Raw genomic sequence first — 57,671 nt, forward strand, 5'->3', positions numbered from 1 at the left:
TTCAGGAACTCTGTTAGAAACGTAAGCGAACATTCCAGCAAAACTTTTGCGGTAGAATTCACCTGCTTTGTCCGTTCCTTTTACTAAAACTTTAAAACGATTGATCGGTTTGTCGATAGTTTTAGTTAATTCTAAAGTTGCAAAATTTGCTTTTTTTGCAGCTCTATATTCTAATGTATCTAAGTCTAAAGAAAGAATATCTTTGTCTACTTTTTTGTAGAAACCTTGTCCGGTTTTGCTTCCTAACCAGTTATTTTCCATCATTTTGTTAATGAAATCAGGAAGTTTGAACAATTCGTGCTGTTCGTCGTTTGGACAGTTTTCGTAAATACCGTTGGCAACATGTACCAAAGTATCCAATCCAACAACGTCAACTGTACGGAAAGTAGCTGATTTTGGACGACCAATTACTGGTCCTGTCAATTTATCAACTTCTTCGATTGTTAATCCCATTTCTTTAACTAAATGGAATAAACTTTGGATTCCGTAAATACCAATTCTGTTTCCAATAAACGCCGGAGTATCTTTAGCAACAACCGAAGTTTTTCCTAAGAATTTAGATCCGTATTCGTTTAAGAAATCCAATACTTCTTTTGAAGTTTTTGGACCAGGAATAATTTCAAATAATTTTAAGTAACGCGCAGGGTTAAAAAAGTGAGTGCCGCAGAAGTGCTGTTGGAAATCTTCGCTTCTTCCTTCACTCATAAAGTGAATTGGAATACCAGAAGTGTTTGAAGTAACCAAAGTTCCCGGTTTACGGAATTTGTCGATTTGTTCAAAAACCAATTTTTTGATATCCAAACGCTCAACAACAACTTCAATAATCCAGTCTACATTGGCAATTTTTGCCATATCATCTGTCGTATTTCCAGTAGTGATTCGGCTTGCGAATTTTTGACTGTAAATAGGAGATGGTTTTGATTTTAATGAATTCGCCAAATGTTCGTTTACCACACGGTTGCGAACGGCTTTACTTTCAAGTGTTAATCCTTTTTTAGCTTCAGCTTCGGTCAGTTCACGCGGTACAATGTCCAGAAGTAAAACTTCGACACCAATGTTAGCAAAATGACAAGCTATACCTGAACCCATAATTCCGGATCCAATTACAGCAACTTTTTTAATTGTGCGTTTCATATTTGTTATTATTTGTTTTTTACAGAATCAGGGCTATCAAAATTGATTACTTTTCTTCTGTGTTTTCTGTTTGATTAAATATGTTTTTATCGTGAATCAGTTCGTTGATGATTTCAGAAACTTCAATAAAATGATTCAGTTTTTCTTCTGAGACATGTTTTCTAACGGTTTCATTAAACTTTAGAACTGTATTTTTAGATAAATCTCTTTTTTCTTTTCCAAATTCGGTAAGATAGATTAGAACACCTCTACCGTCACTTGGATTTTTCTTGCGAACAATCAAACCTTTTTCTTCCATAGATTTTAAGGTTCTTGTTAAGCTTGTGGCTTCCATTCCCATTCTTGGGCCGAGAGCCGTTGACGGAGTTCCTTCTTCCTTGTCCATACTTAAAAGAGCAAATCCTGTTGCCATTGTTGCATCGTATTTAGCAGCTTCTTCATTATACATTCTTGAAACAGCTTGCCATGTTGCTCTCAAAATATAATCTATCGTTTTGTCTTTCATAGGTAACTATATCGATTTCAAATATAATTAAAAAATACTATGCATGCATATAATTTTTCAATAATTTTTTGGTTAGTTATAAAATATCCCTGATTTAGAGGGTTTTGGTTGTTTATTTTAAGTGTAATATACTATTCTTTTTTTAGATTTTAACATTTTTAATGCTGTAAAAATCTTTTTTTAGTTTTTAAAACGCATTTAATTCTGTATTCTGTAAAAAATTATGCATTTATTTCAGTCGTTTCTTTTGGATCATAGCGTGAAATAGCGTCTTGAAGTATCTTTTTCATACGATTTCTAAGACCTTCTGGTCTTAAAATCTCCAAACAGCTTCCAAAACCTAACAGAAGACGTTCCATTTCATAATTTGGTACTACATATATATGTATAATAATACTGCCGTCTTCATTTTCTTTGATTAATCGCTGAGAAGTATGCAAAGGTTTGGTAAGTACATAAGGCGCATTCGAAGCATCGACCCATAATTCAATACGTCTTGCATTTAAACCTGAATTTACGGTAACGCCAATTACATCTTTATAATAAATGTCGGCATCAAAATCTTCTTCTAAGTATGGATGATTAAAATCGTAGTCAATAGAAATGATTCTGTCCAAAGCCAAATTGGTAATAGGCTGTGATGCTTTTTTCTTTCCGATTAAAAACCAGCGATTATTAAATTCTTTCAAGATAAAAGGATGAAAATGGAATTTCGTCTCTTCAGCAGATTTAAAAGATTTATAAGTAATAATCAGAACCATCTTTTTGATAATTGCCTGATATATTTCATCCAAATAATGCAGTCCTTTTAGTTTTTCATTTTTATCCAGATAAATAACGGGTTTGGTATGCGATTTCTCAGCATAGATTTTATCTTCTAATCGCTGCAAAATATCCGAGACATCATTAAATAAGGAGAAATCTTTAAATTGCTTCAACATGGAAACGGTTTCTGTCAAAACATTCATATCGGTTTCTGTCAGCGGAATATTGGTTATCGAAAAATCTTCGTCTTCATATTTATAATACTTTTTATCATAAACCACGATTGGTGCATTATAACCCAATTTTTCACTTCGCATCAGCTGAATATCCATTTGTATTGTTCGTTTACTTATTGGATTTTGGCGTCCTTCATATTCAAATAATGCCTCAGAACATTCTTCGATTAAATCTTCGAGTGTCCATTGCCTGTATTTATTTTGAAGGCATTTATCGATTGTCTTGTACCGAATTAAGGCGTTTTTGTTTTGTGACATTGGTTGCGTTGTTTAAACGTAGAGACGCAATTCATTGCGTCTAAACATTGTGGATATTCGTTGTGGATATTCGTTGTGCAAAATCATTGGCTGTGCATCTACATTGTAGATATATTCGTTGTGTAGACGCAATGAATTGCGTCTCTACATTAATAATGAAATCTCTTTTTCAATATTAATTCTCGCTTTTTCTTCATATAAATTCCTAAACTCATTGGTTTGAAAAATAAACTCGTTTTCCAGAAAATGCTTCAACGCTTTCGCGCGCCCGGGTTTGTAGAGAAAATCAGGATAAATGCGGTATTCTTTTCTAATCTGTTCGAAATAGATTTGATAATCGTCCCAATCTTTAGCGAGGATTTTCAAATCAAAATCGATTAGCCAATTAATATCTTCAATTGCATTTTGCTGATGTTGCTGTGTGGCGCAGATTGCATCAAAAACTAATTGTTTATTTAGGATGCTATTTTCAGATAGAATTGACAAAGCATATTCAGCACTTTTGAGTTCGTTATCTTTTTTGGATGCCGAATAAATAAAATCATGATAAAAAATCGAAAATAATATTTCATCTGGTTTTTGAAGTTTGTCTTTGTAAATTTCAAAACTATCAACCATTTCTTTTAAATGCGTAAGATTGTGATAATGTCTTGATTTTTTGGAATATGCCTTTTCTAAATCCAGCCAGTTTTGCTGAATTTCATTTGCTGAAAAGCCAATATTCGAGAGTAAATCAGAATAAATTTCTTTTAAATTCATCTTGTTTTTTACTCAAATTTAAAATTCTTTTTTTACTGCGCAAAATAATTGCGTAGTGGTTTTGAAATCTTTGCTCAAGAAATAAAACAAACAGTATTTCTTAAAAATGAAACAAAAATTTTACTGCGCAAAATAACTGCGTACTAGTTTTAAAATCTTTGTTCAAGAAATAAAACAAACGTTCATAGAAATAAAAAAAAGAATAAAACAGGTCAAGTTTGAGTTACTTCGAAACACTTTCCACGTACACACTTACACCATTACCTTTTTATTTTTCAATCATAATTGGGGCAGTAGCTCAGTGGTAGAGCAGGTAGTTTTGAAATTATCAATCAAAAGGTCAATCAAAATTTACTTCTTACACTTTTAATGTCCGTGTCGTGGGTTCGAATCCCACCTGCTCCACAATTAATGGTCAATTAAAACTTACTTCTTTAGGTTCGACTCCTAACTTCCGAAAGGAGGTTGCTGGTTATTAAGTTTTAAAATTATCATTAATAAAAAACGAGGGTCAAGATTAACTTACTTCTTTCGCGGTAGCCCGCTCCATTTTAGCTTAGTTAATCAATTATCGTCAAATTTCAGGTCAAGTGTTTCTTACTTCAAATCTTTTGGGTAGAACTAGAAGCACAATTATCTAAATTTTAAAAATTAAAAAAAATGAAAACAAAAGAATTATTAAAAATCAGTTTACGCCAAAATGCCATTTTCGTTCCGTCAGAAATGATTACGAATGATGTTAAAAATTTATCAGGAACAACTTCAGTTTTGTTAGCCAATGTTTCTAAACTTGGATTTACATTTTCTGAATCATTGCTTCATGCTTTAAACAATGTAAGCCCGAATTATAAAATCGAGGTTTTAGAAGTTTTGAGAGAAGTTCTAGGGACAGATAAAAACTGGACGCCTTTGGTAAAAGAATGGAATGTTCCAACAAACGAATCTGTTGTAGATCATATCATCACTTTTTTCGGAAATATTTTCCAGACTAAAAACGGAACTAAATTACAATGCGGTCATATTATCCCAGACAATACTTTTCCATTAGAAAGATACAACGGTTGTCCGTTCTGCGGAACTCCGTTTGAATTCGGTAAACTGGAAAATATCGGACAAGGTAGCAAATTGAAAGTGCTGGAATTATGGTCAGAAAAAGATTTAAATGATTTCTATATATCGTTATTGCAATCAAAAACCGCTTTAGACGCTACTCAGGTAGATAGTTTAAAAATGGCGATGCAATATTTGCCTTTACCAAAAACCGAAGTGGCAATGAAGGAAACTTTAATGATAGTTATTGATCTTTTGATTGAAAATGGTAAAGAAGCCGAAGCGTCTCAGTTTTTGAAAACGCCTACAGATATCTTACGATACTTATGGTATAAAAATACAGGAATGCTTCAGATTATTGAGCCAAAAACGATTATCAAAAGAACATCAAAAAATGCGCAGCATTTCCACAATGTTTTAGATACAAGCGTTCAGGCGAGAATTGCATCTCAAAAAGATTTGAAACTAAAATATTCCCGAAAAGAATGTTTAATGGTGGCAAACTGGTTGAATAATATGGATATGGATGTTGAAGCTATGTGCGAAACGATGCATCCAAAAAGAGGAATGTGGGTTCGTTTTATCCGAGCGTTACGTTTGGCAGAATACAGCAAAAGAAAAGGGTTTGAGAAATTGAACTTTTTAATGGATGTATTCTACAACCAAGTCTATGATGTTTGGCAAAGCAAAGTAGATTCGTCAAGACTGAAATTTGATGCCGATAAAACATTTGCGTTATTAAAACAGCGTCCAGGATTATTTGCTCGTTCGTTATTTTCGAATATGCTTTGGTTTGGAGCAGAGGAAACTGTTGCTCATTTTGAAGAAATCATCGATAAAGTTCCAGCTCGATTGGTGTTTACTTTGAATATGTATGCTCAAAATTATTTTGATAAAAACATGCAGAGAAGTGTGAAACCTTTGGGTGGAACAAACAAACGAATTAGTGCAAATCAGTTGTTGGGATTATACGAAGATTTTCAGTTGGAAGCAATGAAAAATCAAATCGAAGAATTATGTCTTTTAGCCATGAAAAAACGATTTGCGAAAATTGCGAACACCAACAAAACAATCTATATCGATCCGCAATTGTTTAACATTCCGGTTTCTATAGGAGATCGAAGCGAAACAGTTCAGGATTTGCCAGTTGCTTTAATGGGAACACGTTTCCCAGTTGAAGGAAACGAATTGCGATTGTTTATGCAATGGGGTAAAGATTTGCCAGCGCAACATTTGGATATGGATTTGAGCTGTCATATTGCCTACGAAGACCGTTCAGATATTTGTTCTTTCAGCCGATTGACGACTACAGGTTGTCAGCATAGTGGTGATATCCGAAGCATTCCGAATAAAATTGGAACTGCGGAATATATCAACATCAACATCGACGAATTGGCGAAAGCCAACGCTAAATTTGTAACTTTTACTTGCAACGCTTACAGCAACGGAAGTATTACGCCAAATCTGGTTGTAGGTTGGATGAACAGCAAACACCCGATGAAAATTTCGGAGAAAACTGGTGTGGCGTACGATCCGTCGTGTGTAGATCATCAGGTTGGTGTGACGCAGAATGTTGCCAAAGGTTTGGTTTTTGGAGTGTTGGATGTAGCCAAAAGAGAAATCGTTTGGTTAGAGATGACTTTCGGAGGTCAGGTTGTAGGCGGATTGGACTTCAAAGGAGTTCAGGCGCTATTGGCAAAACTAAACAGCAAATTGAATATTGGTAATTTGTTACAATTAAAAGCAGAAGCTCAAGGTTTAACAATCACCGAAAATGAAATCGCTGATGAGGTGTATACAGCGCAATGGGCTATGAATCCAGCGGTTGTTACACAATTGTTGGTGGATTAAGTTGCAAAGATTCATAGTAACAAAGTGACAAAGGTTTTAATATTTAACGCAGATTTAAAAAGATTTTAGCAGATTAGCGCAGATTATTTATCAAAAAAAAAACTTTTAGATCTGCTTAAATCTGCAAAATCTGCGTGAAACAAAATCTACGCAAAATAACTGCGTACTAAAATTAAACCTTTGCACCTATGAACCTCTGGCACTTTGTCCCTTAAAAAAGAAAAAAAAATGAAAACACAAATAAACGGTACAGATATATTAGAATTAGGATTCCCAGAAGGAAAAATAATAGGGATTGCCTTAAAAATAAACAGCAAAAGAAACGGATTCACAAGAGACGAAATGATCGCTCATTACAAAAACGTCTTAGAAACTCCAGAAAACTATATTGACGATAAAATCTTCAGTAAACTGGCTGTGGCTTTGATCGAAAAATCGAATGAAAAACCAGAAGATTTCATTGCTTTAAATCAGAATCCGAATGCGTATTCGGCTTACGGATTGGATCATATCGAAGACGGTGCCAGAAAGCAAATGGAGGTCGCTATGAAACTTCCTGTGACGGTTGCTGGAGCTTTAATGCCAGACGCGCACCAAGGTTACGGATTACCGATTGGCGGTGTTTTAGCCACAAAAAATGCCATTATTCCGTATGGAGTTGGAGTTGATATTGGGTGTCGAATGGCGTTGTCGGTTTATGATATTCCAGAAGATTTTTACTTTGAAAACGAAGCTAAATTCAAAAAAGAATTAATCGCGAATTCTATTTTCGGAGCAGGTCACGGATTTCACGGTCAGTACAAATCTGATCATGCGGTTTTGGAGAACGAAACTTTCAATATGAATCCGTTTGTGAAGAACCTGAAAGATAAAGCTTGGTCGCAATTAGGATCTTCGGGTGGAGGAAATCACTTTGTGGAGTTCGGAATTATGGAATTTGCGCAAGACGATACGGTTTTGAATATTCCAAAAGGAAAATACGTCGCTTTGTTAACGCATTCTGGTTCACGCGGAATGGGAGCAACCATTGCTGGACATTATACTAAAATTGCCAAAGACGAATGTAAACTTCCGGAAGTAGCCAAAAACTTGGCGTATTTAGATATGAATTCGCAATTAGGTCAAGAATATTGGCTTGCGATGAATTTGGCAGGAGATTACGCTTCGGCTTGTCACGAGATTATCCATAACAAAATGGAACGCGCTTTGGGTGCGACAATTTTGGCCAAAGTCGAAAACCATCATAATTTCGCTTGGAAAGAAACTTGGAACGGCGAAGAAGTGATCGTACATAGAAAAGGAGCAACTCCAGCCGGAAAAGGCGTTATGGGAATCATTCCCGGAAGTATGACCGCACCGGGATTTTTGGTGAGAGGAAAAGGCGAGGAGAACGCCATTAATTCCGCTTCGCATGGAGCAGGAAGACAAATGAGCAGAACCCAAGCCATAAAAAACATCACACAAACCGAAATGAAATCGATCCTGAGAGATCATGGCGTTACGCTTATCGGAGCAGGTCTTGACGAAGCACCAATGGCGTATAAAGATATCAATCAGGTTATGGAAGCGCAGAAAGATTTGGTAGATGTTGTGGCGAAGTTTACACCGAAATTGGTTAGAATGGCGGATGATGGAAGCCGTGAAGACTAAGAAGAAGCAAGAAGCAAGAGGCAAGACTAAGGAGAAGCAAGAAGAAAGAAGAAAGATATGACTGTTTTGTCTTTTGTTTCTTTTCTACACAAAATTTAAAAATTAAAAAAGTAGACAAATAAGAAAGAGCCAAGAGGAAAGATGAGAAAGTCTTGCCTCTTGCTTCCTCTCTCTGCAAAATCTTAAAAGAAAAAATAATCGGTTCAGAGAGAAAAAACCTTAGCATCTTAGTATCTCAGAACCTTAGCAACTTTAAAAAAAACATGAATTATATAGACATAGGAATCAACCTAACCAACAAACAATTCCAAAACGACATAGACAATGTCGTACAAGATGCGCTCGACGCCGATGTATCGCAAATGATACTCACAGGAACAAGCGTGCGAAATAGCGAAGAATCTGCGAAGATTGCGAGGCAATATCCGGGCGTGCTGTACGCTACGGCGGGAATACATCCGCATGATGCGAAGAGTTTCGATGCGCAGAGTATTTCGAAACTCAGGAAATTATTAGAACTGAAACATGTGGTTTCGGTCGGCGAATGCGGACTCGATTTTGATCGTGACTTTTCGCCCCGAAACAAACAGGAAGAATGTTATAAAGCCCAATTAGAATTGGCTATTGAAGTACAGAAACCGTTGTTTTTGCACGAAAGAAGCGCTTTTAGTTCGTTTATGAATATCACAAAAGACTATCTGCCGAAACTGCCAAAAGCCGTTGTACATTGTTTTACGGGAACGTTGCAAGAGGCCAAAACCTATCTCGATAACGGATTTTATCTGGGTTTTACGGGAGCGATTTCAGATGCCAAACGTTTCAGCCATTTAAAAGAAGTCATTCAGTACGTACCGCTCGACCGAATGATGATTGAAACCGATGCGCCGTTTATGCTTCCTAAAAATGTCCCGAACAGCCTTTTGAAAAAATACCACGAACGCCGTTGCGAACCTGCTTTCCTGCCGTATGTTGCCGGAACAATTGCACAGTTTAAAGGAATTGCTTTAGATAAAGTAGTGGAGGAAACGACTAGGAATTCTAAAAGTTTTTTTTGGATTTAGGTTTGTTTTCCTAGCGGGTTTCAGAAAATAGTCTTGTATCGATTAGTTTTTAAAGATAGTTTTGAATCAAATATTTTTTTCTTAATTACTTTTCCTTTCTGATCAACTTTAAAGCATAAATAGATATATCCATTTCCTACAGTCGAATAAGAAAAACTATTTATTTCGATTATTATACTTGTATAATTTAATCTCTTTGATGCTACAATCTTAGTCGGAATAAGATTTGCAAAATCTCCAATAGCAATATTTTTAACATCAGAATTATTTATCTCTACTATTGGATTTTGCGAAAATTTCAATTTTTCAATTAGCTTTTCTATTAGTGGTTTTGTATCGCATTCTGAGGTAATTGTATTTTCAGTTTTTAGGATAAAATTGATTTCGTTGTTAAATAGATTTTCGTGAATATGATAAACACTTGAAGAATCATTAATTGGTATTCTACAGGATTCTATTTTCTTTTGAATAAAGTTAAATGTATTATTCTGTGCAATTATCATGTTAAAAAAAAGGCAGAAAAAAAACGTTACTATTCTCATAATTTACCTGTTGAGCTATTTTTAAAATTGAAATGTGTTTGTTTATTGATTATTGTTATCTAATAATGTTCTTAAAGAGTCAATATCTGTTCTTTTGAAATTAGAAAGAGGAAAGCTTGTGCCAGTATATTTTAATGTTTTTTTGTATTGTTTCCATCCCCAAGACTCAACATTTATACTATCCACATAAAATTCATTATCCTTGAATGAAATATAGGTTTTGGTATAAAAACTATTGTTTCCCGTAATATCTTTGGAGATAACAAAACCATATTTAGTAGTGATTATTTCTTCATAATAAGAAGGTGTATCACAATTCAAGGCATTTTTATAACTTTTAAAAACTTTACTTTTTCCATGTGTTGTTTTACTGATTAAAAGTATTGGAAAATCAAACGCTGAATTATTAGGAAAACAATCGTCATTACTACTTTCATAATAAGGTTTTAAAACCACAATTGTATCTATTGTTTTATTGTTGTCAAAATCAAAAGGAATAGGTTGGTCTCTGTAATAATTTGAGAATATAATTCCATATTTATTTTTGTAACCCTTAACTTGATCCAAACATTTTTCTTCTAACAAATTATTTTTTGGTGCATTAATGGTATCTTTTGGACTATTGCTTATATTTTTATCTACAATCTTAGAACAAGAAATTAAGAATAAAATGATTATAAAGATGCACAACGAAAATTTCATAATTCTTAATTTTTAGGTATTCTAGAAGGATAATCTTAATTATAGTCAAAGTATTCTTTTATTTTTCTCCCATCCTTTTTATTAATTACTATAAATTTACATGGTCCGTTTGCTGAACAACCACTTCGAAATAATAACTTATTTGAGTAATCTTTAATTAATTGGTAGCCTAATCGATATGTATAGGGATATAGATTTACATCTACTTCATTAATTGCAATTTTAGATTTATGAGGTTTCTCTAGGGTTAGCCATATTCGATCGCAATTAAATTGCCAATAAAGAATATAATTCTTCTGTAGTTTGATTGTATCACAATTTATATTGCTTTTATTCATTAATTTATTTTGATTACAAAAGCAATTTTTATCCTGTGCCGAACAAATACTAATTTGAAATATTATTAAAAATAGTATATTCTTTATCATTTGATGTTTTCTTTGGGTTTTGAAATATTAACTTCTTTCCAAAATATAGTCAGACCATATTGAGCTGTCGACTGATCTTATTTTTATAGATTTTGTACATTTCGATAGTGTTTTTTATTCTTTTTCAGACTAACATAATTAAACGGTTTAATCTAAATTAATTTTAGAATAGCAATCTATAATCGTATCTGTTGAAATACTATCTCTAACTAGTGTTTTTATTTTTTCAATATTTTTATTTTTATAATAATAGTATCTTTTGTAATTAATTTTTTTATTAAAATAGTTGGCTCTTAAATTAATCTCTTGGAATTGTTTTTTTTTATTTTTCATAATTCCAACAGAAATAACCTTAGAATTATCAGGTAAATAATCAATTTTATTTAATTGAGGAAGGATGAAATCGCAATCACTAAAGAAGTCTTCTTCTTCGTTATTCTTCTTAACTTTACAGTTTTCTTTAATAATTTGTTCAATTTCTTTGTCTTTTTTTAAAAAATCTAAATTTATAATAGGTTTTATATTCATGCATCCATCTGAATTTTGGGAATATTTAATATCTGTAATTGAAGTAGTGTAGTTTACATATCGTATATTTCCTCCGTCAATACGTTTTTTTTGCTCTAGACTATATATGAATTGGTTGACTAACAAATCATTGTTATCAAATGTAAATGTAATTGAGTCACTTTCTTTACTATTACCATAAACTCTTGCATATTCTTCATTATTTGCATGAAAATAATGATAGATTTCCGTTTCTTTATTATTAGAATGAATTATGACATAATTTTTATTAGAAACTTTACATGAAATAGTCAATAGTGAGACAAAAACAGTGATTAGTTTATTTTTTTTCATTTACTTTCTTTTTTCTGGATTTTAATTCTTTCCAAAAAATAGTGCCTAAATAAACAGCTGTTGATTCAAGTGCTATAGTTTCAGAGGTCGAAAATCTATTTCATCTTGTTTTAGATAAAAAAAGAAAACAGCTTTACAATTCCATGATATAGGAGATTCTATAACTACCAACTTTTGTACTCAATCTTTTGTCTATCTTCAATTTCTCCAGAAATAAAATTTATAGTTTTTGATGAACTTAACCTACCTGCTTTATCGTACTCAAAATATTTTTTATAATACATAGTTTCCCCATCTGGTTTTTCAATAAGAACGGCATCTATTTCAACTAAAAAATTGTCTTTAACATGTAATTTTAAGTTTTTTAATACAGTACCATATATAAAAGGAGAAAATTTAGCATTTAACATTCTCACATTCTTATCTAACTTGAATTCAAATATTTTTGTTGTTTTTTTATTATTACTATATTTTTTCCAGTCTTTTACTTCATCTAAAATAGAATCAATATAAACGAAATCACGATCAAGTAATTTATATTTATTTTTATATGGAATTTTAGTGTAAAATTTTTCATAGTAATCATAGTAATCCTCTAAAAAAATATAGCTATCTTTAATTCTGTTATTTGAATCATAAATAAAATTAGCTTCACTTTTCAACTTGCTTTCCTCATATTTCTCCACTTTTAGTAATAAAGTATCTTTGTATTTAAAAGAAATAGAATCCTTTTTAGATAAAGTTATAGCTACAAGCTTTTCTTTTTTGAAATAGTATTTGTGTTTAGTATTAATCGTGACTATAACATTATTCTTATACTGTGAGCTACAACCTATGAACATAAAAAGAAAAATAATTAAAGTAAGTTTCTTCATCTAGTTATTTTTTAATTTCTTGAATATATTTAACGTCTTTCCAAAATATTGTTCTCCCCCAAACCGCTGTTGATTCGTATGTTATTTTATTTTTATTAATCCCAGATGGTGAATATTTTTTTTGTGGAGCTTTAAATGAAGTTCCGATAGCATCTTTCCAGCTTTTATAATGCTCATCTAAGATCGTCCAACCTCTTGTATTCATATGAATAACATAATTTTTATCATCATCATGAACTCTATCGTCATCTTCGGAGTAAAGGGCTTGCTCTTTACCATCCCAATAACGTGCTCCGTTACTATAGTCTTGACCGTCTGTCAAAGCGTTTATTATGGCAGCAATCGCAATTTGCATTTTTGTATTATTTCTTTCCTGTGTTTCCTTTTTTCTAAAATCTTTTGCAGCTTTACTATTTTTTCCAAAAGCAGCTTCTTTGGGGTAATTATGATGAACACTTGCAAGAGAAAACATTTCAAATTTTAAATTTTCATCATCCTTTTTAAGATAAGGGAAACTACTTTCACCATAAACTGTTGAGCTTAAAATCACGAACCTTTCATGTGTTATACTCATATCATTCTCTTTCAATAATTTGGTGTTATTATAAGTAACAAAATCATAACCATCTTTATTTTTCTGAGTAGATTTTCCATCACAAACATAAACATCTTCAACACTTCCTTCGAAATCAGGTTCATTAATTTTTCCTTCAAAAGTTCCGTCTTTATTATAAAAATGTCCATTTACATAAACTATTCGATCTTCAAGTAAAAAATTTGGAGCATCAATAGGATTTCCGTAAGAATGATTTTCTGCTGTTTCATTAATAAAGCCACCCGCATTAAAAGTAATATTTCCTTGCGAATACATATAGTGATTTCCTTTTGTGTATATTGTGGTTGTTCCTTTAACAAATCTTATTCTGCTCATAATTAATTCTGTCTGGTTTGTTCTCCACTATTATTTTGTATTTGTTTTTGGGCATTTTTATTCAAATCACCTTCGGTGTAATGATTTAGTCCTTGTTTGCTATTATCATGTCTGTCTTTTTCTGTTGTAGACTTAAAATCCCCTTCAATATACTCCATAAAATCTCCTGTTACATTTAGCGTACTATTGCCTCCAACACTAACATTGTGCATCATTCCAATTGTGGTTGACTTATCAATTCCTGCTTTTTCAGAAATATTTGTTCCAGCTGTAAAGGTGATATTTTCCGTAGCTTCAAAAATGATATTTTTAGCTCTTATTGTTGCAGTTTCTGGTACGGTTAGAGTAGTGCTTTTAGTCTCCTCATTCATATGCAGTTCATTCCCGCTTGGGTCAGAAAGTATAATTCCTACTTTTTCAACAAATTTCAGCATTTGTCCAAAACGCATTTTTATCGCTTTTATCATGTTATTTGGGTCAAAGAATTCTGGTTTCGCTTGTCCGTTATAATGTGAGCCTATGACATAAGGGCGTTGAGCATTGCTTCCCTCAAAACTTACCAATACTTCATCATCTATCTCGGGTCTCCAATACGAACCTCTTCCTGAACCTGCATAATTTTGTACAACTCTTATCCACTGGCTTTTTTTGTTACCTGCTCCCCAAAAGAAATCAACTATTACACGTCCCAAACCTTCTGGATCATTGTTGTCTCTTATTTTTGCAGGCTGTGTTTCTGCTTTTGCAAAAACATGAACATCGGTATAATGAGGTGCAGTAACATCGAAAGGAATGGCTTTGAACTCGCAGGTGTAATTTCCGTGTACTTCTGAGCAGTGTATAGCTTCGATAACAACAAGCTGATGTTCTACGGTTTGGTTAACAATTGTAAATATCTGTCCTAATCCTAAAGGAAAATAAGATACTCCACTATAATAAACACTGTTTGCATCGTTTCCTGCAGTTTGCAGTTCTACCATTTCTTCTAGTTCCTGTCTGGTCTGCGCATTATTGGTATAAGCACCCAGACTCAATTCAGTTTGTGTAACGGTTCTTTGGTTATAGCCCACATTTACGGCAAAAGTATCTTTACTGCCATTAGAAGTTTTCTCAGATGCTTTCTGAATATTTTCGGCATTATTGTAATCATAACCTCTTAGCGAAATGCTGTGTGCACTCATATTAACTTCAATCTTAAAACTATGCAATGATGCTCCGTTTATAAGTTTAATTGTGGAGTTTTTAAGCTGTCCGAATTGCATGCGCATACCATCAAAATAAAACCATTGTCCGTATCTAGAAGCTAATCTTTTTAGAAAATTAAAATTAGATTCATTATACTGAGCCATATAATTGAATTCTTTCAAATAGGTTGATCTGATCGCTTCTCTTTGGTAAAACTCAGCTGGTCCTTCGGAGAGGATATCTAAGGCAATATCATCCATTCCTCTTTCGAGATATGTCCTTGATTTTGGTCTGTCGTCTAAAACGATAGTGTGGCTTATACCGCTTACATGAAGATTGACAGCGCTTCCGTTTAAATCGATAGAAGTTATTTTTGTTATGATGCCTTTACTCATAAGCTTAATGCCTGTTAAGCTTTTAAAGGTGAAAATAACTTCATTTCCATTGTAACTTCTTATCGCTTTTGCCTGATCTACTGGGTTTATAACTGCTTTTCCTGTATATTGCCAGACAAATGAAAAATAATGATGATCTGCCATTTTTTGCGACAACTTTAGATCATAATAAATTATGTTTTGGGTAAAACCTCCAATTGTAATATGTACTTGGTCTGAGAAATGTGCCATAGTTTTGATTCTTATTTTGATTAACTTATTTAAAAATATGTTTAAGAGATTTTTCCGATAGCCTCTAAAAGACTTTTAAATAATAGAATAAGGTTATTGTGTAGAAAATATAAAGTTGATTCTCTACAACAAGGATAATCATGCGCCAATAATAATTTCTATCTTTGTTTTAAACCTAAAACTCAAAATTAAAATCCAAAAAATAAAAAAGTAAGTTATTTCTTTCTTTTTAAAATAAAAGAATATCTTTGCGATGCAAAACAATCAAAGGAGAAATCCTTAAAACTTTTTTAAGTTAACATAAACGAATACCTCGTCATGGTGAAGGAACAGGAAACTGTCCTAAATCATTCCTTTGAATGTTTTGCACACCTAAAGCGAGGTATTCGCGTATCTAAAATTTTCTATTATGCAAAAAGAAAATCAAAAACCAACACATTGTGATGTAGTGCCATCTGTAATTAATTTCCTTTCAGACGAATTGTTTGAGGGAGATTACAAAGAACAGCCCCTGTATTTGCAGGAAATCTTCGAGCTTTTAATGCATACAGAGTTTGGCGACGATATCAATTTAAGGCAAAAAATACTGAGCTGTTTAAGAACCAGCCGTAATCTGGCAGAAACGTTATCGCCATTTTCAGAGAAACAGATTTATAAAGCTTGTGCTAATAATAGATAAAATCTTTCAATAAAAAGTTAAATCCCGACAATACTAATTGTTGGGATTTTTGTTATAAAAAATATATTTTAAGTATGTTTTGTTAAATTAATCTAAAATATAGTACATTTGTATCTGTAATTAATAATAGAAAAAAATACATATGAAATATTCATCAAGCCAATTTTTTGAACGTTTAGCAGGAGATTTTCCAGCTAATTGCTCAGGATGCGTATGTATTTTTATGAAATTATGATCTAGTATTTAGAGTCAAACTCATCATAGAATAGAAAAGCGTCCTCATTTTAGGACGCTTTTTTTGTTTTAAAGCTTTTCGATTTCGCTTAAAAAGCACTTCGATTTTGCTCAGTGTGACAAAAGAGAACAATAAAATGATAAAGAAAACAAACCAGAACTAAAAAAACTAAAAAAAATATTTAACCAAAATGTTTAATGATTAATAAAAATAGAGAGATATAGTCTTGGAAAGTAATCTGATGAGTAACAGTCATTTGATACAAAAGTGAGATCTGCACCAGTTTGCGGACAGGAATTTCTTTGTTTTTATTTTGGGTATAACTTACTGATAATCAGAAAATTATTCTTAAAAAATATTTGGAAATATGAATTTTTCCATCATATCTTTGCCGAACAAAATTGAAACAAAGCGTTTCAGAAAACAACAACAACAACAATTAAAAAATAAATAAAATGAGTTTTAAATTATACATACACAACCCAGGATTAGTAGCCGCGGCTTCGGACCGTGAATGCTTTTACATGTCGGTGCATCAATATAGGCAATAGGATAATTATATCGTATTTGTTATGAAGCACCTTTAATTGGGTGCTTTTTTTTGTTTAGGTACAAAGGTTCAAAGGCTCAGAGGGGCATAGAGAAAAAGAGAAAAACTGGGAAGATAACGGTGGTTGTTTACCCGCCTTGGACGCGGGAGGTCGCAGGTTCGAATCCTGCTTCCCAGACAAGTTTTAGCAAACTTAGTCTCTTAGAATCTTAGCAGCTCAGAAACTTAGAAAAATGTACGCAAAATAACTGCGCAGAACAATTGTAATATTTGTTCATGAAAGAATAAAAATGAAGTAAAAATAGGAACCGTTAGTAGTAAGTACTAACAGTTTAAGTTTAATAATAAAAAATTTAAGGATGAATCAAGAAATAGGATTTAAGTCGGACCATAGTGGTCAAACAGATAAACTCGAGACAAGTGAACTGTCGTTTGCCTCAATTAAAAAGAAAGATTTGGAACTGATTAACCTATGGAAGGAGAAGGTGAATTTTAGGGAAATTATATATATCATTTAGAGATATTTCTCTCTGGTAAAGCAAGGGTGCTTTTTAACTTTTGTGATATTGGATTTCCCAGAAAACCTTCGATTTCCTGAGATTCCCATGAATTGCAAAAAAAAAATGCCATGCAAAACAATACACTAGAAAAATACAAAAAAGCAATTAGAAAAAAATACGAGATAGAAAAAGAAGGTAAATACTTTGATTATTTGTACAAGCCTTCTCGTGGAAAACTTCGTGATTTGTGCTGGTTGATTTTCGAAAACAACCCAACAAAGGATGACTTGAACGTTTTCAGCAACCTATTGGGCTTAGATTTCGATCATAGTAAAAAGAATAAGTTTAAGGAGAAAAAGGATAAGTTCAGACCTATCGAAACGTTCTTCAAAGGAGAGACAGATCCGTCAAACATTGACGCTATAAACATGGCAGCTATTTTGGTTGATTTTGAACCACGTCCTTTCAAAAAGTTCTACGAAATGTCTAAAACTGAAGAAATAAAACCAGTTAAACGGATTGAGAAAGCTAAAGCAGTTCTTGAAAAAAAGAAATCTGCTAAAAAGGAAAAGCATGAAAAGAAGTCTAAGAAAAGAAACTTCTTTCTAGATTTCAAAAGCATGTTTTTCTAGGGAGTTGCCACTATCCCGATAGCTATCGGGACTAAGACACAAAGTTTTTTAGCCACAGATTAAAGGATTAAAAAGATTAAAAAAAATCTGCTCAAATCTGCAATCCCGATAGCTATCGGGAGCGAGAAACTAATCTTAGCGTTCCTTTGCGTAAACCTTTGCGCTCTTTGCGGTTAAATAAAACAATTATTAAAAATTAAAAAAATGAAAACAACAGATAAAATTATTATTATCGATTTAGAAGCCACATGTTGGCAAGGCGTAGTCCCGAGGGGACAGCAGAATGAAATTATTGAAATCGGATTAGCAGTCTTAGATACTGAGACGGGAGAAATCTCTAAGAACAAGGGGATTCTGATAAAGCCACAACGTTCTCATGTTAGTCCGTTTTGTACTGAACTGACAACTATTACTCAAGATTTACTGGATAAAAATGGAGTTTCTTTTGAAGAAGCTGTTGATTTGCTAATCGACGAATACAATCCAGATTTGTACACTTGGGCAAGTTATGGGCAGTACGATTTGAATATGCTGACAAAACAGTGTAAATCGTTTGGCATTCCATATCCGATGGGAGAGGAGCACATCAATGTAAAAGAGCATTTTGCCGAGAAGTTTGGCTTGAAGAGGTCGACAGGAATGAATGGCGCTCTACAGTTGCTGAATATTCCATTGGAAGGAACGCACCATCGTGGAATTGATGATGCTAAAAACATCGCTAAAATCTTGCATTGGTGTTTGAAAAACTAGAATGGTTTAAATCCACTCTCCAGCTGCATTATAATCATCTGGAAGATAAGTGAGATATTGAACCATTCGCGGTTTTTCACCATTATTTGGTGTCGCACAATGCGGAAGCGCTTGATGCCAAATGATAAAATCTCCTGCTTGCCCGATAATTGGTTTCGACTGCAGTGTCTGCAAGGCTTTTTCTCTCGGATTCTCTTGAGGTTTAAGTTCGTCAAGCCACTGATTAATTTGGTTATGAAAACCCGGAACACAATGAAAAGCGCCATCATTTGGTCCGCAATCGGTTAAATAAAGCAAGCCCTGAAGGCCAAAACTCAACGGCTTTTTCAAACTCATGTCCCAATGAAGCGGACTTCCCAGAAAATTAAAATTCTCTGTTTCAGGCGGATTAAAACTTACCTTGTCAATCGTTTTGTAAATTTTAGTGGTTTTATAAAGCTGCTCATACGCTTTTTTTACCCTTGGCGAAAAACGGTTCCGATTTAAAGTTTCATGATCAGAAAAATTAAGCATAAGGCCTTTTAGATCTTCATGGCTTTCGTACCAGCTTTCCTTTTTATTAGGATCCATTTTTAGGTATTCCCAAATAGCTTTTTGAGTGTCTTCGCAGTCTTCTTTTGAGATAGCATTTTTAACGATTACATAGCCATTTTGGTTCCAGAATTCTAGATCTTCTTCGGATAAAACATTGTCGGTTAAATCTTCGGGTTCAATTACTATATCACGTTTTCGGTTGTTGATCCAGATTTTAAAAGATTCATAATCTGGCTTTTCGAAATATAAAAATTGCAAAGCATCTTCCATACCAATACCTAGCTGATACAAGGTTTTGATTTCGTTGTTCCAGTTGGTTTGACCGAGATCAGCATTTTGAGGATCAACAGTGCGTTTCCATAATTGTTCAAGGGTATTCCAAGGCATAGCTTTTTTGTTATAAAAGACAATAAGCTAAAATACAGGATTTATGGCTGGGTATTTAAAGTAAAAACACCTGTTTTCTAACACTAAAAAAGGCTGTCTCAATTGAGACAGCCTTTTCGTTTGGTTATATTATTCTGATTTATTAATTGTTTCCGTAGATTTTAGCGTAAAGATCTTTATAGATTTCTTTAATAATTTTACGTTTTAGTTTTAAAGTTGGAGTAAGTTGTCCGCCATCAATAGACCATACATCTGGAGTAAGTTCAAAACGTTTTACTTGCTCCCAGTGTCCGAATTTTTTATTGATGCTTTCCACTTCTTCATCAATGCGTTTAATTACTTCTGGATTTGCACTAATTTCTGCATCTGTATTTCCTAAAGTAATTTTGTGGATTTTTGCCCATTCTTTTACAAACTCAAAGTTTGGCTGAATAAAAGCTCCTGGCATTTTTTCACCTTCGCCAATAACCATAATCTGCTCAATAAAACGAGATTGTTTCATGGCATTTTCAATCATTTGCGGCGCAATATATTTACCTCCTGAAGTTTTAAACATTTCTTTTTTACGATCTGTAATTTTTAAGAAACCTTCGCTGTCAATTTCTCCAATATCTCCTGTATGGAAATAACCGTCTATAACAGCTTCTGCAGTTTTCTCAGGATCTTTATAATAGCCCAACATTACGTTCGGACCTTTTAATAGAATTTCTCCGTCTTCTGCAATTTTAACTTCAAGATTACGAATTGGTTTTCCGACAGTTCCAATTTTAAATCCTCTGTTTCTTTGATCGTTTACGGCAATTACAGGAGACGTTTCAGTTAAACCGTAACCTTCCATAACCGGAATTTCTGCCGCAGCAAAAACTCTTGTCAAACGTGGCTGTAGAGCAGCACTTCCAGAAACCATCAAGTCTAAGTTTCCGCCTAAACCTTCTTTCCACTTGCTGAAAATCAATTTACGGGCAATTTTTAACTGAAATTCATACCAAGCACCGTTTGCTCCGTATGGTTCATATTTTAAACCTAGATCGATAGCCCAGAAGAATAGTTTTTTCTTGATTCCTGTTAATTCGGCTCCTTTAGCATAAATTTTATCGTAAACTTTTTCTAAAAGTCTTGGTACAGCTGTAATTACAGTTGGACGTACTTCTTTTAAGTTATCACTGATTTTGTCAATAGATTCTCCAAAATAAACCGATACACCGTAATATTGATAGATATACAAAATCATTCTTTCAAAAATATGGCAAATAGGCAAGAAGCTCAATGCAGTACTTTTTCCTGGATCAAACGGAATTCTTGGCGAGCTGTCTAAAACATTCGACACAATATTTTTGTGCGAAAGCATAACTCCTTTTGGTCTTCCTGTTGTTCCAGAAGTATAAATAATTGTGGCTAAATCGTCAGTTTTAATGCTGTCTTTTCTGGCTTCAACTTCGCTTTGATTGCTATTGTCTTCACCTAAAACCAATAAATCTGACCAATGTTTGCATCCCGCAATTTCATTAAAAGAATAAACCTCTTTTAAAGAAGGTACATTGGCTTTAATTGCATTTACTTTCTGTAAAACTTCTTCATCAGAAACAAAGCAATAAATACTGCCGCTGTGGTTTAAAATATATTCGTAATCTTCTTCTGCAATTGTTGGATAAATAGGAACATTCTGCGCACCAGTCTGCAAAATACCAATATCCATTATATTCCACTCGGTACGGTTATTTGAACTAATTAAAGCAATTTTATCATCTTTCTGAACGCCCATACGCAATAATGCTCTCGAAATAGCATTTGCTTTTGCAATATATTCCTCGCTAGATGTTTTTTCCCAGACTCCATTTTTTTTGGTTGCAAGAGCAACTGGAAGATTGTAAGTTTCTTGTTGATAATAGGGAAAATCAAAAAGGCGTGTGATTGAAACCATGTTTAATATATTGAATTTGATTGCAAATTAAATAAAATTTAGGTATGATTTTTTATTTAATGAAATTTTATGGGAAAATTTATAGAGACTATTAAAAATCAACGAAAACGTTTTCTTTTTGATAGGAAATTTTGTCAAAAATGAAGAAATATTTAATGGGAAGGTATCTTTTTTTTATTTACTGAACGTTGTAATCTTCATATTCTTTTACTCTTTCTCCCATTAAAAACATTTTTTTCTTGGCAAAATGAATAGAAAATTGAGAATAATACCATTCTTCGCTATCATTTGGTCTATACCAGAAAGTATAAGAGGCGCTATTAAATCCTTCTTTGAAAACAGGAACGCCTTCTTCTGTGCATTCTATTCCCCAATTGATTTTTTGTTTGCTTAAATCTTCGGCTTGAATAAAACCTGTGCCGTCTGGATTTAAAACTGTAATAGGCTGTTTTTGATTTAGAGGAGCATAAGTTCCCGGAACTGGATATCCGATAGTCGTAGTAATATAACGTTCCTTAGAATTGTGGGTAATTTGATCTACGTGAACTTGTGAATGTGAAGTGGTAACAGCAAAGAATAAGCTGAAAGCAAAAAGTAATTTTAAAAATTTCATTCTATGTAGGTTTAAGTGTTTTTGGGCTGAAAAAATCGAGTGGCTGATTTTTTTCTGGGCGAATATAATCCATTTTTTTTATAGAATGGAGGCTTAAAAATACAATAATGAAACTATTTGTTTTAGGTAAGTTTTTACTCCGTAGAAAACTGATTTTCGAGTAATTTTTCTTTAAAATCTGTAGTCTGTGATAATCTTTTTAATCTGTGACAAAAAAAAACGCCCGATAAAGTTCGGGCGCTTCTGGTAAAAATATATTTTTAGTTTTTCTCAATCCATTTTCTGGCATTAACAAAAGCTTCGTGCCAAGGCGTAACCTCGTCATTTCTGTCTTTTGGATAATGCGCCCAGTTCCACTGGAAAGTAGAACGCTCAATGTGAGGCATCATTACTAAGTGTCTTCCTGTTTTATCACACATCATAGCTGTGTTGTAATCAGAACCATTTGGGTTTGCAGGATAACCTTCGTAAGCATATTTAGAAACAATGTTATAGTTTTCTTCTGCTAAAGGCAATTTGAATTTACCTTCTCCGTGAGAAACCCAAACTCCTAAAGTACTTCCAGCAAGAGTTGACAACATAACCGAATTGTTTTCTTGAACTGTTACAGAAGTAAAGATACTTTCGTGTTTCTGGCTCTCGTTATGAAGCATTTTTCCGTGAACTTCGTGCTCTGGATTAATCACTTCTAATTCCATAAACAACTGGCATCCGTTACAGATTCCGACAGAAAGAGTATCTTCTCTTTTGAAGAAATTATCTAAAGCAGTTTTTGCTTTTTCGTTGTATAAGAAAGCTCCAGCCCAACCTTTAGCAGAACCTAAAACGTCAGAATTAGAGAATCCTCCAACTGCTCCAATAAATTGAATATCTTCAAGCGTTTCACGCCCAGAAATTAAATCCGTCATGTGAACGTCTTTTACGTCAAAACCTGCCAAGTACATAGCATTTGCCATTTCACGCTCAGAATTACTTCCTTTTTCACGGATAATAGCTGCTTTTGGTCTTGGTTTAGAATTGTCGATTTCTGGTTTCTTTCCTGTGAAATGTGTAGGGAAAGTATAATTTAAAACCTGATTTTTATAGTTTTCAAAACGTGCTTGAGCTCTTCCGTTTTTAGATTGTTTTTGATCTAATAAATAAGAAGTTTCAAACCAAACGTCTCTATAAGTCGGGATGTCCAATTTCCAATTTCCAACTTCTAAAGTAGCTGTAGAAGTTACAGAACCGATTTTGAAGAATTCGATATTGTTAGCTTTCAATTTAGCTTCAACAGTTGCATCAGATTTAGCTTGGAAAACGATTCCGATGTTTTCTGCGAAAAGGATTTTCAATAAGTCTTTTTCTGCGAAAGCGCTGAAATCAATTTTAGCTCCCAAATTCACATCAGCAAAACACAATTCTAATAAAGTTGTGATTAAACCACCGCTTCCGATATCGTGACCTGCTAAAATTTGGCTTTCGCCGATTAATTCCTGAACTGTATTAAATGCATTTTTGAAGAAAGAAGCATCTTTAATGGTACAAGTTTCGTTTCCGATTGCATTTCTTATTTGTGCAAAAGAAGAACCTCCCAATTTGAAATCGTCCTGAGACAAATTGATGTAATAGATTGAATCTCCGTTTTTCTGTAAAACTGGCTCAACCACTTTTCTGATATTGGTACAGTTTCCAGCAGCTGAAATAATAACCGTTCCTGGAGCAATTACTTCATCATTTGGATATTTTTGTTTCATTGAAAGCGAATCTTTTCCTGTCGGAATATTGATTCCCAATTCAATTGCAAAATCTGAACATCCTTGTACAGCTTCGTATAAACGAGCATCTTCGCCTTCGTTTTTACAAGCCCACATCCAGTTTGCCGATAAAGAAACTCCTTTTAGCTGATCTTTGATCGGAGCCCATATAATGTTTGACAACGATTCTGCGATAGCATTTCTAGATCCAGCAACTGGATCAATTAAAGCCGCAATAGGAGCGTGCCCGATAGAAGTTGCAATTCCTTCTTTTCCTAAATAATCCAGAGCCATAACTCCAACATTATTCAATGGCAATTGTAACGGACCTGCATTCTGCTGTTTCGCCACTTTTCCTCCAACACAACGGTCAACTTTATTTGTTAACCAGTCTTTTGAAGCAACAGCTTCTAAACGTAAAACGTCTTTTAAATAGGTTTCGAAATCTGCTGCATTGTAAGCAACGTCAGCATATTTTCTGTCAACTGTAGTATCAGTCATAACCGTTTTTGGAGAACTTCCGAAAAAATCTTCTAAAGCATAATCCATCGGTTTTGAACCGTTAGTTTTTGATTGGAAAGTAAAACGGTGATCTCCCGTTACATCTCCAACCTGATACATTGGAGAACGCTCTCTATCAGCAATTCTTTGCAATGTATCGATATCTTTTTGACCAATAACCAATCCCATTCTTTCTTGAGATTCGTTACCGATAATTTCTTTTGCAGAAAGTGTTGGATCTCCAACTGGTAATTTATCTAAATCGATTAAACCTCCAGTTTCTTCAACCAATTCAGAAAGACAGTTTAAGTGTCCACCCGCACCGTGATCGTGAATAGAAACAATTGGATTGTTGTCGCTTTCTACTAAACCACGAATCGCGTTTGCAGCACGTTTTTGCATTTCTGGGTTTGAACGCTGAATGGCATTCAACTCAATTCCTGAACCAAAAGCTCCAGTATCTGCAGAAGAAACCGCAGCACCACCCATTCCGATTCTATAGTTTTCACCTCCAAGAATAACGATTTTATCGCCTTCTTTTGGTTTGTTTTTGATAGATTGATCTAATTTCCCGTAACCAATTCCACCTGCTTGCATGATTACTTTATCGTAACCAATTTTTCTGTTTTCTTCTTCGTGTTCAAAAGTTAAAACAGAACCTGTAATAAGCGGCTGACCAAATTTATTTCCAAAATCAGAAGCTCCGTTTGAAGCTTTGATTAAGATATCCATTGGCGTTTGGTACAACCATTTTCTTTCTTCAACTGCATTTTCCCATTTTCTGTCTTCTTTTAGACGAGAGTAAGAAGTCATGTAAACAGCAGTTCCAGCTAATGGCAAAGATCCTTGACCTCCAGCTAAACGGTCACGAATTTCTCCTCCAGAACCTGTTGCAGCACCGTTGAAAGGCTCAACTGTTGTTGGGAAATTGTGTGTTTCTGCTTTTAATGAGATTACAGAATCAAATTCTTTTATTTCGTAAAAATCAGGTTTGTCTGCCGATTTTGGTGCAAATTGTTGCACTTTTGGCCCTTTTACAAAAGCAACGTTGTCTTTGTAAGCAGAAACAATATCGTTAGGATTTTCCTGAGATGTTTTTTTGATTAATTTGAAAAGAGAAGTTTCTTTTTCTTCTCCGTTGATCACAAATGTTCCGTTGAAGATTTTGTGACGGCAGTGCTCTGAGTTGGCTTGTGAGAAAGCAAAAATCTCTGAGTCTGTTAATTTTCTTCCTAGTTTAGTCGAAAGATTGTTTAAGTAATCAACTTCTTCTTCGCTTAAAGCTAAACCTTCAACTTTGTTGTAAGCAGCGATATCATCAATTTCTAAAATTGGTTCTGGCTGAATATTGATAGTGAAGATTTCTTGATCTAATTCGTTGAATTTTTGAGAAAGCATTGGATCAAAATCAGTAAAATCTTCCGTTGCAGGATGAAATTCCTCGATTCTGATAATGCCAGAAATTCCCATGTTTTGAGTAATTTCTACAGCATTTGTACTCCAAGGTGTGATCATAGTGGCGCGTGGACCAACAAAAAAACCTGTCAATGCAGATTTTTCGATCTTGTTTGCGTCGGCAAAAAGCCAGTTTAATTTTGAAATGTCTTGAGCTGAAATTTCGTTTTGCGTTTGTACGGCAAAAACAGTTTTGCTTTGGTTTTCAAAGAAATGGATCATTTGTGTAGTTTGTTGTATTGAGCTGCAAATTTAATGTAAATAAATAGTAAGCGCAAATTTGGAAACGATCTCTTTTCAAAAAAAATGAAATTGCTTTTTTCTTGCATTTTTTCTACCAAAAAGACGCAATATCAAGAGGTTTCGGTCTTTCGAGAAATTTAATGTTTTAGTAAAATTTCTTTTTTGATATGTTGTGTAATATTAAACTTTTAGAAAGGAAAAAATCAAAAATAAATCGGCACAATTTTGAAGTTTGCAAATGCGCAGATTTGCAAAATTTACGAAATGCAGAAAGTGATGAAAAATACATTTCTAAAGAAAAATCTTTCACAGATTATGAAAAAAGCGGCAATTTGCCGCTTTTTTGGTTGATGAAAATCTAATTTTTAATTAATAATGATCTTTTTAAAAGCGGTTTTTTCTCCTTTTATAATTTTAATAATATAGATTCCTGTTGGAAGATTATGCACAGAAACTTCTGGAAAAGTTGTGTTTTGTTTTTCGAATACTTTCTGGCCAGTGAATGAAAAAATTTCAACTGAATAAGGATTATCTACATTGCCTAGATTAATATCGAAATTCCCATTAGAAGGGTTTGGGTAAATTACAATTTCATCTGTAGTAACTTCTTCTTCGATTTCAGCAGTCTGAACCATTTTGCTGGCTAAGTTGTTGCAAGTGTCTTGTGAATACGAGTCCCATTGTGCACTTAAACTGAATGTTGTGCTTGGAGAAGTCACAGTCGATTTTCTTCTTAAAGTAACATCTATCGCAAAATTGGCTGTTCCACCGTTGAAAGTTCCGATAATATCAATTAAAACGCCATTTTTGAATAAACCTACAGCATCATTTCCATTAAAAGTCAGTTCGGTTGCAGTCGTAGAAATATTGGCAGCACTTGTAGGAAAACAACTTAATGACATAGAGCTGTTTACAATTACAAATTTACTTCCAGTGGCTAAAGTGCCGCTTAAAGCCAAACCTGTACTCCAAGAACCTGCGCCATTTGTTTGTTTTTTGATTGTATAAGCCGATAAATTAACAGAAGCTCCAGTATTGTTTGCAATTTCTAAAGCTTTGTTATTTCCAGAACCTTCAATGTATTCAGAGAAAAGTAGATCGGTTGCAGTTCCGGCTCCGTTGCTATTGGTTGTAACTGAAATCGTATTGCTTGAAGCCGAAGTATTTCCAGCTGCATCTTTTGCTTTTACATAAATAGAATAAGCCGTTGAAGCAGTCAAACCTGTAATTGTTGTGGTGGTACTAGAAACCGTTGTTTTTAAAACACTATTGGCATAAACCTCATAACCCGTAACTGCTACATTATCTGTAGAAGCTGTCCACGAAAGCGTAATTGAAGTGGCTGTTTTTGATGTTGAAGCCAAGCTCGTTGGTGCAGTTGGCGCTTGAGTATCTCCAGAAGGTGTTCCACCCCAAATTTGATTCACATATTCAGGATGATCAATAAAGGGATTTCGATTGTTTTGACGAGCATAAACGGCATTATTTCTAGCGATTTCTCTTGCACTCACAGGATCTTGTGCATGCCAAGTTAAAAGCAGATTTAAGAAAGCGGTTGTAAAAACTTGATTGCTAGTGCCATTAAACATAGCATAAGAATAACCCGCAATCGTGTTTTCGTATCGCGTTGCAAAATAGAAATACATTCTGGCAATATCGCCTTTAAAGTCATTGATTGGCTCGAAAACAGTCCCCGAATAACACGAAACTGCACTTGATCCTAATTTGCTTCCGTTTTGAGAAGTATAGGTTGCGGAACTTACATTTCCGTGCGGATAATTGGAACGTATTCCGTTTACTTTTCCATCAGTTGGAGTTATGAAATGCGCATCGGAAACCATTGGTGACTGCTCGCTAAAAACAGATTGCGGAATAATATGTTCTCTATTGTAGCAATCTCCTTCTACAGAATAATTCCCGCATCTTTGAGTGGTTCCCGTTGTGTAAGTGTATGGATCTGTTCCTGATGGATTTTCAGAATACATGTCTAATATGGTTCCGTCGTTTTCATAGAAATTATCAACGTCAGAAGTTTGGTAAGTGGTGTACAATCCAGCATAACCGTTATCTGTATGGCTTTTTATAATATTATACAATTGAGTTTTTAAAGTGTAGCCCGTTCCCGTTGCAGTGCTGTAATATCCTGACGGAATTTGAGCAAAACCAATTGCAGTAAACATCAATAACAGTAAAAAGTAGTTTTTCTTCATAATTAATAGTTTTAAGATTTGGTTTAGAAGATGATTTTAAAAACCTGATTATTAAGTTTTTAAAAATGTGTTATAACAAATCTACTATTTTTATGAAAGCAATACGTTAAGTGATGTTTAATTTTCGATATATTTTCTTACGAGTTTTTTTTGCCACGAAGGCACTAAGACGCAAAGTTTTTTTTAGAATTTCTTTGTCAAGTTTTCTCGCAAAGTCGCAAAGTCGCAAAGTTTAATTTTAAGCAAAACAAAATCTTTGCGACTTTGCGACTTTGCGAGATTAAAAACTTTGTGTCTTAGCGCCTTCGTGGCAAAACCATTATTTAGGGAAATCCTGACTCTGATAAGCTCCCAAATCTGGTGGAGAAGTTCTTGTAATTCCTAAAATATCTGTTGGAATGATATAGGCCTGATTCCCTTTCGCGAAAGCGGAAGATGTTTTATCAATATTAAACTTATTCTGAGAAACATTGTAAAACTTCGGATTTTCATTCAGAATAATATTGTTATAATGTTCTGTATCAGTTTTGAACTGATAATCTGGGTTTGTTGTCGAACTGCTGAATTTTAAAAGACAATTGTTTAACTGATAAACAAATGGCGCATTAGCATCTTTACTCAAATTAAATTCGTTGGTATTTGAGCCGTAAATAATGCAATTGTTGAAAGTAGCCTGTGTCAACGGATTGGTTTCTGGCGTTGCTCCAGCCAAAGAATTGCTTAAGCTCACAGAAAATTGTGAAGCTGTAGGCCAACTATTGTTGAAAGTGCAATGCGTGAATTGATAGTTTCCGCCATAAACGCAAGCCAAGCTTGATAGTCCAGCATAATTAATCACTATATTTTCTCCGACAATTTGAGCATTTTGAGCCGAAATTCCGTATTCAGCACAATTGTAAATCTGCGAGTTTTTAATTTCTATTGTGTTTGAAGGACTTCTAAAATCTAAACCAATAACAGCATTTTTTAAAGTCAAATGATTAATCGAATGATCGGCGCTCCCTTTTTCAAAAATAACCGATTTCCATTGTCCTGGAATGTCAGAATAAAGCGATTCTAAACGATCGCCTTCAAAAATAACTTCGTTTTCTAATTTATCGCTTGTTGAAGCTGTTCCGTTTATTTCTAGAGAAGCATTTTTGCTAACATACAAACCAGAATTAGCGTGAAAATGAACTCTTGTGCCGGCTTCAAAAATCACGGTTTTATCTTCTGGAACTCCAGCATAACCATAAATAACGTACGGTTTGTCATTTGTAAAAAGAAGCTCATTTCCGTTTGTAGGATCATTTTCATTTAAATAAAATCCGTCAACATCTTTTCCGTCAATTTTGATCTTTTCTTTGGTTCCGTCAGGATTTTGATTTGGATATAAAAAAACAGCGTCTTGAATTAAAGTAACCAGCGCCACTTCTTGCAGATTGGCTCCGCTGTCAAATTGAATTTCGTCTGTATATAAAAAATCAACAGGATTTGCGTCTGCGATATCTGCCGTTGTCTCTATAAAAATGTACAAACTGTCTTTTGCTAAAAGCGTAACATTTTGAAAAATTTTCCCATTGTTGCCCGTCATTCCATCAACAGTCATTCTGTATTTAGAATTCAAACCTTTTTTAAATTGCACAATCGGAATTGAAATGTCATTTTTACTTTGGTTGTAAACTTTTAATTGATACGTGCTTGAGCCAATATTTTTAAAAACAGTATCCAAATAAACCGTGTCTTTTGAGAACTTTAAATCTCCTGTGCTGGCAACGGTATCAAAGTCAGTTCGGCAAGAACTGAAAGTTATAATTATTCCGAAAATGAAGAGTGTAAAGTATTGACGCATTTAATTTCTTTTTTAGCCACGAATTCACGAATTTTTATTTGAAATAATTCGTGAATTCGTGACGAATAAATTGTAGATAAAAAAATCTTTTCAATCTGTGTATCCCGATAGCTATCGGGAATGGCAAAAAGCCAAAGATTGATTTGGATTGTTTTTGTAAAAATAACAAAAAACTGACAAGTTCATAATTGATTTTTAATTTTAGAATCCGATTTTTCGATTTGTGTCTTATCTTTCTTTAATTTTACGTTTTTAAAGTTTATTTTAATGAATTATACAAAAGAGCAGATTTTAGCGCGCTGTAATGAGTTTTCTAAAAACACATTAATGGAAACGCTGAAAATTGAATATATCGACGCCGGAGAAGATTTTTTAACTGCAAAAATGCCTGTAAATCCAAGCGTTCATCAACCAATGGGATTATTGCACGGAGGCGCTTCTGTAGCTTTGGCAGAAAGTGTTGGAAGTGCGGCTTCTTTCTTTTTTATCAATCCGAAAGAGCAGGAGGTAAGAGGCATTGAAATCTCGGCAAATCATTTAAAAAGTATTCGTGAAGGTTATGTTTTCGGAACAGCTAGAATTATCCACAAAGGCAGAAGTCTTCATCTTTGGGAAATCAAAATTACAGATGAAGAAGGAAACTTGGTTTCGCTTTGCAAATTGACGAATATGGTTTTGGAAAGAAAGAAAAGTGAATAAATTATGAATGCATTTTTCTTAAAAATTAAAAATCATAAAGAACAAAATTTACCCTTTGTGCTTTATTCAAAACCCAATTCAGAAAACTACATTGGGATTTTACAGCAAAATAATAACTTAAATACGGTTTCTGATTACAGCGAAAAAGGATTTGTTTTTGCTTCTTTTGATGAAAAACAATTGATCCTAATTCCAGAAAATGAATCGGAAGTTATTACTGCTAATAAAGAAGAAACCTCATTTGCTCCAATAGAAATTGATGATTTGAGTTTTGATTCTGAAGCTAAATTTCAATATGAATATTTAGTAGCTCAGGGAATTCAGGCCATCAAAAATGAAGAATTCAAAAAAGTAGTTTTATCAAGAAGTGAAGAAGTGCCTTTGGCTGAATTTGATTGTATTGAAACTTTTCAGCACTTGGTTCAGTTATATCCAGCCACTTTTTGTTATTGTTTTTTTCACCCAAAAATAGGGCTTTGGATGGGAGCCACACCAGAAAAACTGCTAAAAGCAAACGGAAATGTTTTTGAAACCATGGCTTTGGCGGGAACACAGAAAGATAATCTGCAAACGGAAATTGTTTGGCAGCAGAAAGAAAAAGACGAACAGCAATTTGTGACTGATTTTATTGTAAAACGCCTTCGAGAATTTACGGCTTCGGTTGTAGTTTCTGAACCTTATAGTTTGAAAGCAGGATCGATTTGGCATATTAAAACGGATATTTCGGGTGTTTTAAAAGATAATTCAACTTTAGAAGAAGTTATCGATACTTTGCATCCTACGCCAGCTGTTTGCGGACTTCCTAAAAAGAAATCTAAAGCATTTATTTTGGAAAACGAAAATTACGATAGAACTTTCTATACGGGTTTCTTAGGCGAATTAAACAGCACATTTGCAGGAAATAATGCAAGTTCTGATTTATTTGTAAATTTACGATGCATGCAGATTCAGGAAGAAAAGGCAATTCTGTATATGGGTTGCGGCATCACAAAAGAAAGCGTTCCGGAAAAAGAATGGGAAGAAAGCGTCAACAAATCAATGACCATGAAAAGAGTATTGAAAATAACTTAAAAATATGTTTACAGTCGCAGTCACAGTTTTCAGTTTTGCTGAGACTGAATACTGCGACTGTCAACTGTGACTTAAATATAGATAATGAAACTAGACATATTAGCCTTTGGCGCGCATCCAGACGATGTAGAATTGGGTTGTGCCGGAACCATTTTAAAAGAAGTATCACTTGGTAAAAAAGTAGGTATTGTAGATTTAACTCGTGGTGAGTTGGGAACTCGTGGAACTGCGGAAACTAGAGATCAGGAAGCAAAAGATGCAGCGAAAATTTTAGGAGTCGTTGTACGTGAAAATTTACGCATGCGTGATGGTTTTTTTGTAAATGACGAAAAGCATCAATTAGAGGTCATTAAAATAATTCGTAAATATAAACCTGAGATTGTTTTATGCAATGCAATTGACGATCGCCACATTGATCACGGAAGAGGAAGCAAACTCGTTTCTGATGCTTGCTTTTTGTCTGGTTTGATGAAAATCGAAACTTCGATTGATGGCGAGGCACAAGAAGCTTGGAGACCAAAAGTAGTGTATCATTATATTCAATGGAAAAACATTACCCCAGACTTCGTTGTGGATATTACAGGTTTTGAAGAAAAGAAAGTGGAAGCGATTATGGCTTACAAAACTCAATTTTATGATCCTAATTCGAATGAACCTGCAACGCCAATTACCAGTAAAAACTTTTTTGAAAGCCTAAATTATCGTGCGAAAGACCTAGGAAGACTAGTTGGGAAAGATTTTGCAGAAGGTTTTACAGTTGAAAGATGTTTGGCTGTCAATAGCTTAGAAAATTTGATTTAATTTTTATAAAAATTTTTCATTTTTTTCTTTGTAGAACTCAACCTTTGTTCTATATTTGCACTCGCTAAGCAGAAAAATGGTGGTTGTAGCTCAGCTGGTTAGAGTAGCGGTTTGTGGTGCCGCGGGTCGCCGGTTCGAACCCGGTCAGCCACCCAGATTTAAAGCCTTGAAGAAATTCAAGGCTTTTTTTGTTTTCTGACGAAAACTAAAAAAGTAAAATTTCAATTTTTGAAATTCCAAATTTCAAATTCCAACTCACTACAGTTTGAAATTTGGAATTTTTTATTTTGTATATAATCTCAAAGAGTTTGGAGTTTGGGTTTTAGAATATTGAAAATTAAAAAAGCCCAACTTGCAAGTTGGGCTTTTCTTGTGGTTATTATATTTGGTTTATGTATTATCGAATTTCTTCAAATGTAGTGCCTTGTGTAATGTCACCTGTTTTATAACCTTTTTTAAACCAATACATTCTTTGTTCTGAAGTGCCGTGTGTAAAAGAATCGGGAACAACGTGTCCTTGCATTTTGCTTTGAATGGCATCGTCTCCGACAGCATTCGCGGCACTTAGAGCTTCCTCGATGTCGCCAGCATCTAAATTTTCCTGATTATAATGCGCCCAAACGCCAGCATAGAAGTCAGCTTGCAATTCTAACGCTACAGATAATTTATTAGCTTCCGCTTCGCTTTTTCCCTGCTGTTCTTGACGCATTTTTGCAGATGTTCCCAGCAAAGTTTGTATGTGGTGGCCAATTTCATGTGCAATAACATATGCAATGGCAAAATCGCCGCCTTTTGCGCCGAATTTACTTTTTAGCTCCTCAAAGAAACCTAAATCCATATAGACTTTTCTATCTCCTGGACAATAAAAAGGACCAGAAGCTGATGATGCGCCTCCACAGGCAGTTTGTACGCCACCTTTAAAAAGCACCAGCTTAGGTTTTTCGTATGTCATGCCATTTTCGGCGAAAATTTTACTCCAGATATCTTCATTATCTGCCAAAACAACTCTTACAAAGTTTCCCATTTCCTCATCCTCCTTGCTTAAAGGAGCTGCAGCTTCTGTCTGCTGACCTTGACCGCCTTGCATTTGTTCTAAAATAGGCGCTATTTGCTGACCTGTTTCACCTCCAAAAAGATTAAGCAGTAAAACGATGATTCCGATAACTCCACCGCCAATTATTGCTTTGCCTCCGCCGGAAATTGATCTTCTGTCTTCGACATTATCACTTTGTCTTCTGCCTTGCCACTTCATATTGAATTGTTTTTTTATTTTTTGTTTGAAACGTTGTACGAATTTATAGATTTTTTATGATAAATTTTACTATTGAAGTGTTTTGTTTAGTTTTCAGCCTCAGCAAAACGCTTAGAAACTGAAAACTGCGACACAGACTGAAAACTAAAAATTACCTAGCCATTTAATTAAGGCTTCTTCAACACTTCCTTTCATAATTGGTTTAGAAATGTAATCGTCCATTCCAGCAGAAATACATTTGTTACGTTCTTCTTTTTCTGCACCTGCGGTAACAGCAATTATCGGAACATCTCGCCCTTTTTTAGTATTTCTGATTGCCTTGGCAGTTTCATATCCATTCATAATCGGCATCTGAATATCCATAAAAATTATGGTTGGATTAATTTGTTCAAATTGCTGAATGGCTTCATAACCGTTTTCACATTCGAAAATAAAAGCGTTGTTGTAAAGATTTTTTATAATGGTCTTAAGAAGAAGCATATTTACTTTGTTGTCTTCAACAATTAGAAAAGTAATATTGCTGCCGTTTGTTTCAATTTCATCAGAATCAAGATTGATATTTAAACTTTTAAGTTCTGCATTGTATTTGTCATTAATGCTTTGGTTGCTCGTTTTTAAATTCAGATCAAAGAAAAAAGTGCTTCCTTCATCAATTTTACTTTCTAGCTGTAAACGGCTTTCCATTAAAGCTAACAATTGATTGGATATGGTTAAACCAAGTCCAGTTCCTCCAAATTTTCTAGTCGTAGAGCTGTCTTCCTGAGAAAAGGCTTTGAAAATCTTCTGTTGATTTTTTTCCAAAATGCCAATGCCTGTATCGATTACAGCAAAGCGAATCACGCAGTTGTTGTTGTGTTTTTTTTCTAAAACGGAAACATTTAATTTGATGGAACCTTCAATTGTAAATTTAACCGCATTAGAAAGCAGATTAATCAAAATCTGTTTCAGACGGACAATATCTGTCCAGATATATTTTGGAACTTCAGGATCAATATTCAATTCAAGTTCGAGATTCTTCTTATTGGATTCGTAGACAATTAAATCAAAGACTTGCCCTAAGATTTTTTTGAGATCATATAAATCAATAAAGAGCTCTAATTTTCCAGCTTCAATTTTTGAGAAATCTAAAATGTCATTAATAATTTCAAGAAGAGAATGAGCCGATTGGTTAATTGTCGTCATATATTTTTCTTGAATTTCCTCTAAATCTGTTTTCATTAATAAATGTGTAAAACCAATAATTCCGTTTAGAGGAGTTCTAATTTCATGCGACATATTGGCTAAAAAGTCAGATTTTGATTTGTTTGCTGCTTCGGCTAATTGTTTGGCTTTTATAGCGTCTTCGATTTCTTTTTTGCTTGTAATATCAAAATAGATTCCGCCAACAAATTCAATTTCATCATCTCGCTTAATTACGTCTCCAAATTCTTCTATCCAAATATACTCGCCGCTCTTGCGCTTAATGCGGTAAACATTATGCAAAGGCATTCCGTTTTGGAGATTATCGATTTGATTGTTAATTACTTCTTCTTTGTCTTCAGGATGAATTAACGATAGAAAAGACAAATTATTTTCAATAAATTCAGATTTTGAATATCCAGTAAGGTTCGAAACCTCGTCGTTTAAGAATATTTTGGTTGAGAAAGCATCAAATTTCGATAAATACACCGTTCCAGGAATGTTGTTGGCAATCAATTTGAATTTTTCTTCACTTTCGATAATTTTAGTTTCATTTCGGTTTCTTTCTAATGCAGACGAAATATTATTGGCCAAAACCTGAAAGATATTAATTTCATCTTCAGACCATTTTCTTTCCGTCGTACAATCATCAAAACCAATGAAACCAGTAAAAATATCATTTATGTAAATCGGTAAAATTAAAATTGACTGAATTTCGTTATCGATCAGAAGCTTTTTGAAAAAACTGTCATTAAGATTTCGAGTTAGCGTATTTAGGATTTTTCTCTGTGATGCCGCATCATAAATCTCTCGCAGATTTTCTTCGGTCATGGAGCGCAATGGCGTAATCTGATGTATAACCCCTTCGCGAGACCATTTGTATTTTTGGCTTACAGTATTGTAAATGGCATCTTTTTCGTAGTAATACATATGATCTACTTTGGCTGCTTTTCCAATAATATTGTAGGTTTCCTCAAACATCTGATGTGTGGTTTTGCTTAACAGGAATTTTTCGGTGCATAAAGAAAGTGCAGACAAAAGCTGGCTTTTAAGCTGTAATTTTCTTTCTGCTTCCAATCGCATTTGTGAAGAAATGGCAAGCGAAATTACATCTGAGATAGTTCTTGCATAATTAATATCTTCATTATCCCATTCGCGTTTTTGTTCGGTGCTTTCAAAGCAGACCACACCTGCCAATTGTCCCGTTAGGAAAATAGGAACATCCAACATCGATTTTATGTTGTTTTTTGTAAAGTAAAGTTTTTGAAATTCAGATGTTTCTAATTTGTTGAATACATCTGGAGCATTTATAATCGCTTTGTTGTTCAGTGTCTCAAAATAAATAGGATAGGACTCTTTCTTTAAAATGCTTTTATCGTTTAAGCTTTGATTGTCAAGGCTAAAAAGATTTTTACAGGTAATGAGATCGTTGTCATATTTCCAAAAACTTACACGATTGACGTCGCTAATTGTGGCTGCTTCTTTTAGTATTAAATCAATAATGGTGTTTAATTCATTGTATTTGCTAAAGTCCGTAGTCGATAATTTTTTGGTCGAATTATTGTAAGCTTCAATTTTTTTAAGACGCTTTTTTTTCTCATTTTCGATATTCTTTTTTTCAGTAATATCTCTTGCAATGCCAGAAAAGCCAGTCGTTAATCCTAAATCATTTTTACGTACAATGATCTTTTGCGAAATCCATACTTCTTCGCCATTTTTCTTCAGAACTGGAATTTCGATAATGGGATAATTATTTTCATTCAGCACTAAATTTTCATAAAAATCTACAGCACTAGTAATATAATGTTCATGAATAAAATTGGAATAATGTTTTTTAATGATTTCATTTTCAGTGTAACCAAGAATCGAAAAACCAAATTCATTCATAAAAGTAAAATATCCTTCTGCATCAATTTCAAAAATAATATCGGTTGCGGTCTGAATTAGATTTTTGTATTGGTCCTGAACGATAATCTGCTCTGTAACATCTTGCCCAATACTAATGATTAAATCTTCTGAGAACTTTTTATCTTTCCATTGGATGTATTTGTATTCGCCAATTTTTGTTTTTAATTTTCTGATGTACAGCTTGTTTTCGTGGTTTTTAATGGGGTCTAATTTTTCTTCTGAATCTTGGGTTAGCTCCCAGAATTTTAATCCCATCACTTCATCAGGCAGATATCCTAAAATGGGAGTAATGGTTTCACTGCAAAAAAGAATTTCGCTTTTTTGATTTGAGGCTATGGTAAGCGAATTGCCTTTGTGAACTATTTCATTTGCAAACCTAAAATTGTCACGATTGTTTAATAAGACAGCATATTTAACTTGATTTATAATGAAAATTAGGATGCAGAAATTAAGCAATAAAATAGAAGACTTTATTGGGATAAGATGAAATAATAAAGTAGCAATTAAAAAGGTAAATGTTAAACCAACAAAAGACCAATAAATTTTTATGGGTTTAAGAATGTTGTACGAAAAGAAAAATGAGATCAGGAAAACAATTATAGGTACTACGTCATTTCGTAAAGTGACAATATTATAGGCGACATAACTGATATAAATAAAAAAACAGGAAATAAAAATCTGCTGGATTTTATCTCTCACCCATTTTATTTTGTTTGTTATCACGTAAATAATCAGAACAAAAATACCAATCAGGACATTTACCACTAAAAGGCTTTTGGGCCTGATTTTGAAAATTTCATTAATGATTTCGATAACAATTACCGCAATACCAAAAAATAGAATATAAAGTTGGTATTCTTTGCTTACGGTTTCCTGCTCTTTCTTTTTTTCAATGAAATACCCAATTTTAGCTTTAATTTTAAAAAACTGGTAAACTAAGAGCGAAAGAAAGGCAATAAGCGATAATCCTAAAACAACAAGTTTATGATTGTTGTAATAAATGATATCAGAATTAAACACATACCATCCGGTCATAATTGACTCAAAGGCACTTCCGCTGGCAGAAATTCCTGAGATAACCGAATTGAAAAAACTACAGTTTGCGGCCATAGAATTTGGGTATGTTGGTTAAGTAAATAGCGTTTTGAGAATTCTTAAAAAGAAGTGGTTAGGTTCTTTATAATTAAGAATTTTCTATTTTAATCTACATTGTATTTTCCGATTGAATCAATTGAATCTTCTTCTTCAGAATGTGTTCCAAAAATGGCAAAATAAGTTGCATAAATCATAGAGCTGTTAAAAACAACTGTAAAAATGATTCCGACACAACAGCCGATAAGACCAACCATTGAACCAAGAAAACCTATGATAAAAAAGGCAAATATGTTAAGCGGATTTTTAGTAACAATAATAATACTTGATTTTATAGAGTCAATTGCTTTAAGATTTCCGAAAACAATTAATGGGATAGATAGATACATGAAGTAGGAAACCATAAATGAAATTATGTTTCCAACAAATAAAACTCCTGAACTTTCAACTAAATTGGCAAGAGCTGTTCCTAAAATTGCTGGAATAAAAGCAGCAATAAAAATTTGCCCAAAATAAGGGCTTTTGTAGTAAGTGAAGATAGTTGAAACATTGAATTCAACGTCTTTATCTGCAGAGTCTGCCATTTTAAGAAAACCTGCACCAAAAGGAGCTGTAATTCCTGCAACTACAGAGACAGCAACGGTTTGTATAACAAGTTCGATAGCAGTGAATTGTTGATTTTCTAGGTTCTCGATGAAATCTCTTGATATGGCTTGTGCTCCAAAATAAGCAATCATTATACCCATAAAAGCCATAGCGGCAATAATCGAAAATACTAAGATAATAAGCCCCGAGTACAGTGCTATTTTTTTATAGTTCTCAAAAGCATGATTAAAAACTGTAGCAAAATCAAGGGAATAGCCATTTTTTTTAATGTCCTCGATTTGGTTAAGTGTAGATTTCATTTTGATGTAAAATTGTTTTATAGACTTATAATATTGAAAGTATCTTGACGTAAATATAATATTTTTAATCAATACCATATAAAAATCTACAAAACATTCCGAAATGTTTTTAACTGATTTATAGCCAGTCTAAAATTCGTTTTATCGAAGCCAATTTATCTTTGTAAGGCGCATAACGCATAGGCAAATCAAGCCAATTTCCTTTTTTGACAATTGCTTTATGATGAGAGAATGTATCGAAACTTCGTTTACCGTGATAGGCGCCAATTCCGCTATGGCCGACACCACCAAAAGGCAGTCTATTATTAGAAAAATGAACAACAGTATCGTTGATACACCCGCCTCCAAAGGAGTATTTTGAAATTAATTTCTTTGTAAATGAATTATTTTCGCTAAAAATATAAAATGAAAGAGGTTTCTCATAGCGACTGACAACCTTTTCGATGTCATTTTCATTTTCATAAACGAGAATAGGCAGAATCGGGCCAAAGATTTCTTCTTTCATAACTGGACTGTCCAAATCTGGCTCTTCAAGAAGTGTTGGCGCAATATAAAGTTTGTTGGCATCACTTTCTCCGCCAAATAAAATATGTTCGTCTTGAATCATATTGGTGAGTCGGTACCAGTTTTTTGTATTTATAATTCGCGCAAAATCAGGAGATTTGTCAATTTTCTTGCCGTAAGCTTTGATGATTTCTTCAATTAAGTAAGAAATGAAATTAACCTTCATATTTTTCTGAATCAGAATGTAATCGGGTGCAATGCAAGTCTGACCGGCATTAATGAATTTTCCCCAGACAATTCGTTTTGCGGCAAGTTTTAAGTTGGCAGTTTCATCAACAATACATGGGTTCTTCCCGCCTAATTCCAAAGTAACTGGAGTTAAATTTTCTGCTGCCGCTTTTGCAACAATTTTACCTACAGCAACGCTTCCAGTAAAGAAGATATAATCCCAACGCTGTGCAAGCAGTTTATTAGAAACTTCGATTCCGCCTTCATAAACTTCGACGTGATTAACATGAAAAGTTTTTTCTATAATTTTTGCAATTATGGCCGAGGTATGAGGTGTAAGTTCAGAAGGTTTTAAAATCACTCTATTTCCTGCAGCAACTGCAGCAACCAACGGACATAAAGCAAGCTGAAAAGGATAATTCCAAGGCGCTATAATCAATACATCTCCATAAGGTTCTTTATAAAGATAATCGCTAGAAGGAAAATTTAAAAGTGAAGGAAAAACGCGTTCAGGTTTGGCCCATTTATTAATGTTTTTTATAACATCTTTGAGTTCTGAAATGACATAATTGGTTTCGGTCAAAACAGCCTCGAACTCAGGTTTTTTAAAGTCATCGTATAAAGCTTTTACGATTAAATCTTCGCTTTTTTGAATATTATACAATAACTTTTTTAGAGTTTCCTTTCGATATCCGATGTTATTTTTATAATCCATTTTCCGATTAACTTGAATTTTCCCTATGCAAGTTAATTGATAAAATTTAAAAATTTAACAATTAAATCATAAAAATCATACAGCATTCCAAATTGGGTCGTCTGGTGTCGGCGCGATAATAGTTATGTTTTCTTTAGAAACAGGATGTACAAAAGTTAGTTTTCTGGCATGAAGATGAATTCCGCCATCTGGATTGCTTCGGTCTGCGCCATATTTTAAATCTCCTTTTATGGGCGAACCAATGGCACTCAATTGAGCGCGAATCTGATGATGACGTCCTGTATGCAAATTGATTTCGAGCGCCGTATAATTTTGAAGTTCTTTGATAATCGTATAATCTAAACTGGCTAATTTGCTATCAGGCACCTCTTTTGAATGTGCTTTTGAAGTATTGTTTTTTTCGTTTCGTTTTAAATAATGAACCAATTTTGCTGATGCTTCACGTGGTTTGTTCTTTACAACTGCCCAATAGGTTTTTTTAGTTTCACGATTGCTGAATAACTCATTCATTCGCGATAAAGCTTTACTAGTTCTTGCAAAAACCACAATTCCAGTTGTAGGCCGATCCAAACGATGAATCACACCCAAGAAAACATCACCAGGTTTATTATACTTTTCTTTAATATATTCTCTCACAACATCAGACAAAGGTTTATCGCCTGTTTTATCGCCTTGAACAATATCGCCCACACGCTTATTAACCACAATGATGTGATTGTCTTCGTGAAGTATCTGCAGGTTTTCTTTGGTAGAGATAATTTTCATTACGAGAATTTGAATTATATAGAAGTTTGGCTAAAGCCTTTAAGGAGGATTAAAAATAAACCTCCAGCTAAAGCTGGAGGCAATTTATAAAACCTTTGCACCTTTGTTACTTTGGATCTTTGATCCTGAAAAATCTTAGTCCCGATAGCTATCGGGATAGCAACTTAGGACCTTAGTATCTTAAAAAAATTAATATTGTTCCTTTTCATTAGGAAAATCACTAGACTTAACATCAGCAGCATATTGGCTGATTGCTTTTGTCATTTCTTCGTAAAGATTTAAGTAACGGCGCAAGAAACGTGGACTGAATTCGTTGTTCATTCCTAGCATATCATGGATTACTAGGACCTGACCGTCAACGCCACCTCCAGCACCAATTCCGATAACAGGAATAGAAATACTGTCTGCTACTTTTTTAGCGAGAGCTGCTGGGATTTTTTCCAAAACGACAGCAAAACATCCTACTTTTTCAAGCATTTGAGCATCTTCAATTAATTTCTCAGCTTCTTCTTCTTCTTTAGCGCGAACAGTATAAGTCCCGAATTTATAGATAGATTGAGGAGTTAGTCCCAAATGTCCCATTACTGGAATTCCGGCATTTAATATTTTTTTGATAGACTCTTTAATTTCTTTTCCGCCTTCCAATTTCACAGCATGCGCACCACTTTCTTTCATGATTCTGATAGAAGAACGTAAAGCTTCTTTTGAATCTGACTGATAACTTCCGAAAGGCAAGTCAACTACAACCAAACCTCTTTCTACAGCGCGAACTACAGAAGAAGCATGGTAAATCATCTGATCTAAAGTAATAGGCAGAGTAGTTTCATGACCAGCCATTACGTTTGATGCCGAATCACCAACTAAAATTACATCGACACCAGCGGTATCAACAATTTTCGCCATTGTATAATCATACGCAGTCAGCATAGAGATTTTTTCTCCATTGCTTTTCATTTCAATTAATGACTTTGTTGTGATTCTTTTATAATCTTTTTTTGCTACAGACATTTTATTGTTTTTTTGATAATGTAAAAGTATTGAATAATTGTAAAAGGGGAATCAGCAATAATAGAATATTTCGACAGAAAATAGTTTTCCGTCTTTAAATTCTAATCGGAATTGGCTGTCTTCCATGATGATACTGTAAATGTGGGGCGATTTTAGAGAAGCTTCAATATAAGTTCCATATTTTTCAATGAAAGCTTTTTCAGACAGCGTATGATCTAAAATAGCGTTTTGATTTATAATAAATTTGTTGTTTTCGTTGATGAAAACTTTAATGATTTCTCCCTGCTTTTGTTTTTCATCAACAGAAATTTCCAAATCTGGATAGTAGTAAAATAAATCACTCAAATAAATGCCGCATTCGTCTGAAATACGAGTTTTTTTGGGTGGATTTCCCATCGTTTTAATTAAATCTGCCAGCGAAATGTTAACCGATTTTGTTTTAAAACCTTTTAAAGAATAATGGGATTTTTGAGTAAAGGCAATAAGCTGTTCTGATAATTTATGATTTGCCAGTCCTTTGGCTAAAGCCATATTCAATTCTGTTTCTGCTAATAATTTTGGGTCGTTGATTTGCTTCACAACTTCATAATATCTTTGATATGCTGGTGTAAGTTTAGCATATTCGCTGTTCCAAGCCAATTCTACAATTCTTTCGCTAACCGTTTTTCGTTCTTTAAGAGCGTTTGCATCAAGTTTGTCGAAATCTTTCAATAAAGCATCAAAATTTGGTCTCATACCAAGAAATTTTCTCAGTGTATATTTAGAATATTCTTCATTAAAGCTTCCGCTGATATTTACCCATTCGTCAGGATTTACAGGAAGATAGTTTACTGCAACAGGATCTCCTGTAAATAAAATTTCTCTGATTTTTGAAGTTTTATCGGGCAAGGCTCTTGCTTTTAGTCCAGCAGCAAGAACAAAAAGGTGATTGCCTCCGTAGTAAGCATCTCCGCCTTCCAAAATAGGATTTTTGGTATCTTTAATTTTTACATCTTTTGCGTTAAGGCTGTTTGCAATAAACTTTTCTTGCACATAACCTTCGTTCAAATTATCAGCTTGTATTTTGTACCAGCCATTTTGATTTTCAGATAATAAGCGAACTTCTGCTCCATATTTAAAATACCCTAAAAAATCGGCAGATGCATTCGGAGAAATAAATAATCTTGTATCAGAATTTAAAAAATAACGTTCTTGAGAATGAAGTAAAATAGAACAGAAAAAGAGTAAAAGGTAAAGTTTTTTCATGTAAATGGTTGGTTTTTTCTGCCACGAATTACACGAATTTACACCAATTTTTTTTGAGTATTTGAGTGAAATTTAATTCGTGCTAATTTGTGTAATTTGTGGCAAACCTTAAAAAGTTAACAATCAGCCATATTTACGGCAACTGCAAGACCTCCTTCAGAAGTTTCTTTGTATTTTGAATTCATATCTTTTGCTGTTTCCCACATTGTGTTAATCACTTTGTCTAAAGGAACTTTAGCATTTTTAGAATCCGTTTCTAAGGCCAATTCAGCAGCATTTATTGCTTTAATGGCGCCCATTGTATTTCTTTCGATGCAAGGAATCTGAACCAAACCGCCAATAGGATCGCAGGTTAAACCTAAATGATGTTCCATTGCGATTTCGGCTGCCATAAGAACCTGAGCAGGAGTTCCGCCCATCAATTCGCATAAAGCTCCCGCTGCCATCGCAGAAGAAACGCCAATTTCAGCCTGGCATCCGCCCATTGCAGCAGAAATAGTAGATCCTTTTTTGAAGATACTTCCGATTTCGCCCGCAACCATCAAAAATTGTTTGATTTCTTTTTCGCCAGCACTATGGTTTTCGATCACCATATAATACATTAAAACGGCCGGAATTACTCCAGAACTTCCGTTGGTAGGTGCTGTAACAACACGTCCAAGAGAAGCATTTACTTCATTCACGGCAAGTGCAAAACAGCTAACCCATTTTAGAATCTGACGAAATTTTACCTCAGTTTTTCTAATTTCTTCCAACCAGCTTTGCGGGTCGGTATAATTAGACAATCCGATTAAGTTTTGGTGCATGTCAAAAGCTCTCCTGCGCACATGAAGTCCGCCAGGAAGAATGCCTTCAGAGTGGCAGCCAATGTACATGCATTCCAGCATGGTATTCCAAATGCGCATTAATTCTGAATGCACTTCGGCTTCTGGACGCATCGAAATTTCATTTTGATATACAATTTCAGAAATTGATTTATTTTCAGTAATCGTATAATTCAACAATTCAGCTGCGTTTTGAATCGGGTAAGGAAACGCACATTTTATAGCTTTTTTTTCTTTAGCATTGGTACGTTCTTCTTTTACAACAAATCCGCCTCCGATAGAATAAAAAGTAGATTCATATTCAGAATCATCAGATTTGTAAGCTGTAAATTTCAAACCATTGGCATGAAACGGAAGAAAATCTTTGTTGAAAACAATGTCTTGAAGAAAAAAGAACGGAATCACTTTTTGGTTGCCCAAATTGATTTCGTTTGTAGTTTCGATTTTTTTAATAATTCCCGCAATATCTTCAACAGGAATATATTCAGGATCTTGTCCGCTCAATCCGAGCATTACAGCAAGATCTGTTGCGTGGCCTTTTCCAGTTAAAGAAAGAGAGCCATATAAGTCGACTTTTACTCTTGTAATGTCGTCTAAAATTGCTTCGTTTTTGAGCTCTTCAAGAAAACGTTCGGCAGCGCGCCAAGGACCTAAAGTATGTGAGCTTGAAGGGCCAACGCCAATTTTAAGCATATCAAAAACAGAGATACATTCTTCCATTGTTCAATTTTTGTTAAGACAAAGATAATCGAATAATGCAATTATGATTATTTTTTGATTGTTAATCTTGCGTATTTGTTAAAAATAATATTAAAATTTAATAATTCGGCAACGAAATAAATTTAAAACCTTAATATGCGCTTTAAGTAAAAAGTTCACTATTTTTAGGTATTTTTGTAAAAGAACGAGTGCTAAAAAATACTCGATTCTTCAATATTAATACTTCATGGATTTTGTTTGAATTCTGAAAATGTCTTTTTACAAATTATAATGCCACAAGAAGATAAAGTTACCATATGATAGAATTTTTCAGACATCTATTACAAGAATTCGAATTACCTTTAAGCAACCCCGTATTGATTTTTTCGTTAATACTTTTTATTATTCTGCTTTCGCCGATTTTGCTTAAAAAGATTAATATTCCGGGAATTATTGGACTAATTATTTCTGGAGTTATTATCGGTCCGCACGGTTTAAATATCTTGGCGAAAAACTCTGCAGTTGATCTTTTTTCAACAATTGGACTTCTTTACATTATGTTCATTGCTGGATTAGAATTGGATATGAATGAGTTTAAAGCCAATCGAAATAAGAGTTTGCTCTTTGGTTTTTTTACCTTCATTCTGCCGCTTTCAATTGGTTTTCCAGTTTGTTTTTATTTGCTTCAATACGATTTTAATGCCAGTTTTTTAACTGCGAGCATGTTTGCGACACATACTTTGGTTGCGTATCCGATTGTGAGTAAATTGGGAATTGCCAAAAATCAAGCAGTTGCCATTACTGTGGGAGGAACAATTTTGACCGATACAGCTGTTTTGATTATTTTGGCCGTAATTATGGGAAGTGCTCAAGGAAGCTTAAATCAGGCTTTCTGGATCAAATTGACTATTTCGCTGGCAATTTTTTCAGCCATAATGTTTTTGCTTATTCCAAGAATTGCTAAATGGTTTTTCAAAAAATTAGAGAGTGAAAAACATGCACATTACATCTTTGTGCTTTCTGTTGTTTTCTTTGCAGCTTTTTTGGCCGAAGTAGCAGGGGTAGAGCCTATCATTGGCGCGTTCGTGGCTGGATTGGCATTGAATCCTTTAATTCCGCATTCTTCAGCATTAATGAATAGAATTGAGTTTATTGGAAATTCATTATTCATTCCGTTTTTTCTGATTTCAGTAGGAATGTTAGTTGATGTCAGCGTTATTTTAAGCGGACCAACAGCTTTAATCGTAGCCGGAACTTTGAGTGTTGTGGCAATATTTGGAAAATGGATTGCAGCATTTTTTACTCAAATTGTTTTTAAATACACCAGAACCGAAAGACAGCTTATTTTTGGGTTGAGCAGTGCGCACGCGGCAGCAACTTTAGCCGTGATTTTGGTGGGTTATAAAGCTAAAATTTTAGATGAAAATATCTTAAACGGAACCATTATTCTAATCCTGATTACTTGTATTGTGGCTTCGTTTGCAACTGAAAAAGCCGCTAAGAAAATTGCAATCTGCGAAGAAGAGTTTTCTCATGAAGATGCTGGTAGGGATCAAATTTTAGACGAGCATATTCTGATTCCGCTGGCGAAAACTTCTGCCGCGGCAAGTTTATTGGATTTTGCTCTTTTGATAAAAGATAAAAAATCATCTAACCCCATTACTTTATTAACGATTGTTCCCAATAATAATCAGGCCGAAAAGAACATTTTGAAATACAGAAAAGCGGCCGATAAATTTGTTATTCAAGGCTCGGCTTCAGAAGTTAAAATCAATACCATTGCCAGAATTGACCACAATCCAGCGAGTGGAATTGCCAGAACTTCAAAAGAAATTATGTCCGATATTGTAATTGTCGGATGGCCGAGAAAAACAGGATTTATCGATAAAATTTTTGGAGAAAATGTAGATTCAATCATCAATAATGTTGATAAGAGTCTGTTTATCTGTAGATTTCAGAAGAATTTTATCGAAGAAAAAAGATTGGTTTTTATTTGTCCTCCATTTTCTGAAAGAGGTGTCGGGTTTCATTTACTGCTTCAGAAAATATGCCGTTTATCACAGGAATTGAGTATTCCGATTGTGCTTTATGCTGAATATAAAACTCACGAAACCATTCAGCAGATTGCTAATAATTTGAAATTAAATGCCAAATTAGGATTTAAAAATGTTTCTGATTGGGAAGATTTTGAAAGTATTTCAGACGAAATAAAACTAACCGATTTAGTAGTTTTTAATCTTTCTAGAAAGGGTTCTGTTTCATATCAGTCTATTTTTGATAAACTGCCGCAGAAATTTGAAAAATATTTCAACGATAACAATGTGATTTTAGTTTATCCGCAAGACGATAGAAAAGAAAGTTCAATGGATGCTTATGAAGATTTTACATCATCGCCTTTAGCAAAAGGAATCGAAGCCATAGAACAGATCGGGCGAGGTATTGGAAGTATTTTGAAGAAAGGATAACTCATTTATAGTTTTATGACAGAAGAATTAGCAGAGATTTTTAGGAAGTATGTTTTTCCAAAACGGGATGAAAATTCTTTAGTAGCAATTGAAGATATTCAGGAGCATTTAAAATTTGATCTTCCAGAAGACTATGTTTATTATGTTGAGAATTACTTGGGAATAGATCAGTTTATTGGAGTTGAGTTTATAAAACTTTGGAGTCTAGAAGAAATTATCGATGCAAATTTAGAATATCATATTTTTGAAAAACTGCCCCAAACACTCGCCATTGGCACAAATGGAAGCGGTGAATTTATAGGAATTGAATTTGATGATGATAATTCTGTAAAAATCATTCTTTCTCCTTTTATTGATTTGAATTCTAAGTATCACGTCGAAATTGGAAAATCATTTACAGATTTTCTTGTTCGACTAGATAAGGGAATTGAATGGTTTCAAGATTAAAAATAAATGCTATGAATCACAAAATAAAATCAATCAGACCTTTTATTGGAGCTAAAAATTTCGAAATCTCAAGAAGCTTTTACCGCGATTTAGGATTTGAAGAAACAGTTTTAGAATCTAATTTTTCAGTTTTTAAATCTGGAGAAATCGCTTTTTATCTTCAAGATTATTACGATAAAAGTTGGATTGAAAACACTATGATTTTTGTAGAAGTTGATGATGTCGAGCGTTATTATGACGAGCTTTTAGCTTTAAATCTTCCCAAAAAATACGAAAGAGCAAAATTAACTCCGATAAAATATTTAGATTGGGGAAGCGAATGTTTTCTGCACGATCCAGCAGGAGTTTTATGGCATTTTGGAAAATTCAAGTAAATGAATATTTGATCGTACCGCGATTCGAATAATCGAATTTGCAATTCAACTCATTTCAATAATATAAATTCGTGAATTCGTGGCAAAAAAACTATCTCAATCCAAAATCACCCAAAACACGAGTTGTTTTTTTACGCTGATACCAGTCATTGTAAACCAATTCTAGATTTTTGACTTCGAATTCTCCAAAATCATAATCACGAAATTTATCTGCAATTTCAATCAGTTTTTTAGGATCATGAAGTTTTTCTTGAAAACGCATTACTGTAGAATGTGCGGTAGAAATCTCATATCGGCTGTCTATAGATTGCTGTAATCCTGAATTTTTGAAATTTTCACGCAGTCTATTTCTAAGATTATTCAACGTTTCGTCACTTGGGAACCCCTGAATCATAATGGCTGATGGAGAAGCGGTTATGCCTTTGTAATGAATTTTGATTTTCTCTACTTCAACAAGACTTCTGCAGATGATTTCAATATATTCGTTGGGAGAAATCTGATTCATACTAAAGTTTTCTGAACAAGAAATAATCGACATTACCGTAATATGGATATCTGAATCTGGATAAAAATACTGTTCTGGTTCAGCTTTTTTTAATTCGTTGATAAAAGTCTGAATGTTGGCTTTTATTTCATTATTCGGGCGAATAAGAAGCGTGATTCCAAAACGGGAATCGGATTCGTTTTTAAGTTCAGAATCAATCGAGTATTTTCCTGCCGAAATGATTTCAGAAGATGTTTTATAAAGCTGATTGTAATGTTCGGTTAAATTCATTAGGGTTATTTCTTTTTTGCTTTTTCAAGATTTTCTTTTACCCTAAACTTAACGATTTTGGTAATTAAATCGTAAGGCATTGGATCTTTCAAAGGAAACTGCACAGAACCTTTTCCTGATTTATATTTTGAAAGTTCTGCAGCAAAAGCTTCATGTCCAGAAGGCAGTGCATAAAGCCCGATATGATTTTTAAAAGCTGCAAAATAAACGACAATCCCTTTCTGCTCAAAAGCTGGCATCGAATAACTGATTTTCTCTTTAGCGTCAGGCGCCGCTTTCTGAATCGTCATACGAACTTTTTCTAAAACTTCCTGAACATCATTCGGAAATCCACCAATGTATTCGTCTATATTTTCGGGTTTCTTTACTTCCATAGTTTTTTTGTTTCAGGTTTCACGTTTCAAGTTGACTTTCTTTGCGGTTAAATTTTTACCGCAAAGTGCGCTAAGGTTTTTAAATGCGAAGACTAAGCAAAATCTATATTTTAAGTTCGCAAAGCATAGTCTATAAAAAACTTTGTCTAGACAAAGCTTTGTGAACTTTTTCATTTTAAATGACTCTCAAAAAAACTTAGCGTTCTTTGCGTAAATCTTTGCGTGCTTTGCGGTAAAAAAAGACTTTTGCGGTTAAATTTCATCAAGCAAGCCCTTTCGGAAAGCGATCTAAAACTAGATTCAATCTTAAATTATGTTCTAAATAAGCTTTTGCTCCAGCCAAAACCAAAGTGAAACCCTCAGTTGAGTTGCGAACCTGATCGATTATTTTGTCTGAATCTCCGTGAAAACCAGAATTTGTAATACTAACAAACGTTTCATTTTCGTTTAACGGACTAAAAACCCATTCGACCAATGTAATTTCGTCAGGATTTCCCCATTCGATCACAATTTTTTTATTTTCTTGAATGACAACTGTCGTAACAGAAAGAGAGAAACCATACATTTCCCAAGTCCATTCGGTTTTTTGGTTTTCCTCTAATTTTCCTGATCCTTTTGTAAACCAAAATTTACTCGTAATCTGCGGATCAATAAAAGCCTGAAAAACATCTGAAACAGGTTTTCTAATGAGCATTTCGGCCTTTGCATATTTGTTGTTTTCTGTTTTCATGGTTGATGAGTAAGATGTGTAAGTTAAAAATGAGTTTTTTGGGACTTCTAAATTAAGAAAGAAATTCCGAAAAAAGGGAATAAAAAAAATCCATACAAGTTTTTTCCTTGTATGAATTTTATGGTTTTGAATTTAAAATATTATTCTCGTATTGTAGTTTTATCGTGTAAAGCAATTTCTGCAATTTCGTCTTTTCGTTTAAAGCTGACACCAGTGTGCTGCTGCATATATCTAATAAGTTCATACGTAGCATTTACCATTTGAGGCGTACCGCCAATACGGTCATGAAAACTAATAGACATTTGACGGCGCTGAGTTTCGCTTTCAGCATATAATTGGTCAAACTCCATTTTAACCTGTTGTAAGAACTGGTCAGCGGAAAAGTTTTTCCCTTCTATTAAAACAATATCATTGCATCGAAGCGTATATGGAACAACGGCAAAATCCTTGTTTTTTACCTGAATAATGAAGGGCTCGTCTCTACTGAGGTCATCAATATGGTATTTAAAACCAAGTTCCTGTAAAATATCGAGTGTGTTTTGTCCTCTACGAAGCCAATTAGCATTGTAACCTATAGGAGTAAAACCAGTAATTTTTTTGATTGCGTCTACACCATCTTTTATAAAGTTTTTTTCTTCTTCATATGGCATTGTATATTGTGTGCTCCAGTTCATTCCGTGTGCTGCGGCTTCATGGCCTCTTTGAACAATTTCTTTTGCCAGTTCAGGATTTTTTAAAACGGCAGTTCCAACCATGTGTGAAGTTACTTTTACCCCTAATTTATCCCAATTGTCCAACATGCGGGGAATACCTTCTTTATACCCGTAATCGTACCAAGTTGCAGCAGGAAGATCAATAAAGCCTTTTTGTATATTTTGAGGAAAAGGACTTTCTGTATTTTGCGGCTGCCCTCCGGCTTCAAATTGCATGGAAATCGAAACGACTAATCTTGAACCATCGGCCCATTTCGTTTTTTGAGTAGAAAAAAGCGGAGCATTTTTTTGAACACTAGACACAGCTTCGATAGGGTTTATCAAGCCAGCGATTCCTATTATACTGGTTTGTTTTATGAAATTTCTTCTTGAACTCATGATGTTTATTTTTTAATTAAAGTATCAATTGCCCAGCTGTTGTAATCTACAAAATGTAATAACAAAGCAAATAATGAAATGTGAATTAATTGTGAGGGAATAGCCTCCCAGTTTTCAATCATTGATGTTCCAAATAGCAGAGCCAGCATTACTAAGGATCCGGCAATTAAAGATGGTTTTGTAAATAAACCGAGCAATAGTAAAAAACCAATCGCAAATTCGGCTATGGGAAGCAGGTAACTGAATGGTGTTACAATTATTTTTGGCAGTATAGAATTTTCAAAACTGCCAACCATCCAATTACTGAAAGCGGTAAGTTTTGGCAATCTGACTAAGCCATGGCCAAACATGCTGATTGCAACAGCAAGTCGTAAGAATAAAAATGAGGTTGTTTCCATAATGATGTGATTTTTATACGACAAAGTTGCATATAACAGATTGTCAAAATTTGTACAATCATTGGAATAATTTGTATTTTTGAAAGATGGAAATTAGAAATTTATACCAACCTTTTGAACTTCAGTTTTTAGAAGTTTTAGAATATGAAGCAAAAGAACGCAAGAATACTTTCTTTGAGATGGTTTTTGTTTTAGAAGGAAAAGGAATTCAGATAATCAACGACCACAGATTACCTTACAGCTCAGACAAACTTTTTTTAATTTTCCCTCAGGATACGCACAGTTTTGAGGTTATGGAGAAAACGAAATTTTTCTTTATACGATTTCATGATAGTTATTTAAAGACACAAAATAGTGAAGGAATTCAGAAACTTGAATTTATTTTTCATAACCACAATCACCTGCCGGGATGCATTCTGAAAACCGTAACTGATAAACCTTTGATTAGGACAATGATTGAAGCGCTAATTATGGAAAAGGAAAATCAGTTTCCACAGCAGCAAGAAGTTATTAAACAGATTTTAAATACTATTATCACAATAGCTGCTAGAAATATTTCGCTCATTGCACCTTTAAATCTAAATCAGTCTAACATTGCTCCAAGTTTGGATTTATTAAATTATGTCCATCAGAATATTTATCAGCCAGAACATTTGAAAACATCCAACATGGCTGCTGTCTTTAATATTTCGCCAACCTATATCAGCGAATATTTTAAAACCAAAACGGGTCAAAGTATTCAGAAATATACTATTACTTATAAAATCAAACTAATAGAAACTAGATTAAAATATACAAACATGCAGATTAATGAGATTGTATATGAGTTTGGTTTTAGTGATGCCAGTCACCTGAATCGATTGTTTAAAAAACATACGGGTTTAAATCCAAGTGATTATAAAAAACAGTTTAAAAGTGTATAGGTAATAATTCTATCAAACGTTCCTTTTATCAATCCATTTCCCAACAGTTGGCGCAACATAATTTTTCATTTGGTTGAGCAAATCATCAATATTATCACTAACCAAAAGCATTTCTCGATTCACTTCTTTTAGCAATCCTTTTTCTGTCATGGTTTGTAGTAAAGTTATCAAAGCATCATAAAAACCGTTTACGTTCAAAATGGCAATTGGTTTTTTATGCAAGCCTAATTGCGCCCAAGTCAGCATTTCGAAAAGTTCTTCTAGCGTTCCAAAGCCTCCAGGAAGCGCAATTACACCATCACACAAATCATTCATTTTGGTTTTTCTTTCGTGCATGCTTTCTACCAAAATTAATTCGGTCAAACCTAAATGAGCAATTTCTTTAGATCGTAAAAAGTTTGGAAGAACCCCGATTACTTTTCCGCCTGCATGTAAAGCGCCGTCAGCAACTGCGCCCATCAAGCCCACATTAGCACCTCCATAAACTAATTCTATATTTTGCTCGGCTAAAGTTCTTCCTAAAGCGATTGCCTGTTCTTCGTAAATTTTTTCAGTGCCAAAACTAGAAGCGCAGAAAACGGTTATTCTTTTCATTTTTTTTATTTTTTTAAGAAAGGAAAGATGGAAGATGAAAGAAGCAAGAGGATTTTTTCCAACTTCTTTCATCTTTCATCTTTCATCTTTCATTTATTCTTTTTTCTTCAACTCATATTCAAAATAAGGCACTTCTGCACCATTAACAATAAATGTCAGTTCATTGATTTTTTCTGCTCCAAGTTTCAGAACGGCTTTTTGAGAACGGAAGTTTTCAGCTCCAACATGAAAAAGTACTGAATTAACATGCTGGAAAGCGTAATCCATCATTAATTTTTTGTTTGATTTATTATATGGCCCGCCCCAATATTTTCTCGTAATAAAAGTGTAACCAATTCCAACGCTCGATCTTTCGGGATTATAGTCGTAAAAACTACTTGTTCCCATTATTTCATTAGTTTGTTTATCAAGAATTAAGAACGGATTTTTTGTAATTATAATATCAAAAAAAGTTTTAAAACCTTCTTTTGTATAGCGGTCTTTTGCAGGATTCTGCTCCCAAATCAAAGGATCGGAAGCCGCTTCAAATAAGGCATCAAAATGTTTTTCTTCTAATGGAATTAATTTTGAGATTTCGTTTTCAAGGAAATCGGGCTGTAAATTGAAGTTTGATATTTCCATTTTTTTGTTTTTTGATTGGTTAATTTTTATTCCATTCAGTTTCTCGTTTTTAATCTTTGTTGATTCGTCAGAAATCTTTCAACTTCGCTCAGGAAGACAGAATCAAATCTGTTTTAATCTGCAAAATCTGCATGAAAAAAAAATTAAATCTGTTTAATCTGCACACATGAAACATTTTGCATTTTAATCTGTTTTCCTACTTTTTTTAATAACCCAGTTTTAAAATCTCTTTTAAAAACAATTATATTACCTGTTAGAACATTCGAAGCGACTAAAAATTTTCCGCTTTCGTCAATCGCAAAAATTCGAGGATGTTTTCCTAAAGTAGATTGATAACCAATGCTTTTCAGTAAACCATTTTCATCAATAGAAAAAATAGCAATATTGTTTTCCTTGCCTCGGTTTGTAGCATAAAGAAATTTACCATCAGGAGAAATATGGATGTCAGAACTTTCAAAACCTTCTTTTATTTTTTCTGGATGTGTGGCAATGCGCTGAATTTTGTTTAAAATGTCATTTTCATAATTGTAAACGCTTATTTGTCCCGCCATTTCTTCAATGCAATATCCCCATTTTTGATTGGGATGAAAGGTAAAATGTCTTGGTCCAGCTTCTATATCAGTTTTCGTAAACGGATTTTGAGTTTCAACTAAAGGTTTTTTCTGATTTTCATCAAAAGCATAACAGCGAATTTTATCGGCACCTAAATCGGGCAAAAACAAATAATCGCACTTTGGAGAAAATACAGCTGAATGTACATGAGACCTGGTTTGTCTTTCTTTATTCACGCTTCCATCCATGTAGTGAAAATTCTGTGCAATCGAATCGATTTTACCGTTTTCCAGAAGAGGATAAACAGAAACGCTGCCTTCTGTATAATTGGCGTTGGCAAGCCATTTTCCGTTTTTATGAACGCTGACATAAACCGGATTTTCGCCACCGCTTCTTTGGCTGTTTAAAAAAGTCAAAGTTTTCGCTGTAGTATTAAATTCAAAACTGCTCACGCTTCCTGCATTTGGAGTTTTGGTATCTGTACAGGCGTAAACATATTTTCCATTAGGAGAAACTGTCAAATAAGACGGATTGACAATATTTTTAACCGAAGTAAATTTGGTCAGCTTTCCTCTCAAAGTGTCCAATAGATAAACCTGAATTGCTTCTGCCGTTTTATCACGATTATAAGAGCCCAAAAAGACATAAGTGTTTTGAGAAAAGATGTTGGTTGTTACGAGAAATAAAAGTGCTAAAAAAAATTTGTTTTTCACGGTTTTTTAAGTTTGTTTCAGGTTTCAGGTTTCAAGTTTTCCTATACTAATTGGAAAGCTCTTCGACTTCGCTCAGGGTGACATAACAATTAATAATTAATTAACCTCTTTCCACCATTGTTTAAATTGCTGTTTATCATCTTTTAAATCTACTGTTTCGCCAATCATTGGTGTAATTAAAGTAATTGGATTTTCAGACAAACTATTCAATTCTGTAACTTTTTTCAAAGGTTCATCCCAAGAATGAAGCGATAATGAAAATTTAGAAGAATGCACTGGGAAAACTCTTTTGGCTTTTAGGTCTTTCATGGCTTTTATTACATCTTCTGGCATATTGTGAATGTATTTCCATTTCTCATTATATTGGCCATTATCAAGTAAAGCAATGTCAAAAGGGCCATATTTTTCACCGATTTCTGCAAAATGAGAATCGTAGCCACTGTCTCCACCCAAATACATTTTAAAATCTTTAGTTTCGAGAATAAACGAAGTCCAAAGCGTATTGCATCTTTTAAAGCTTCTGCCTGAAAAATGCCTTGATGGCGCGGTATGAAGTGTTAGATTTTCATCTAATTTGATGGTGCTGTACCAATCTTTTTCGATAATTTTATCTGACGAAAATCCCCAGAATTCCAAGTGCGAACCAACGCCAAGAGCCGTGATTATTTTTTTAGTTTTAGGTTTTAATTTTAAAATCGTATCGTAATCCAAATGGTCATAATGGTCGTGCGTAATCAATAAATAGTCAATTTCTGGAAGATCGTCGACCGTATAAATATCAGATCCTTTAAACGATTTTGTTGTACCAGGAATCGGAGAGGCGTTACCGCTAAAAACAGGATCAATTAAAAAACGTTTTCCTTCAAGCTGAATAAAATAGGAAGAATGCCCAAACCAAACTAAAATATCCTGATCTAAAGAAAGTTCTAATAAATTGGTTTTTATAGACGGAATCAAATCTGTCGGAGTTTTTCTTTCTACCTTTTTAAAGAAAAATTCAAATAAAACTCCCGCCATGCTTGCTCCTTCGATCAAATCTGGCGTAAAACTCTGATTTTCGAATTTCCCATTTTTATACTGAGGAGAGTTTTGAATTTGAATGAGCCTTTCGCCAGAAGGCGCTTTCCCGAATTTTGGGTGGTTCAAAAATCGGTATAGAACAAGGGCTATTAGTACTAATAGAATTAAAAATGTAATCATTTATTTTGAGGGATATAATTTCTGGGTATGTGCTATAGAAAGTAAAACTATTTCTTTTAAGATTTCGATGTTGGTATCAGCCAATTTTTTAATGTAAATACAGGCTTTAGAAGAGGTATGTTTTCCAAGTTGAGATAAAAGTGCTTCTCTTTTTTTTTCTGGCAGATAAAAATAAACGGTCAGTGCAGTTTTTCTTGGAGAAAAACCCGCAAGTGGCGCATCTCCTTCATGTCCGCTTTCATATTTGTAATGATAACTTCCGAAACCAATAATACTAGGTCCCCACATTTTAGGTTCAGATCCTGTTATTTCCTGCATTATTTTTAGGAGTTCGAAAGCGTCATTTCTTTTGCTATCATTTTCAACAGCGTTAATAAAATCAGTAACGCTATTTTGAGTTTCTGTGGTTTTATTTTTTGCCATTTTAGCTTTACTTTTTCTTTAATAAATTGGTTTTCAAAAGCATGTTTTTGATTTTAAATTCAGAAGCATAATACAAATTAGAATCTTCAGGCATCTGATTTTCCATGACAATCAAACTCACATCACTTTCTGGGAAATACAAATTTACAGAAGAAAAACCATCTCCTAAACCTGTGTGGCCAAGATATTTAACGGACTCTTTTTCTACAACTCTAATCCCGTAGCCGTAACCGTCTTTTTCTTTGCCGAAGAAATTGTGCTGGGATAGAATGGTATTTTGAGTTAATAGCTGATAAGACTCTGGTTTCAGAATTTTTCCTTTATGAAGATTATTGTTCCAAATCGCAAGATCTGAAACGGTTGAAATAATGCCATCTGCTCCAAGACTTTCGTCAGTAATTTGTCTAGTTGTAATAGGTTCCAACTGATTTTTTGCATTAAAATAACCAGTTGCCAAATTTTGAGTTTTATCTGCAGAATAGCAAGAAGTCTGATTCATTTTTAATTTCTTAAAAAGCGATTCGGCAACCTCTCTATAACTTTTTTTAGAGCTGAATGCTACAATTTTGGCAACCAAATTGAAACTTAGATTTCCATATTTAAATTGCGTTCCAGGTTTAAAACCCAATGGTTTTTGTAAATCTACAATTCCGTGAGAATGATTTAAAAGTTGATGAACTGTAACAGAATCTGCCCAAGTTTGCGTGAGTTCTGGCAAGTACTTTTTGATTGGAGCATTCAAATCGACATTTCCTTTTTCAACTTCCAATAAAAGTAAGGTTGCGGCAATTAATTTGCTGTTTGACATGATTTCGAATTGTGTATCCAATATTAAAGGTTTTTTGGTTTCAAAATTCGAAAAACCTTCGACTTTAGAGTATAGCGTTTTTCCGTTTTGCG

Annotated in this window: 48 protein-coding genes and 3 tRNA genes (2 of these 51 running past the window's edge); 16 read left to right on the plus strand and 35 right to left on the minus strand. The window is 33.9% G+C overall.

The window, feature by feature from the left end; genetic code table 11:
• The 4 genes from FF52_RS20270 to FF52_RS20285 form a co-directional block, all read right to left on the minus strand.
• Positions 1-1,134 carry the start of a 3-hydroxyacyl-CoA dehydrogenase/enoyl-CoA hydratase family protein gene (locus tag FF52_RS20270; RefSeq protein ID WP_008468518.1) on the minus strand. The gene continues 1,257 nt to the left of window position 1, outside the view, so only the first 1,134 of its 2,391 coding nucleotides appear in the window; the start codon lies at positions 1,132-1,134; the stop codon falls past the left edge of the window.
• Between the two features lie 46 nt (positions 1,135-1,180).
• Positions 1,181-1,639: a MarR family winged helix-turn-helix transcriptional regulator gene (locus FF52_RS20275; protein WP_008468520.1), complete on the minus strand. Its 459-nt coding sequence runs from the start codon at positions 1,637-1,639 to the stop codon at positions 1,181-1,183.
• A gap of 221 nt (positions 1,640-1,860) precedes the next feature.
• A complete protein-coding gene (locus FF52_RS20280) occupies positions 1,861-2,898 on the minus strand; it encodes a helix-turn-helix transcriptional regulator (protein WP_008468522.1) in 1,038 nt (345 codons plus the stop codon).
• A 144-nt stretch (positions 2,899-3,042) separates the two neighbouring features.
• Entirely contained in the window at positions 3,043-3,657 is a 615-nt protein-coding gene (locus FF52_RS20285; protein WP_008468523.1) for a hypothetical protein, read from the minus strand.
• Positions 3,658-3,944: 287 nt separating this feature from the next.
• On the opposite strand from FF52_RS20285, the gene FF52_RS23695 reads away from it, so the two are divergent.
• The 4 genes from FF52_RS23695 (at position 3,945) to FF52_RS20300 (ending at position 9,269) form a co-directional block, all read left to right on the plus strand.
• A tRNA-OTHER gene (locus FF52_RS23695) sits at positions 3,945-4,062 on the plus strand.
• Between the two features lie 255 nt (positions 4,063-4,317).
• Positions 4,318-6,558 carry a hypothetical protein gene (locus tag FF52_RS20290; RefSeq protein WP_008468525.1) on the plus strand — a complete coding sequence of 747 codons (2,241 nt, stop codon included), beginning with the start codon at positions 4,318-4,320 and terminating at the stop codon, positions 6,556-6,558.
• 228 nt (positions 6,559-6,786) lie between these two features.
• Positions 6,787-8,208 (plus strand): RtcB family protein, encoded by a 1,422-nt coding sequence (locus FF52_RS20295; protein WP_008468527.1) that lies wholly within the window; start codon positions 6,787-6,789, stop codon positions 8,206-8,208.
• Between the two features lie 263 nt (positions 8,209-8,471).
• The gene (locus tag FF52_RS20300; RefSeq protein ID WP_008468530.1) at positions 8,472-9,269 is read left to right on the plus strand and encodes a TatD family hydrolase; all 798 of its coding nucleotides are present in this window, start codon (positions 8,472-8,474) and stop codon (positions 9,267-9,269) included.
• A 20-nt stretch (positions 9,270-9,289) separates the two neighbouring features.
• Here the strand turns inward: FF52_RS20300 and FF52_RS20305 are convergent, their stop codons facing one another.
• The 6 genes from FF52_RS20305 to FF52_RS20335 form a co-directional block, all read right to left on the minus strand.
• On the minus strand, positions 9,290-9,772 hold the full coding sequence (locus FF52_RS20305; protein ID WP_035692022.1) for a hypothetical protein: 483 nt from the start codon (positions 9,770-9,772) through the stop codon (positions 9,290-9,292).
• An 81-nt stretch (positions 9,773-9,853) separates the two neighbouring features.
• The gene (locus tag FF52_RS20310; protein WP_008468534.1) at positions 9,854-10,513 is read right to left on the minus strand and encodes a hypothetical protein; all 660 of its coding nucleotides are present in this window, start codon (positions 10,511-10,513) and stop codon (positions 9,854-9,856) included.
• Positions 10,514-11,088: 575 nt separating this feature from the next.
• On the minus strand, positions 11,089-11,802 hold the full coding sequence (locus FF52_RS20320; protein WP_008468538.1) for a hypothetical protein: 714 nt from the start codon (positions 11,800-11,802) through the stop codon (positions 11,089-11,091).
• A gap of 164 nt (positions 11,803-11,966) precedes the next feature.
• Positions 11,967-12,677, minus strand: a complete 711-nt coding sequence (locus FF52_RS20325; protein WP_008468540.1) for a hypothetical protein — start codon at positions 12,675-12,677, stop codon at positions 11,967-11,969.
• A 4-nt stretch (positions 12,678-12,681) separates the two neighbouring features.
• The gene (locus FF52_RS20330) at positions 12,682-13,608 is read right to left on the minus strand and encodes a hypothetical protein (RefSeq protein WP_008468542.1); all 927 of its coding nucleotides are present in this window, start codon (positions 13,606-13,608) and stop codon (positions 12,682-12,684) included.
• Between the two features lie 2 nt (positions 13,609-13,610).
• The gene (locus FF52_RS20335) at positions 13,611-15,419 is read right to left on the minus strand and encodes a type VI secretion system Vgr family protein (RefSeq protein ID WP_008468544.1); all 1,809 of its coding nucleotides are present in this window, start codon (positions 15,417-15,419) and stop codon (positions 13,611-13,613) included.
• A gap of 409 nt (positions 15,420-15,828) precedes the next feature.
• Between FF52_RS20335 and FF52_RS20340 the strand changes: the two genes are divergently transcribed.
• The 4 genes from FF52_RS20340 (at position 15,829) to FF52_RS20355 (ending at position 18,765) form a co-directional block, all read left to right on the plus strand.
• Positions 15,829-16,098, plus strand: a complete 270-nt coding sequence (locus tag FF52_RS20340) for a hypothetical protein (RefSeq protein WP_008468547.1) — start codon at positions 15,829-15,831, stop codon at positions 16,096-16,098.
• An 891-nt stretch (positions 16,099-16,989) separates the two neighbouring features.
• A tRNA-Pro gene (locus tag FF52_RS20345) sits at positions 16,990-17,061 on the plus strand.
• Between the two features lie 450 nt (positions 17,062-17,511).
• Positions 17,512-18,015 (plus strand): hypothetical protein, encoded by a 504-nt coding sequence (locus FF52_RS20350; protein WP_008468549.1) that lies wholly within the window; start codon positions 17,512-17,514, stop codon positions 18,013-18,015.
• A gap of 204 nt (positions 18,016-18,219) precedes the next feature.
• Positions 18,220-18,765, plus strand: coding sequence for a 3'-5' exonuclease (locus FF52_RS20355; protein ID WP_008468551.1), 546 nt, complete (start codon positions 18,220-18,222; stop codon positions 18,763-18,765).
• A 6-nt stretch (positions 18,766-18,771) separates the two neighbouring features.
• Here FF52_RS20355 and FF52_RS20360 read toward each other — a convergent pair whose 3' ends face one another.
• The 6 genes from FF52_RS20360 to FF52_RS20390 all read right to left on the minus strand — a co-directional run bounded on the left by FF52_RS20360 (position 18,772) and on the right by FF52_RS20390 (position 30,196).
• Positions 18,772-19,686, minus strand: coding sequence for a phytanoyl-CoA dioxygenase family protein (locus FF52_RS20360; protein ID WP_008468553.1), 915 nt, complete (start codon positions 19,684-19,686; stop codon positions 18,772-18,774).
• Between the two features lie 142 nt (positions 19,687-19,828).
• On the minus strand, positions 19,829-21,607 hold the full coding sequence (locus FF52_RS20365; protein ID WP_008468556.1) for an AMP-dependent synthetase/ligase: 1,779 nt from the start codon (positions 21,605-21,607) through the stop codon (positions 19,829-19,831).
• A 178-nt stretch (positions 21,608-21,785) separates the two neighbouring features.
• Complete coding sequence (locus FF52_RS20370) at positions 21,786-22,220, minus strand: hypothetical protein (protein WP_008468558.1); 435 nt, start codon at positions 22,218-22,220, stop codon at positions 21,786-21,788.
• Between the two features lie 260 nt (positions 22,221-22,480).
• A complete protein-coding gene (purL, locus tag FF52_RS20375) occupies positions 22,481-26,134 on the minus strand; it encodes a phosphoribosylformylglycinamidine synthase (protein ID WP_008468559.1) in 3,654 nt (1,217 codons plus the stop codon).
• A 386-nt stretch (positions 26,135-26,520) separates the two neighbouring features.
• On the minus strand, positions 26,521-28,365 hold the full coding sequence (locus FF52_RS24010; RefSeq protein WP_035692030.1) for an endonuclease: 1,845 nt from the start codon (positions 28,363-28,365) through the stop codon (positions 26,521-26,523).
• Between the two features lie 319 nt (positions 28,366-28,684).
• Positions 28,685-30,196, minus strand: a complete 1,512-nt coding sequence (locus tag FF52_RS20390; RefSeq protein ID WP_008468564.1) for a hypothetical protein — start codon at positions 30,194-30,196, stop codon at positions 28,685-28,687.
• 267 nt (positions 30,197-30,463) lie between these two features.
• Here FF52_RS20390 and FF52_RS20395 point away from each other — a divergent pair, with 267 nt between their 5' ends.
• The 4 genes from FF52_RS20395 to FF52_RS20410 all read left to right on the plus strand — a co-directional run bounded on the left by FF52_RS20395 (position 30,464) and on the right by FF52_RS20410 (position 32,920).
• Positions 30,464-30,895, plus strand: coding sequence for a PaaI family thioesterase (locus FF52_RS20395; protein ID WP_008468565.1), 432 nt, complete (start codon positions 30,464-30,466; stop codon positions 30,893-30,895).
• A 3-nt stretch (positions 30,896-30,898) separates the two neighbouring features.
• Positions 30,899-31,966: a chorismate-binding protein gene (locus tag FF52_RS20400; protein WP_008468567.1), complete on the plus strand. Its 1,068-nt coding sequence runs from the start codon at positions 30,899-30,901 to the stop codon at positions 31,964-31,966.
• Between the two features lie 84 nt (positions 31,967-32,050).
• Positions 32,051-32,767 (plus strand): bacillithiol biosynthesis deacetylase BshB1, encoded by a 717-nt coding sequence (gene bshB1 / locus FF52_RS20405; RefSeq protein ID WP_008468569.1) that lies wholly within the window; start codon positions 32,051-32,053, stop codon positions 32,765-32,767.
• Between the two features lie 79 nt (positions 32,768-32,846).
• A tRNA-His gene (locus tag FF52_RS20410) sits at positions 32,847-32,920 on the plus strand.
• Positions 32,921-33,164: 244 nt separating this feature from the next.
• On the opposite strand, the gene FF52_RS20415 is transcribed toward FF52_RS20410, so the two are convergent.
• From FF52_RS20415 to FF52_RS20450, 8 genes are all read right to left on the minus strand, one after another.
• On the minus strand, positions 33,165-34,019 hold the full coding sequence (locus FF52_RS20415; RefSeq protein WP_008468571.1) for a neutral zinc metallopeptidase: 855 nt from the start codon (positions 34,017-34,019) through the stop codon (positions 33,165-33,167).
• A 144-nt stretch (positions 34,020-34,163) separates the two neighbouring features.
• Positions 34,164-38,216, minus strand: a complete 4,053-nt coding sequence (locus FF52_RS20420) for a PAS domain S-box protein (RefSeq protein WP_008468573.1) — start codon at positions 38,214-38,216, stop codon at positions 34,164-34,166.
• Between the two features lie 89 nt (positions 38,217-38,305).
• A complete protein-coding gene (locus tag FF52_RS20425; RefSeq protein ID WP_008468576.1) occupies positions 38,306-39,103 on the minus strand; it encodes a hypothetical protein in 798 nt (265 codons plus the stop codon).
• Positions 39,104-39,221: 118 nt separating this feature from the next.
• Entirely contained in the window at positions 39,222-40,550 is a 1,329-nt protein-coding gene (locus FF52_RS20430) for an aldehyde dehydrogenase (protein ID WP_008468578.1), read from the minus strand.
• 75 nt (positions 40,551-40,625) lie between these two features.
• Entirely contained in the window at positions 40,626-41,315 is a 690-nt protein-coding gene (locus FF52_RS20435) for an RluA family pseudouridine synthase (RefSeq protein WP_008468580.1), read from the minus strand.
• A 189-nt stretch (positions 41,316-41,504) separates the two neighbouring features.
• Positions 41,505-42,323: a 3-methyl-2-oxobutanoate hydroxymethyltransferase gene (gene panB / locus FF52_RS20440; protein ID WP_008468582.1), complete on the minus strand. Its 819-nt coding sequence runs from the start codon at positions 42,321-42,323 to the stop codon at positions 41,505-41,507.
• Positions 42,324-42,374: 51 nt separating this feature from the next.
• Positions 42,375-43,568, minus strand: a complete 1,194-nt coding sequence (locus FF52_RS20445) for an SH3 domain-containing protein (RefSeq protein WP_008468584.1) — start codon at positions 43,566-43,568, stop codon at positions 42,375-42,377.
• Positions 43,569-43,684: 116 nt separating this feature from the next.
• The gene (locus tag FF52_RS20450) at positions 43,685-45,112 is read right to left on the minus strand and encodes an L-serine ammonia-lyase (protein WP_008468585.1); all 1,428 of its coding nucleotides are present in this window, start codon (positions 45,110-45,112) and stop codon (positions 43,685-43,687) included.
• A 296-nt stretch (positions 45,113-45,408) separates the two neighbouring features.
• Here FF52_RS20450 and FF52_RS20455 point away from each other — a divergent pair, with 296 nt between their 5' ends.
• The 3 genes from FF52_RS20455 to FF52_RS20465 are packed head-to-tail and all read left to right on the plus strand — an operon-like array spanning position 45,409 to position 48,377.
• Positions 45,409-47,556, plus strand: coding sequence for a cation:proton antiporter (locus tag FF52_RS20455; protein WP_008468587.1), 2,148 nt, complete (start codon positions 45,409-45,411; stop codon positions 47,554-47,556).
• Positions 47,557-47,571: 15 nt separating this feature from the next.
• Positions 47,572-48,003, plus strand: coding sequence for an SMI1/KNR4 family protein (locus tag FF52_RS20460; RefSeq protein ID WP_008468589.1), 432 nt, complete (start codon positions 47,572-47,574; stop codon positions 48,001-48,003).
• Between the two features lie 11 nt (positions 48,004-48,014).
• Positions 48,015-48,377 carry a glyoxalase gene (locus tag FF52_RS20465; RefSeq protein ID WP_008468591.1) on the plus strand — a complete coding sequence of 121 codons (363 nt, stop codon included), beginning with the start codon at positions 48,015-48,017 and terminating at the stop codon, positions 48,375-48,377.
• Positions 48,378-48,468: 91 nt separating this feature from the next.
• Here FF52_RS20465 and FF52_RS20470 read toward each other — a convergent pair whose 3' ends face one another.
• The 5 genes from FF52_RS20470 to FF52_RS20490 form a co-directional block, all read right to left on the minus strand.
• The gene (locus FF52_RS20470; RefSeq protein WP_008468593.1) at positions 48,469-49,152 is read right to left on the minus strand and encodes a 2'-5' RNA ligase family protein; all 684 of its coding nucleotides are present in this window, start codon (positions 49,150-49,152) and stop codon (positions 48,469-48,471) included.
• Between the two features lie 5 nt (positions 49,153-49,157).
• Positions 49,158-49,526, minus strand: coding sequence for an iron chaperone (locus FF52_RS20475; RefSeq protein ID WP_008468594.1), 369 nt, complete (start codon positions 49,524-49,526; stop codon positions 49,158-49,160).
• Between the two features lie 262 nt (positions 49,527-49,788).
• On the minus strand, positions 49,789-50,256 hold the full coding sequence (locus FF52_RS20480) for an SRPBCC family protein (RefSeq protein ID WP_008468596.1): 468 nt from the start codon (positions 50,254-50,256) through the stop codon (positions 49,789-49,791).
• Between the two features lie 140 nt (positions 50,257-50,396).
• Positions 50,397-51,347, minus strand: coding sequence for a polysaccharide deacetylase family protein (locus FF52_RS20485; protein WP_008468597.1), 951 nt, complete (start codon positions 51,345-51,347; stop codon positions 50,397-50,399).
• Between the two features lie 5 nt (positions 51,348-51,352).
• Entirely contained in the window at positions 51,353-51,745 is a 393-nt protein-coding gene (locus FF52_RS20490; RefSeq protein ID WP_008468599.1) for a DoxX family membrane protein, read from the minus strand.
• 86 nt (positions 51,746-51,831) lie between these two features.
• Between FF52_RS20490 and FF52_RS20495 the strand changes: the two genes are divergently transcribed.
• Positions 51,832-52,668, plus strand: a complete 837-nt coding sequence (locus FF52_RS20495; RefSeq protein WP_008468600.1) for a helix-turn-helix domain-containing protein — start codon at positions 51,832-51,834, stop codon at positions 52,666-52,668.
• A 12-nt stretch (positions 52,669-52,680) separates the two neighbouring features.
• On the opposite strand, the gene FF52_RS20500 is transcribed toward FF52_RS20495, so the two are convergent.
• The 6 genes from FF52_RS20500 to FF52_RS20525 form a co-directional block, all read right to left on the minus strand.
• Complete coding sequence (locus FF52_RS20500; protein WP_035692095.1) at positions 52,681-53,262, minus strand: TIGR00730 family Rossman fold protein; 582 nt, start codon at positions 53,260-53,262, stop codon at positions 52,681-52,683.
• A gap of 93 nt (positions 53,263-53,355) precedes the next feature.
• Positions 53,356-53,883: a GNAT family N-acetyltransferase gene (locus FF52_RS20505; RefSeq protein WP_008468607.1), complete on the minus strand. Its 528-nt coding sequence runs from the start codon at positions 53,881-53,883 to the stop codon at positions 53,356-53,358.
• A gap of 143 nt (positions 53,884-54,026) precedes the next feature.
• Positions 54,027-55,148: a lactonase family protein gene (locus tag FF52_RS20510; protein ID WP_008468609.1), complete on the minus strand. Its 1,122-nt coding sequence runs from the start codon at positions 55,146-55,148 to the stop codon at positions 54,027-54,029.
• Between the two features lie 96 nt (positions 55,149-55,244).
• Positions 55,245-56,348, minus strand: a complete 1,104-nt coding sequence (locus tag FF52_RS20515; protein WP_008468611.1) for an MBL fold metallo-hydrolase — start codon at positions 56,346-56,348, stop codon at positions 55,245-55,247.
• The gene (locus FF52_RS20520) at positions 56,349-56,771 is read right to left on the minus strand and encodes a DUF1801 domain-containing protein (RefSeq protein WP_008468612.1); all 423 of its coding nucleotides are present in this window, start codon (positions 56,769-56,771) and stop codon (positions 56,349-56,351) included.
• A 7-nt stretch (positions 56,772-56,778) separates the two neighbouring features.
• Positions 56,779-57,671, minus strand: partial view of a serine hydrolase domain-containing protein gene (locus FF52_RS20525; RefSeq protein WP_008468613.1) — the 3' portion only. The gene runs 151 nt beyond the window's last position; only the last 893 of its 1,044 coding nucleotides appear in the window; the start codon falls outside the window, past its right edge; the stop codon is at positions 56,779-56,781.

This window comes from Flavobacterium sp. F52 (assembly GCF_000278705.1).
Taxonomy (GTDB): domain Bacteria; phylum Bacteroidota; class Bacteroidia; order Flavobacteriales; family Flavobacteriaceae; genus Flavobacterium; species Flavobacterium anhuiense.

Coding starts and splice junctions, on each gene's coding strand:
- FF52_RS20275 (WP_008468520.1), bottom strand. CDS start 1,639: ATGAAAGACAAAACGATAGATTATATTTTGAGAGCAACATGGCAAGCT.
- FF52_RS20280 (WP_008468522.1), bottom strand. CDS start 2,898: ATGTCACAAAACAAAAACGCCTTAATTCGGTACAAGACAATCGATAAA.
- FF52_RS20285 (WP_008468523.1), bottom strand. CDS start 3,657: ATGAATTTAAAAGAAATTTATTCTGATTTACTCTCGAATATTGGCTTT.
- FF52_RS20290 (WP_008468525.1), top strand. CDS start 4,318: ATGAAAACAAAAGAATTATTAAAAATCAGTTTACGCCAAAATGCCATT.
- FF52_RS20295 (WP_008468527.1), top strand. CDS start 6,787: ATGAAAACACAAATAAACGGTACAGATATATTAGAATTAGGATTCCCA.
- FF52_RS20300 (WP_008468530.1), top strand. CDS start 8,472: ATGAATTATATAGACATAGGAATCAACCTAACCAACAAACAATTCCAA.
- FF52_RS20305 (WP_035692022.1), bottom strand. CDS start 9,772: ATGATAATTGCACAGAATAATACATTTAACTTTATTCAAAAGAAAATA.
- FF52_RS20310 (WP_008468534.1), bottom strand. CDS start 10,513: ATGAAATTTTCGTTGTGCATCTTTATAATCATTTTATTCTTAATTTCT.
- FF52_RS20320 (WP_008468538.1), bottom strand. CDS start 11,802: ATGAAAAAAAATAAACTAATCACTGTTTTTGTCTCACTATTGACTATT.
- FF52_RS20325 (WP_008468540.1), bottom strand. CDS start 12,677: ATGAAGAAACTTACTTTAATTATTTTTCTTTTTATGTTCATAGGTTGT.
- FF52_RS20330 (WP_008468542.1), bottom strand. CDS start 13,608: ATGAGCAGAATAAGATTTGTTAAAGGAACAACCACAATATACACAAAA.
- FF52_RS20335 (WP_008468544.1), bottom strand. CDS start 15,419: ATGGCACATTTCTCAGACCAAGTACATATTACAATTGGAGGTTTTACC.
- FF52_RS20340 (WP_008468547.1), top strand. CDS start 15,829: ATGCAAAAAGAAAATCAAAAACCAACACATTGTGATGTAGTGCCATCT.
- FF52_RS20350 (WP_008468549.1), top strand. CDS start 17,512: ATGCAAAACAATACACTAGAAAAATACAAAAAAGCAATTAGAAAAAAA.
- FF52_RS20355 (WP_008468551.1), top strand. CDS start 18,220: ATGAAAACAACAGATAAAATTATTATTATCGATTTAGAAGCCACATGT.
- FF52_RS20360 (WP_008468553.1), bottom strand. CDS start 19,686: ATGCCTTGGAATACCCTTGAACAATTATGGAAACGCACTGTTGATCCT.
- FF52_RS20365 (WP_008468556.1), bottom strand. CDS start 21,607: ATGGTTTCAATCACACGCCTTTTTGATTTTCCCTATTATCAACAAGAA.
- FF52_RS20370 (WP_008468558.1), bottom strand. CDS start 22,220: ATGAAATTTTTAAAATTACTTTTTGCTTTCAGCTTATTCTTTGCTGTT.
- purL (WP_008468559.1), bottom strand. CDS start 26,134: ATGATCCATTTCTTTGAAAACCAAAGCAAAACTGTTTTTGCCGTACAA.
- FF52_RS24010 (WP_035692030.1), bottom strand. CDS start 28,365: ATGAAGAAAAACTACTTTTTACTGTTATTGATGTTTACTGCAATTGGT.
- FF52_RS20390 (WP_008468564.1), bottom strand. CDS start 30,196: ATGCGTCAATACTTTACACTCTTCATTTTCGGAATAATTATAACTTTC.
- FF52_RS20395 (WP_008468565.1), top strand. CDS start 30,464: ATGAATTATACAAAAGAGCAGATTTTAGCGCGCTGTAATGAGTTTTCT.
- FF52_RS20400 (WP_008468567.1), top strand. CDS start 30,899: ATGAATGCATTTTTCTTAAAAATTAAAAATCATAAAGAACAAAATTTA.
- bshB1 (WP_008468569.1), top strand. CDS start 32,051: ATGAAACTAGACATATTAGCCTTTGGCGCGCATCCAGACGATGTAGAA.
- FF52_RS20415 (WP_008468571.1), bottom strand. CDS start 34,019: ATGAAGTGGCAAGGCAGAAGACAAAGTGATAATGTCGAAGACAGAAGA.
- FF52_RS20420 (WP_008468573.1), bottom strand. CDS start 38,216: ATGGCCGCAAACTGTAGTTTTTTCAATTCGGTTATCTCAGGAATTTCT.
- FF52_RS20425 (WP_008468576.1), bottom strand. CDS start 39,103: ATGAAATCTACACTTAACCAAATCGAGGACATTAAAAAAAATGGCTAT.
- FF52_RS20430 (WP_008468578.1), bottom strand. CDS start 40,550: ATGGATTATAAAAATAACATCGGATATCGAAAGGAAACTCTAAAAAAG.
- FF52_RS20435 (WP_008468580.1), bottom strand. CDS start 41,315: ATGAAAATTATCTCTACCAAAGAAAACCTGCAGATACTTCACGAAGAC.
- panB (WP_008468582.1), bottom strand. CDS start 42,323: ATGTCTGTAGCAAAAAAAGATTATAAAAGAATCACAACAAAGTCATTA.
- FF52_RS20445 (WP_008468584.1), bottom strand. CDS start 43,568: ATGAAAAAACTTTACCTTTTACTCTTTTTCTGTTCTATTTTACTTCAT.
- FF52_RS20450 (WP_008468585.1), bottom strand. CDS start 45,112: ATGGAAGAATGTATCTCTGTTTTTGATATGCTTAAAATTGGCGTTGGC.
- FF52_RS20455 (WP_008468587.1), top strand. CDS start 45,409: ATGATAGAATTTTTCAGACATCTATTACAAGAATTCGAATTACCTTTA.
- FF52_RS20460 (WP_008468589.1), top strand. CDS start 47,572: ATGACAGAAGAATTAGCAGAGATTTTTAGGAAGTATGTTTTTCCAAAA.
- FF52_RS20465 (WP_008468591.1), top strand. CDS start 48,015: ATGAATCACAAAATAAAATCAATCAGACCTTTTATTGGAGCTAAAAAT.
- FF52_RS20470 (WP_008468593.1), bottom strand. CDS start 49,152: ATGAATTTAACCGAACATTACAATCAGCTTTATAAAACATCTTCTGAA.
- FF52_RS20475 (WP_008468594.1), bottom strand. CDS start 49,526: ATGGAAGTAAAGAAACCCGAAAATATAGACGAATACATTGGTGGATTT.
- FF52_RS20480 (WP_008468596.1), bottom strand. CDS start 50,256: ATGAAAACAGAAAACAACAAATATGCAAAGGCCGAAATGCTCATTAGA.
- FF52_RS20485 (WP_008468597.1), bottom strand. CDS start 51,347: ATGAGTTCAAGAAGAAATTTCATAAAACAAACCAGTATAATAGGAATC.
- FF52_RS20490 (WP_008468599.1), bottom strand. CDS start 51,745: ATGGAAACAACCTCATTTTTATTCTTACGACTTGCTGTTGCAATCAGC.
- FF52_RS20495 (WP_008468600.1), top strand. CDS start 51,832: ATGGAAATTAGAAATTTATACCAACCTTTTGAACTTCAGTTTTTAGAA.
- FF52_RS20500 (WP_035692095.1), bottom strand. CDS start 53,262: ATGAAAAGAATAACCGTTTTCTGCGCTTCTAGTTTTGGCACTGAAAAA.
- FF52_RS20505 (WP_008468607.1), bottom strand. CDS start 53,883: ATGGAAATATCAAACTTCAATTTACAGCCCGATTTCCTTGAAAACGAA.
- FF52_RS20515 (WP_008468611.1), bottom strand. CDS start 56,348: ATGATTACATTTTTAATTCTATTAGTACTAATAGCCCTTGTTCTATAC.
- FF52_RS20520 (WP_008468612.1), bottom strand. CDS start 56,771: ATGGCAAAAAATAAAACCACAGAAACTCAAAATAGCGTTACTGATTTT.